Consider the following 57671-nt stretch of genomic DNA (forward strand, 5'->3'; position numbering starts at 1 on the left):
CGGTACGGCCGAAAGATCTAAACCATTACCGGTCTCAGGCGGCGACCAGTTCCTTGTCGCGGTCCGGGGTCTTGACCTTCGGCTTCTTGTTCGGCAGCGACAGGCGGAACACCTTGTGCCACGCCGAGAAGACCTGCTTGGGCAGCGGGCCGGTCACGTAGTCCAGCTCGTACTTCTCGAACAGCGCGCGCACCTTCACCGCGACCTCGGCGTATCGGTTGCTCGGCAGGTCCGGGAACAGGTGGTGCTCGATCTGGTGCGACAGGTTGCCGGTCATGAAGTGCATGGCCTTGCTGCCGCTGATGTTCGCCGAGCCCATCATCTGACGCAGGTACCACTGGCCGCGCGTCTCGCCCCTGATCGACCGGCGCTCGAAGGTCTGCACACCCTCCGGGAAGTGACCACACATGATCACCGAGTGCGACCAGAGGTTGCGGATCAGGTTCGCGGTGAACGTCGCGGCGAGCGTGGTGAGGAACGACGGGCCCGACAGCAGCGGGTGGATCACGTAGTCCTTGAGCACCTGCTTGCGGATCTTGCGGCCCACGGCCTTGGCCCGCGCGACGAACTCGGGGTTCTTGCGGCGGCGCTTGTGCAGGTTCTTGCCGAGCTCCAGGTCGTACGCGGCGATGCCGTACTCGAAGAAGCAGGCGTTGATGAAGTTCCAGAGCGGCTGGGCGAGGTACATCGGGTGCCACTTCTGGTCCTCGTCCACGCGCATGATGCCGTAGCCGAGGTCGTTGTCCTTGCCGATCACGTTGGTGTACGTGTGGTGCAGCTCGTTGTGCGAGTGCTTCCACTGGTCGGCCGGCGAGACGTGGTCCCACTCCCAGGTCGTGGAGTGGATCTTCGGGTCGCGCATCCAGTCCCACTGGCCGTGCAGGATGTTGTGGCCGATCTCCATGTTGTCCATGATCTTCGCCACGGACAGACCGGCGGTGCCGATGATCCACGCCGGCGGGAAGAGCGAGAACAGCAGGATGCCGCGGCTCGTCAGCTCCAGCTTGCGCTGCACCGAGATGACCTTGCGGATGTACGCGGCGTCCTTCTCACCACGGCTCGCGATGACCTCGTCGCGGATCGCGTCGAGTTCGCGGCCGAGCTCCTCGATCTGCTCGTCGGTGAGGTGGGCGGTGGGATCGATGGCGGTCATGAAGCTCGCTTTCCGGGGAACCAGTGGCTGGGGGGTGGAGCCACTTCACGGGGGAGGAATGTCTGTGGTGGGCCTGGCTAGCGTTCGAGTTCGCAAGGGCCCGCCGCGGCGGACACGCAGGTCTGGACGAGCACGTGGGCGGTGGGGCTGTCCGAGGCCTCGGTGATCTCGCCAGTGCGCAGGTCCCTCACGGCGCCGGACTTCAGCGGCGTCACGCAGCCGAAACAGATGCCCATGCGGCACCCGGACGGCATCAGCACACCGGCCTCCTCGCCGATGTTCAGCAACGGAGTCGCGCCATCGGCCTCGACGGTCTTGCCCGTCTTGCCGAACGTGACCTCGCCACCCTCGCCGGCGACGACGACGGTGGGCCGGAAGCGCTCCATGTGCAGGCGCTCGGCGACACCGTGCTTCGCCCAGTGCTCCTCGGCGGCGTCGAGCAGGCCGGTCGGGCCGCAGGCCCAGGTCTCGCGCTCGGCCCAGTCGGGCACGAGCTTCTCCAGCTCGGCGATGTCGAGCATGCCGTCGGTGTCGGTGTGCAGCTCGACCAGCGTCAGCGCTTTGTCGGCCACCAGGTCGTGCAGGTCGTTGCGGAAGATCACGTCTTCCTTGCGCGGCGCGGAGTGCACCATCACGACGTCGGCGAACTTCGTGTCGCGCAACATGCCCATGACGGGCGTGATGCCGCTGCCGGCCGTCAGGTAGAGCACCTTCGCGGGCTTGGCGGCGGGCAGCACGAACTCGCCGGTGGCCTGGTCGAGCTGGATGACCGTGCCGGGCTTGGCCTTGCGGACCAGGTGGTTGCTGACCTTGCCGTCGGGGATGGCCTTCACGGTGATCGTGATGCGACCGTCGGCGCGGCTCGTCGGCGATGTCACCGAGTACGCACGCCACAGGCGCACGCCGTCGACGTCGATCCCGATCCGGATGTACTGACCGGCGACGTGACCGCGCCAGCCCTTCCCGGGCCTGATCACGATGGTCGCGGCATCGTCGGTCTCGCGGTGCACGGCCTCGATGCGGCCGCGCAGGTCAGCACCCGCTCGAAGTGGGCTGACCAGGTCGAGGTAGTCGGACGGCAGCAGCGGCGTCGTGACCAACTCAAGCAGTTTCCACGCCCTGCTGCGGAGGGCGGCACTAGTCATGACTCCAGCTTGATAGCCCCAGGGCGTAAAGTCCTGTCCGTAGGACGTGAATCTGCCGGGCTGGATTGTTCGCAGGGAACAAATCGTGAGTCACGCAATGAGGAGGGCCACCGAACTGGCCCTCGATGAGAAGACCGTCACCGCACTGAGGGCAGTCCTGAGGACGACGGCCGACGAGGTGGTCCGGGCGATCATCGACGAGGTGCCGAGCTACGCGAACGCACTTTCCGGACGCATGGGCGGCACCATCCGCCGCGCCGTCCGCACGGCGCTGGGAGCCTACCTGGACCTCGCCAGCGGCGCGGGCGGAGGCGGCGGCGCCGGCGACGCGGCCTATGAGCTCGGCCGCGGTGAGGTGCGCGATGGTCGTTCGATGGACGCCCTGCTGAGCGCCTACCGAGTCGGCGCCCGCGTCGCCTGGCGCGGCCTGGCCGCAGGCGCCGTACCAGCGGGTCTGCCCGCCGCGGAGGTGGCGAAGTTCGCCGAACTGACCTTCGCCTACATCGACGAACTCTCCGCCGCCAGCGCCGCGGGCCACGCCGACGAACTGGCCGCGCGAGGCCTGGCCCACGAGCGTCACCTCGAACAACTCGCCCGCGACCTGATGGCCGGCGCGAGCACCGAGGTACTGCTCGCGGCCGCACAACGAGCCGGATGGCAGCCGCCGACGACGTTGACCGTGGTCCTGCTGCCCGCCTTCCAGGCCCGCCCCGCCTACCGCCTGCTCGACCCCGGCACGTTGGTCCTGGACGACCTGCCGGACTCCACCGGCGTGCTGCTCGTCCCCGACGCCGACCGCTCCCACCTGCTACGACAGCTCATCGGCCGCACCGCCGTCGTCGGCCCGGCACGCCCCTGGATGCGCGCTACCGCTTCCTACGCACGGGCGGTACGCGCGCGCTCGCTCTCCCTCGACATCCGTGACACCGAGGAGCACCTCGCCGCGCTCGTGCTGAGCGCCGACCCCGACGCCTACGCCGACCTGCGAGCGCGCGCGCTCGCTCCGTTGCTGGCACTGCCCGCCACCTCCGCGCAGAAGCTGGAGGAGACGTTGCGTGCCTGGCTGCTGCACCAGGGCCGCCGCGAGGACGTGGCGGCCGCGCTGTTCGTGCACCCGCAGACCGTCCGGTACCGGATGGGCCAGCTTCGTGACCTGTTCCCGGATCTCGGGTCTCCGCAGCGGGTACTGGAACTGACGCTTGCGGTCGGTCTGCCCCCGTCAGCGGATTAGTTTCGGTCTACACTGAAGCTATTGAGCAGACCGCACTCGATCAGCTGCGGTCTCCGGCGCGATGTAGTGGCCCGGTCGCTCCACAGCTCGCCTCCGGCAGGGATCGTGACCGCGCGCCGAGGTCAGGTCACCAGGCCGCGCCGGTAGGCGTACACGACGGCCTGCACGCGATCGCGCAGGTCGAGCTTGGTGAGGATGCGCGACACGTACGTCTTCACCGTCTCCTGGCTGATCACCAGCGCCGCGGCGATCTCGCTGTTGGACAGGCCCTCCGCGATCAGCCGGAGCACCTCGAGCTCACGCGGGGCGAGCTGGGTCTCCGCGACCTCCTCGGCGGGCCGGATGCGCGCCGCGAACCTGCCGACGAGCTGGCGGGTGACCTCCGGGGCGAGCAGGGCGGCGCCGCTCGCGACGGTCCGGATGCCCTGGAGCAGCTGGGCCGGGGGCGCGTCCTTGAGCAGGAACCCGCTCGCGCCGGCCCGCAGCGCCTCGTAGACGTACTCGTCCAGGTTGAACGTCGTCACCACGAGGACCTTCACGGGGTCGGGAACCCCGGCGCCCGCCAGCAGCCGGGTCGCCCCGATGCCGTCGAGCACCGGCATGCGCACGTCCATCACGACGACGTCCGGCTTGAGCCTCCCGGCCAAGTCGACCGCCGCGCGCCCGTCCCCGCACTCCCCCACGACCTCCAGGTCGGGCTGGGCGTCGATGATCGTGGCGAACCCGGTGCGGATGAGCGCCTGGTCGTCGCACACCAGCACGCGCACGGGTGCGGTCACGCCGGGTTCCCCGCGGGGATGCGCGCGTGGACGACGAAACCGCTGTCCCGTTGGCCCGCCGAGAACTCGCCGCCCAGCACGCCGACGCGTTCGCGCAGCCCGGCCAGGCCGCGACCGCTGCCCCCGACCGCCGTGAACGACCTGGCGCCCTCGGTGCCGACCTCCACGGTGATCTCCCTTTCGCCGTAACGCACGTACACGTTCGTCGGGTTGCCGTGCGCGTACTTCAGCGCGTTCGTCAACGCCTCCTGCACGACCCGGTACGCGACGGCTTCGGCGCTCCCCGCGTCCCGCACCGCCTCGCCTTCCTCGGCGAACTCGATCGGCTGCCCGGCCAACCGGGTCTGCTCGACCAACGTGCGCAGGTCCCCGACCGACTCCGGGCTGTGGTCCGGGTTCAGCAGGTCGAGCAGGTGCCGCAGGTCGGTCAGCGACCGCCGGCCGGTGTCGGTGATCGCCTGCAACGTCTGGTCCAGCCGCTCGGGCGCCGCGGTCAGGTACCGCGCGGCCTCCGCCTGCACCACCATCGCCGTCACGTGATGCGTCACCACGTCGTGCAGTTCGCGGGCGATCGAGGTCCGTTCGGCGACACGGGTGGCCGCGGCGACGTGCCGGCGGCGTTCCTCCTCGGCACTGCGCGAGAGCCGCAGCCACGCGCCGATGCCCCACGCTGCTGCCAGCGCCAGGTAGAACGTCACGAACCCGGCCACGCCCTCAGTCGACCCGCGCAGCTCCAGCCCGATGGCCAGTCCCACGTATCCGGCCGAAGCCGCGATCACGGTGGTGCGCCGGTGATGCGCCAGGTGCAGTCCGGCGCTGATGAGCGCGATGGGCAGCGCCGTTCCGCCGACGGTGTGGTAGCCCTGCAACTGGTCCACGACGAACGCGATCGACACCAGCGCGAGGCAGACCAGCGGCCACTTGCGGCGCACGATCAGGGGCAGGCATTCGAGGGCGATCACCGCGATCGCGAGAGCGTCGAACGGCCGGTTCGGCAGCCCGCCGAGCTGGGTGCCCTTGTCGTGCAACGCGGGCACCACCGATGCCAGCACGAGCAGCAGCGCGAGTGGCGCGTCCTGGACGCGGACGTCCCAGCCGCGCCACCGCTGGAGGCTGATCACGCGCCGAGCGTAGCGGCCGACGCGGCACGGCCCCGGCGAGGCACCAGGTTGCCCCGGCGCTTGGCCAGCCACAGGAACACGACCGTCACCACCACACCGGTGAGCACCGAGTACACGCTGGCCTCCGGCCCGAACTCGCCGCCGCTGACGATCGCGGACCCGGACGTGACGCCGTCGAGCAGCCCCTGCGGAGCGTCCTGTCCGGACACGCTGGTGCTGAAGATGCCGCCCTGGGCGAAGTTCCACGCGAAGTGCACCCCGATCGGCACCCACAGGTTGCGCGTGGCGGCGTACACGGCGGCGAGCATGAATCCGGCCTCGACCGCGATGGCGAGCGAGCTCCACAGCGTCGCGTTCGGGTTGAAGTAGTGCGCCAGCCCGAACAACACTCCGCTGAGCCCCAGCGAGATCCACGTGCCGAGGCGCTCTTCGACGATCCGGAACAGCACACCCCGGAACATCAGTTCCTCCGTCACCGCGGCGGCGGCCATGAACCCGAAGATCGCGATCGCGCCGGACAGCGACCCCCAGCCGCGGATCTCGTAGCCGCCGAGGAAGGCGATGTTCACGATCACCGCCAAGAACATCCCGAGTCCGATCAGGACGCCCCTGCCGAGCGCCGCAGGAGCCGTCTTCCGCGCGACCTCCAGGGGTTCACGGCGTTCGGTCTTGCGCACCACCCAGGAGTAGGCGGCCAGTGCCAGCACCGCCGCGGCCACGCCGACGATCAACGTGAGCGGCGCGTTCCAGGTCACCGCCTGCACCGCCGCGCCACCGGCGAAGGAGACCAGCACCACCACGGCCAACTGCTTCAGAAATCGCATGACCGGAACGCTAGGGATTTCATGCGTCAGGAACGTCCCCGCGCGGTGGACATCCGCGTGTAGCTCGCTAGGGGGACACGGAAGGTGTCAACTCGACATGCTCTTCGTCGAGTTGACACCTTCCCACTCACGAGTCTTTCAGAGATGCAACAGCCTTGAGTGCGGAGGACAGCCAGGCGAACGGCATGAACTCGGCGGCCTCCCGCGCCGTCCCGTCGATGATCGCCACCAGCGATTGGTACCGGGTGTACGGATCGGTGGACGTGGCGGCCTCCTCGAGCGACTCCAGGTACATCTGTTCGATGCCGAGCACGTCGGCCGCCAGCTTCGCGCGGTACTCGGGACTGTCCGGAATCTCGGTGATCTCCCCCATGTGAGCGGAGTAGAGACCGGCGATCTCGCGCCCCAGCGGTGAGTCGGCGGGCGCACCGGATCGCTGCGCCTCCTGCGCCCGCACCAAGATCGCGCCTCCCCGTTCGAACACGCCCACCATCTCCGTCGACGTCATGATCGCGGCGCCGGGCGAGGAGAAGGTCTCGTGCAGCGCCTCCTTCACCTCGCGGCGGAAGCCCGCGTCCTGCAGGAGGTTCGCCAGCTCGATCCACGCCTCCAGCTGCTCGGTGGCCGGCTCGTCCGGCAGGACCAGGCGACCGTTGCGCATGAGACCGAGGAACTCGGGGCTGACTTCGAGGCCTTCGCTGATCTCGTTCCAGAAGTCGTCGAACAGCCGGTCGCGTTCGTCGTCGGACATCCCTGCCAGCTTGTGCATGAGGATCACCTGCTCGGCCTCGGTGTGCTGCCGGGCGATCGTCCGCAGCACCGCCCGCCTCGACCGGATCCGCCGGGCCTGGTCGTCCAGTCGGGACAGATGCGCGGTGGCGAGGTCGGACAGCGTCACCCGTCCCTCGAGCAGCCGCCGGATGTCGTCGAGGCCCGCATCCAGTTCGCGCAACGTGCCGACGAACTCCAGCCGGGCGATGGCGTGCACGTCGTAGAGCCGATGCCCGGCCGCCGTGACGTCGGCGGGCGCCACGATGCCCTCGTCGGAGTAGAACCGGATGGCGCTGACGCTCAGCCCGGTGCGCCGCGCCACCTCTCCGATCGCGTACAGCCTGATGTCGTTCATGAGGTCAGTGTCGAACCTCAAGCCGCTTGAGACGCAAGCCACATGGTCGACTTACTTGAGCATTACCATCTCTTTACCTAAGCTGTCCCGCGAGGGGAGTACTTCCCAAGCGCCTGCCCGGTCAGTACGGACATCCGATGGTGTCCTCGGGAGGCCGCCCGCACCGGGCGAAGGAGACCTCGAACGATCATGTTCGAGGAGGACCTGTGCCCGTGGAATCCGTGGCGTCGCCCGGTTTGTGGTTCGTGAGCATCGCGGCGCTGCTCGCCCTGCTGGTGGTCGACTTCCTGGTCACCCGCCGCCCGCACGAGGTGTCCATGCGGGAAGCCGCGGGCTGGTCGGTCTTCTACCTGGCGCTGCCGCTGGTGTTCGGGCTCTGGCTGTGGTTCGGCTTCGGCAGCGGCCCGTCGGTCGAGTTCATCACCGGGTTCGTGGTGGAGAAGTCCCTCTCGGTGGACAACCTGTTCGTCTTCATGTTGCTGCTGGCCGCGTTCAGCGTGCCGGCGGAGATCCAGCAACGCGTCCTGCTCTACGGCATCGTCGGCGCGTTGGTGCTGCGCGGTGTGTTCATCGCGGCCGGCGCCGCGATGTTGTCGGCCGGCACCTGGGCGTTCCTCGTGTTCGGGTTCGTCCTGCTCGTCTCGGCGGTGAAGATCCTGCAGACGGCGCTCGCCGGTCACCCCGAGGCCAAGGACACCTCGAAGATGCGGTCGGTGCGGCTGATGCGCAGGCTGATGCCGGTCACCGACGACTACCGCGGCACGAAGATGATCGTCCGCGAGAACGGGAAGCGGGCACTCACGCCGCTCGCGATCGTGGTGGTGGCGATCTTCGCGACCGACGTCGTGTTCGCGATCGACTCCGTGCCCGCGGTCTACGGCATCACCGAGGACCCGTACCTCGTGTTCACCACCAACGCGTTCGCGCTGCTCGGCCTGCGCGCGTTGTACTTCGTCCTGCACTCGGCGCTGGCCAAGCTCGTGCACCTCAACCACGGTCTCGCGCTCATCCTGGCGTTCATCGGGGTGAAGCTGGTGCTGCACTGGGCGCACGGCGTCTGGCCGGCCGTGCCGACGATCCCGACGCCGGTCTCGCTGGCCGTCATCGTGGTCACGCTGGGCGTCGTCACCCTGACCAGCCTGCGGTCCCGTCGCCAGGAGGAAACGGTCGCCAGGCCGTAGGTTCGACGGATGCGGGAACAACCTCTGGCCATCGAGGTGCGCGGCGCGCGGGTCCACAACCTGCGCGCCGTCGACGTCACGGTGCCGCTGCGCAAGCTCGTCGCCATCGCGGGCGTGTCCGGTTCGGGGAAGTCGTCGCTCGCGATGGGCGTGCTGTACGCGGAGGGGTCGCGGCGCTACATCGAGGCGTTGTCGACGTACACCCGGCGCCGGATGTCCCAGGCACCGCGCGCGGCCGTCGACAGCGTGCGGCACGTCCCGGCAGCGCTCGCCCTGCGGCAACGACCGGGCGTGCCGGGGGTGCGCAGCACGTTCGGCACCTCGACCGAGTTGCTCAACGTGCTGCGCCTGCTGTACTCCCGGCTCGCCGCGCACCGCTGCCCGAACGGCCACCAGCAGGCGCCGACGATCGACGTGGCCCTGGAAGTGCCTCTGACCTGCCCGGTCTGCGGTGTCACGTTCTCCGCGCCGGGTGCGGAGGCGCTGGCGTTCAACTCCGACGGCGCGTGCCCGCACTGCACCGGCACCGGAGTGGTCCGGGAGGTCGACGAGGACCGGCTGGTCCCCGATCCGTCGCTCACGATCGCGGGCGGGGCCGTCGCACCGTGGTCGATGTTCGGGCTGGCCGTGATGCCCGAGGTCGTCGCGGAGTTCGGCGTGCGCACCGACGTGCCGTTCGCGGACCTGACCGACCAGGAACGCGAGATCGTCCTGAACGGCCCGGCGGAGAAGAGGAAGATCCGCGTGCCGTCCAAGAACGGCAGGCTGTTCGACCTGAACTTCACCTACCGCAACGCCCGGCTGGCGGTCCGGGAGGCGCTGGACAACGCCACCACCGAACGCGGCCTCAACCGCGTCAACAGGTTCATCACCACCCAGACCTGCCCGACCTGCCAGGGCACCCGGCTCAGCGAACGGGCGCTGGCCCCGCGGGTCGACGGGATCAACCTCGCCGAGGCCTCAGCCATGACCCTGGACGACCTGGTCACCTGGGCGCCGCTGGTCGAGAAGTCCCTGCCGCCGGACATGATCGCGATGGCCCGGAGCATCGTGAGCCAGCTGCTGGACACCGCGCGGCGGCTGGTCGAACTGGGGCTCGGGTACCTCAGTCCCGATCGGGCGTCCTCGACCCTGTCCACCGGCGAACGGCAGCGCGTCCAGCTCGCGCGGGCGGTGCGCAACCAGACGACGGGCGTGCTCTACGTCCTGGACGAGCCGTCCATCGGCCTGCATCCGTCCAACGTGGACGGGCTGCTCGGCGTCGTGCGGGACCTGTTGCGGGACGGCAACTCCGTCGTGCTGGTGGACCACGACGTCCAGGTGCTGCGCGAGGCCGACTGGCTGATCGAGATCGGCCCCGGTTCCGGCGCGGAGGGCGGACGGGTCCTGACGAACGGCGATGTCCGGGCACTCGCGGATGACCCGAACTCGTTGCTGGGCGGCTTCCTCGTGGGCCGCGAACCGGTCGTCGTGCGGTCACAGGCCAGTGAGGAGGAGATGTTCGAGCACGGGCGCATCCACCTCGCCACGCGCCCGCTGCACACCGTCCACGCGCTCGAGCTCGACCTGCCACAAGGCCGTCTGACCGCGGTCACCGGCGTCTCAGGTTCGGGGAAGACCACGCTGGTCCTCGAAAGCCTCGTGCCGGCGTTGCAGGCCAAGAACTCCGGCGACCCGCTGCCCTCGTGGGTCGCGGAGATCGACGCCGGGGCGATCACGCGGGTGAACGTGGTCGACGCGACCCCGATCGGCGTCAACGTCCGCTCCACCGTCGCCACCTACAGCGGTGTGCTGGACGATCTCCGCCGGGCCTACGCGGCCAACGCGGACGGGCTCACCGCCGGCGACTTCTCCTACAACACCGGCTCGTTGCGGTGCCCGCGCTGCGAGGGCACCGGCGAGGTCTCGCTCGACGTGCAGTTCCTGCCCGACGTCGACATCGCCTGCCCGGACTGCGCGGGCACCCGCTACTCCCCCGCCGCGAGCGAGTTCCGCCGCGCCGACGACGGACTCACGCTGCCCGAACTGCTGGCGCTGACCGTCCGGCAGGCCGTCGAGCACGTCGGGGACATGCGCCGGGTCCGCACCCGGCTGCGGGCGTTGATCGACCTGGGCCTGGGCTACCTCACGCTCGGCGAGGCCACGACCGCGTTGTCCGGCGGCGAGGCCCAGCGGCTCAAGCTCGCGTCCGAGCTCGACCGCGACCAGGCGGACGCGCTGTTCGTGCTGGACGAGCCCAGCGTCGGCCTGCACCCGCTCGACATCCGCACGCTGCTGTCGGTGATCGGGCGTCTCACGGAGAAAGGCGCGACCGTCGTCGTCATCGAGCACGACCTCGACATGATCGCCAACGCCGACTACGTCGTGGACATGGGTCCCGGCGGCGGCGCGGCGGGCGGCACGATCGTCGCCGCCGGAACGCCGCGGCACCTCGTTCTGACTCCGGAGAGCCTCACCGGTCAGTACCTCGGCAAACACCTCACGCATTAACGGACAAGTGTCCGATATCGTGGGCGCATGCCTGCTCGCCCTGACACTGGCCCCGACTTCATCGAGGCGCTCGCCCGCGGCCTGGACGTGATCCGCGCGTTCCGGCCGCTGCGCCCGGTGATGACGCTCAGCGAGGTCGCCACGGCCACCGGGCTCGCGCGGCCGACCACGCGCCGCATCCTGCTCACGCTGGTCGAGCTCGGGTACGTGCGGCAGAGCGAGAGCGGCTTCGCGCTCACGCCGAGGGTGCTCGAACTCGGTGTCGCGTACGTGCGGTCGATGGGCCTGTGGGACGTGGCCCGCCCGCACATGGAACGCCTGTGCGCCCGGACCAACGAGTCCGTGTCGATCGCGCAGCTCGACGGGTCGGACATCATCTACGTCGCCCGCGTGGCCGTGCCGAAGATCGTGACGCTGTCCGTGCAGATCGGCACGCGGTTCCCGGCGTTGCCGACGTCGCTGGGAAAGGTGCAGCTCGCCGCGTTGGCGCCGGCCGAGCTGGAGGCCGTGCTCGCGCAGCCGACCCGGTCGGGGCTGACGCCGAAGTGGCGGCCGGACGCGGCCGAGCGCGACGCCGAGCTGCGGGACGTGCGGGCGCGCGGGTGGGCGTTGACCGACGAGCAGCTCGCGCTGGGCATCCGGTCGGTCGCGGCGCCGTTGCGCGACGGGAACGGCGCGGTCGTCGCCGGGATCAACGTCAACTGCCACGCGTCCGAGACGTCGGTCGAGCACATGGTCGAGCACCACCTGCCGCTTCTGCTGCAGGTCGCGGGCGAGATCAGCGCCGACTTCGCCCGGCTCGGCACGGTGCCGCACGAGGTCGTCGCGTCCTGAGGGTTGACCTGACGCCGTTGAAGGTTGACGATTCAACGGACACCTGTCCGCCAGACGGTCAAGGGAGTTCCCGATGAGTTCCGTCGTCCTGAGAAACGGCACTGTCCTGACCATGGACGGCCGCGCGCCCCTCGTCGATCACGACGTCCTCGTCGTGGACGACCGGATCGCCGCCATCGGGCCGCGGCTGGAGGTGCCGGAGGGGACCGACGAGGTCGACGCCACCAACGGCATCGTCATGCCGGGCATGATCGACACGCACCGGCACATGTGGCAGACGGCGATGCGCGGCTACGGCGCCGACTGGACGCTCACGCAGTACTTCGTCTGGTACTACCTGGAGTGGGGCAAGGTCTTCCGGCCGGAGGACATCCACGCCGGCAACCTCCTGGGCGCGGCCGAGGCGCTCGACGCCGGTGTCACCACGACCGTCGACTGGTCGCACGGCCTGCAGACCACCGCGCACGCCGACGCCGCGGTCGACGCGTTGCAGGCGGTGCCCGGCCGGTTCGTGCTGGCGTACGGGAACATCCAGGACAGCCCCGCCACCTGGACCGCCACGCCCGAGTTCCGGGACTTCGTCTCCCGCCGCATCGCCGGCGACGACATGCTGGGCTTCCAGCTCGCGTTCGACGTGACCGGCGACCCGTCGTTCCCCGAGAAGCCCGCCTTCGAGGTCGCGCGTGAGCTCGGCGTCCCCGTCACGACACATGCGGGCGTGTGGGGCGCGACGAACGACGACGGCATCAGGTTGATGTACGACAACGGGTTCATGACGCCGCAGTCGATCTACGTGCACGCGGCGACGTTGTCCGCCGACTCCTACCATCGCATCGCGGCGACCGGCGGTTCGATCTCCGTGTCGACCGAGAGCGAGCAGAGCGCGGGCCAGGGTTACCCGCCCACCTGGGCGATCCGTGAGCACGGCATCCCGGTGTCGCTGTCGATGGACACGTCGGTGTGGTGGAGCGGTGACCTGTTCTCCGCGATGCGCACGACGCTGGGCGCCGACCGATCGCGCGAGCACATGGCAGCGCACAGCAGGAACGACACCGTCACGCACTCGTCGCTGCGGGCCCAGCAGGTCGTGGAGTGGGCGACGATGGGCGGCGCGCGGGCGTTGGGACGCGCGGACGACCTCGGCAGCCTGGAGGTCGGCAAGAAGGCCGACATCGTGTTGCTGCGCAACGAGAACTCCCCCGCGATGTTCCCGATCCTCAACCCGTACGGGCACGTGGCCTTCCAGGCGCAACGGTCCGATGTGGACACGGTGATCGTCGACGGGCGGATCGTGAAGCGCGACCACAGGCTCGTCGGCGTCGACCTCGACTCCATTCGCACCCAGGTCTCCGGCACCGTCGACCACCTGCGGGCGCAGCTCGGCGAGGAGGCGTGGGCGAAGGGCATGAACCCGGACGTCCCGGAGTCCAAGGTGCTGGACAACCCCTACACCTACACCGAGTACCGCGGCGACACCCGGACGTCCGTCTGATGGGTGGTCCACTCGAAGGCCTGCTCATCGCGGACTTCTCGCGCGTGCTGGCGGGCCCGTACGCGACCATGCTGCTGGCCGACATGGGTGCCTCGGTCGTCAAGGTCGAAGGTCCGGCCGGCGACGAGACGCGCACCTGGATGCCGCCCGTGCGCGACGACGTCTCGACCTACTACCTGGGCATCAACCGGGGCAAGCGATCGATCGCACTCGACCTGCGCGCCCCGGACGATGCCGCGCTGGGCCGCGAGCTCGCCCGGCGCGCCGACGTGGTGATCGAGAACTTCAAACCCGGCGGCCTGGCCAAGTACGGGCTTGATCATGCCTCCGTCAGCGCCGGCAATCCGCGCGTGATCTACGCGTCGATCACGGGTTTCGGCTCCGGGGACGGAAAGCACGTTCCCGGCTACGACCTGATGGTGCAGGCGATCTCCGGACTGATGAGCCTGACCGGCGATCCGGACGGGCCGCCGTACCGCGCGGGCATCTCGGTGTTCGACGTCATGGCGGGCAACCACGCCGTGATCGGCATCCTCGCGGCGCTACGCCACCGGGATCAGACCGGACAGGGCCAGCTCGTCGAGGTGAACCTGCTGTCGTCCGCGCTGACGGGCCTGGTGAACCACAGCTCGGCGTTCGTCGCGGGTGGGGTCGTGCCGTTCCGGATGGGCAACGCGCATCCCAGCGTGTTCCCCTACGAACCGCTGCCGACCGCCGACAACGACCTGATCATCGCGGCCGCCAACGACGGCCAGTTCCGCAAGTTGTGCGAGGTCCTGGGGTTGTCCGAGGTGCCGGACGACCCGCGGTTCGCCCGCAACGCCGACCGGACCCGCAACCGTGAGGAACTGCGGCCCGTTCTGGTGGAACGGCTGCGGACCCGAGGCGCGGTCGAGTGGTTCGACCTGCTCGTGGCGGCCGGGGTGCCGTGCGGGCCGATCAACACCATCGACGGCGGGTTCGCGATGGCCGAACGGTTCGGGCTCGACCCGATCGTGGTGGTCGGGGACGTGCCGACGACCCGGCACCCGATCCGCTTCTCGGAGACCCCGGCTGTGTACGAGCTGCCGCCCCCTGGGCTGGACGAGCACGGCGAAGAGCTGCGCAGGTGGTTGAAGGAGGAGCAGTGACGGTCCACGAGCTGCGGCTGAAGGAGAATCTTGACCGTCTATGAAACGGCGCTCGGTGCGTCCACGCCCGACACGATCACGTTGCTGGGTCACGACCTCGCGCGGGACGTGATGGGCACCGTCGGGTTCGGTGAGCTGGCGTTCTGGCTCGCCACCCAGCGCAGGCCGAGCGCCGGCGAGACGCGGCTGTTCGAGGCGGTGCTGGCCGCGCTCGCCGACCACGGGTTCACGCCGACGGCGATCGTCAGCCGCCTCACCTTTCTGTCCGCTCCAGACTCCGTGCAGGGCGCACTCGCCGCCGGGCTGCTCGGCGGCGGTTCGCGGTTCCTCGGCGTCACCGAGGACGCCGGCCGGTTCCTCAACGCCGTGGTCACTGCTCACGCGCCCCGGGAGGACTGGGACGCCCTCGCGTTGGAAACCGTGCAAGCGCAAGGGAAAGCGCGTATCCCAGGGCTCGGCCACCACGTGCACAAGAACGGTGATCCCCGCACACCGCGCCTGTTCGAGATCGCCGAGGAGGAAGGCCTGGTCGGGCCGCACCTCTCGCTGTTCGCCGCGATCGGGCGCGTGCATCCGCAGGTGCTCGGCAAGACGTTGCCGCTCAACGGCGCCGGCACGTGCGGCGCGGTGCTGGCCGACCTCGGTCTGCCGCTGGAGTTGTTGCGGGGCTTCGCGTTGCTGGCCCGCACCGCCGGACTGATCGGGCAGCTCGCCGAGGAGCTGCGCAATCCCGTCGCGAACCAGATCTTCCTTTCTGTCGACACGAACACCAGGTCCGTAGCACCTGTCGAGGAGTGAGCAATGCAGCTCGTCACCGAGGACAACATCACCGCGCTCGCCGAGCAGCGCTGGGCCACCGCGAAGGACCCGCGGACCGCGCAGCTCCTGACCGCGCTCGTCCGGCACCTGCACGACTTCGCGCGCGAGGTGCGGCTGACCGAGGCCGAGTGGATGGCCGCGATTCAGTGGCTCACGGCCACCGGGCAGATCAGTGACGAGAAGCGCGAGGAGTTCATCCTGGCGTCGGACGTGCTCGGGCTGAGCATGCTCGTCGTGCAGATGAACCACCAGTTCTCACCGGAGGCGACGCCGGCGACCGTGCTCGGGCCGTTCCACATCGACGGCTCCCCCGAGCTCGGCTTCGGCGGTGACATGTCCGACGACGTGACCGGAACTCCGCTCTACCTCACCGGAACCGTGCGTTCGCTCGACGGTTCGCCGGTGTCCGGAGCCGTGCTGGACGTCTGGCAGGCCGACGCCGACGGCGCCTACGAGGCCCAGCTCGACGTGGACGAGGCGCGGTTGCGGGCGAAGTACCGGGCCGAACAGGACGGCACCTACTGCGTGCGGACGATCACGCCGAAGGGCTACGCGATCCCGATGGACGGACCCGTCGGCGCGTTGATCGAGCAGACCGAGATCAGCTACTTCCGGCCGGCGCACGTGCACTTCCTGCTCACCGCCGACGGTTTCGAACCGCTGATCACGCACCTGTTCGAGGAAGGCGCCGAGTACCTCGACAGCGACGTCGTGTTCGGCACCAAGCAGGAGCTCGTGGTCAGGTTCGAGCCGCGCGAACCCGGCGTCACACCGGACGGCGGACTGTCCGAGGTGCCTTGGGTCCTCGCCGAGTACGACTTCGTGTTGCAACCGTGCGCGCCGCAGTAGTCGTTCGTCCCGGTCAGCCGCCGTCGCTCGCTGACCGGGACGAGCCTTCCGGCGAGGTCGTCGTGGACGTGCTCGCCGCACCCATCACGCCACTGGATCTGTTGTGCGCCGGCGGCACCTCCTACTTCGGGGTGCCCGCGACGCCTTACGTTCCTGGGGTGCAGGGGATCGGGACGGTCAACGGGCGGACCGTCTGGTTTCCCACCAGCGCCGGGATGGCTCCCGGAGACGGCAGCATGGCTGCGAAGGCGCCGGCACGGCAGGAAGATCTGGTGTTCCTGCCGGACGTCGACCCGGTCCTGATGGCCGCGCTCGGGTTGTCCGCCGTCGCCGCGTACATGGCGTTGACGTGGCGAGGTGAGCTGGCCGCCGGCGAGACCGTGATCGTGCTCGGGTGCGGCGCGGTCGGGCAGTCCGCGATCCAGCTCGCTCACCTCGCCGGTGCCGGACGAGTGATCGCCGCCGCGCGTTCCGTGGAGGGCCGTGAACGCGCGGCGCGGGCGGGAGCCGATGTCGTGGTCTCGTTGGAGGACGTGGGTGCTCAGAGCGCTGACCTGCTGATCGACCCGTTGTTCGGAACGCCCGCCGCTGCGGCCGCCCAGGCACTGCGTCCGGGGGGCCGGTGGGTGAACCTCGGCGGTTCTGCGGGTGAGACGTCCCCGATCACCTCGTCGACGTTGCGCAGCAGGTCGTTGCGGTTGTCCGGCTACACGAACAACGAGCTGACCGTGCGGCAACGGGCCGACGCCATCTCGGTGATCGCCCGGTACGCCGCGGAGGGTGCGCTCACCGTCGACCACGAGGTGGTGCCGCTCGCCGACGTCACGGATGCCTGGCACCGCAAGGATCACGGCCGGGTCGTGCTGGCCATGTAGTCCTGGACCTTCTTCAGCGTCACCGGGTCGAGCAAGTTGCCCGGGAGGAACGGCGGCCCGCCCGGTTCGAGGGCCGTGGCCTCGGCCTCCGGCGCCCCGGCGGCCGCGAGGTACTGCGAGACCGTCATCAGGGCGGATTGCGCGACGCTCGTCGTGACGCTCGATCGGCCGTCGAACAGGGCCGCGAGCAGGCCCGTTCCGCCGATGACACCGGCCGCGGTCGCGCAGTGGTCCAGGCCGAGGCCTCGTGGTGAGCCCTGGCTGCGGCCGTGGACGTGCATCGGCCCGCACACGGCCTCGGCGCTCGCCTCGTCGGTGACCTCTCCGCCGCGCAACGGTCCGGCCCAGCTGATGGCGAGTTCGGCGGCGCGCGTGTTCTCGCACTCACTGCTGCTCGTCGGGCTGGTGCTGCTGGCGTTCGTGCACTTCAGCGAACGCGGGCCGAGCGACCGCACTCCCTTGGCGCACAACGAGGGCGACACCGCGCACGACGCGTCCAGCACGGCGGACCGTGCTGGACGCCAGCGCGTGCGGCGCCGGATCAGGCTGCGTCCCGTGAGCAGACGGGACGCCGCCTGACAGCGGCGTGGCTCGGAAGGTCGGCTGGGTGACTCACGCTGGCGCCTCGCGGCGTCTGACCGCGAACTCGCCCGGCACCATTCCAAGCCACAGCACTAGGGAATGCGCGCGCCCACCGCGGCGAGCGCCTTGGTGACGGGCTGGAAGAACGTCACGCCGCCGCTGCGGCAGTCGCCACTTCCGCCTGACGTCAGGCCGATCGCGTTGCCGTTGGCGGTGAAGAGCGATCCGCCGCTGTCTCCGCCCTCCGCGCACACGGTCGTCTGGATCAGGCCGGTGACGCGGCCTTCGGGGTAGTTCACCGTGGCGTTCAACCCCGTGACGCGACCGGCGCGCAGTCCGGTCGTGCTGCCCATCCGCTGGACCTGCGTGCCGACCCGCGCCTCGGCGGCGCGCTGGATCCGCACCTTGCGGCCGTTGCCGGTGTCGACCTCGCTGGGCGCGTTGGCGTTGCGGTCGTTGTAGGTGAGCAGCGCGAAGTCGCCGTTGCCGGGGAACGTCGACTGAACGACGGTGGCGGCGGCTCTTCCGCCCGGTGTCAGGGAGAACTGCCTGCCCGCGGCCGTGCAGTGGCCGGCGGTGAGGATGGCGGGGCGGCCGTCGCCGGTGACGACGTTGAAGCCGAGCGAACAGCGGCTGTTGCCGGCGAAGATCGCGTCACCGCCCTCGGCGAACAACTTGAACGTGCCGGCGGTGCGTTGCAGCTTCACGCCGGCGCCCATGGCGTTGACGGTGGACACCAGGTTGTCCCACTTGGCGCCGGTCACCGTGCTGTCGGCGGTGACGAGGACCTCGTTCGTCGCCGGGTTGACGGCCCACGCGGTTCCCGGCACGGACGCCTTCTCCCGCAACGTCTCGGTGGCCTGGTCCGGTGCTGTGCGCTGCTGCGGCGCGGCCTGGCTCGCGGTGAACGTCGCGGCGGTGATGGCCACGGCGACGAGGCCGATGGCGCCCGCGATCACCTTCCCACGGCGGTGGTCATCGTGGTGTTTACCCATGTGGCGCCCTCTCGTTACCGGACTGAGATCCGCTCATGTCTGGGAGTACGTACAGCGCGGCGTCCCGGTTTAGGTGAATGGTCAGCGCGCGAGAGGTAGTCGCAGCTGGAGCCGGAACCCTCCGTCCGGGGTCGGGCCGGACGTGATCACCCCGCCGAGCAGGGCCGCCCGCTCCCGCAGGCCGACCAGTCCGTGCCGGGCGCTGGGCAGTGCGAGCGTCGGGCGGGTCGGCGCGGTGTTGGTGACGGTCACGGTCAGGTGGGTGCCGTGTGCGATCTCTACGTGGGCCGTGCTGCCGGGAGCGTGCTTGCGGACGTTGGTGAGGGCTTCCTGGATGGTCCGGTAGATCGTGCGCTGGAACGCCGAGTCGATGCCGGCGGGAGCGGACCCGGTCAGCGTGGCCTCGATACCGCTGTTCGCGACCAGTCCGTCCACATCGGACAACGTCGGCTGCGGTACCAGCTCGGTGGCCGCGCTTCCGGAGGCGCGCAGCAGGTTCACCATGTGCCGCAACTCGTCCAGAGTGTCGACGGACAGCTTGCGGACGTTCTCGGCGGCGGCCCGGGCGTCGGGATCCGCGGTGGAGACGCTCAGCGCTCCCGCCTGGACCGCGATCAGGCTGACCTTGTGCGAGACCACGTCGTGCATCTCGCGGGCGAGCTGGTTGCGTTCCCTGGCCAGCACGGCTTGCGCGTCCAGTTCCCGTTCGTGCTCACGCGCCCAGACGAGCCTTCCGAAGAAGATGGGCGCCACCGCCGTCATCACCGCGTAGATCACGACGAGCAGCACGTCGGCCCGCGGCAGTTCGAGATCCATGCCGGGAAAGAGGTACCCGGCCGTCCCGAGCACCGCGCACCCCGTGAGCAGCATCCGATCCGAGTGCCGCACTGCCACCGAGTAGAGCGCGAACACGGTCGCGAGCAGTCCGCCGGCGATCGCCAGCGCCGGCAGCGTCGCCAGGAACACGGCCACGGGCCACCGCTGCCGGAACACCAGTGCGACCACGGCCAGCACCGCGGCACCGACGGTCAGCGGGTCGCGCGGCTCGTTGAGTCCCGACTCGACGGCCGCGACCACGATCAACGCGGCGTTGGTGAGCAGCGCCCGGTTCACAGCAGCCCCGCGCGCTGAGCCAGCAGCGCCGCCTGCACTCGGGTGCCGACGCCCAGCTTGGCCAGGACCGCGGACACGTGGTCCTTCACCGTGCCGACGCTGATGTGGATGCGCACGGCGATGTCCGCATTGGACAGTCCCTCGGCCACCAGCACCAGCACGGCCCGTTCGCGCTCGGTCAGCCGCTCGACCCTGGCCGCCTCCGGGGAACCGGCACCCGACCCCAGATACCCGTCCACCACCGTACGCGTGACCTTCGGCGACAGCACGACGCCGCCCGCCGCGAGCGTGCGGACGAACTGCGCGAGCTGATCGGGAGCGGTGTCCTTCAGCAAGAACCCGGCCGCGCCCGACCGCAGCGCCGTCGCGATGTACTCGTCCGAGTCGAACGTCGTGAGCATCGCCACCACGGGCGGGTTCGGAAAGCCGCGCAACTGCCGCAGGATCGTGAGCCCGTCCACGTCGGGCATCCGGATGTCGAGCAGCACGACGTCCGGACGGTGCAGGCTCACCTCCTTGACCGCCTGCGCGCCCGTCACCGTCGCGACGACCTCGATGTCGCCCGCCGCCCGCAGGATCAGGCGGAACCCCGAGCGCACCAGTTCCTCGTCGTCGACGACGATCACGCGAACCATGCGGCCCAGTCTCGGCCCGCGCGGCACGGGCGCGCATCCGGGGTTGGTCGGTCCGGCCTCCCCCGACCGGCTGGACCACACCCGACGATCGGCGGGGTCCGGCCGGGTCGGACGTCCTCTTAGGACTCGGTCGGCCAGGATGGGCGGATGAACTCGCTGTTGCTCGCCGCCGCGTTCGCCATGGTCGTCAGATCACTGGCGGCGAACCGGCTGGACCGCTGGAACCTCGGCGCGCCGCTGGTGATGGTGCTGACCGGGGTCGTGGTCGGGCTGTTCGAGCCGAGCGCCATCGCGGAGGGCCTCAACACCGAGTCGGTGCAGCACGCGGCCGAGATCATCCTCGCGGTGCTGCTGTTCGTCGACGCCACCGAGGTGCGCGCGGGCCGGCTCTGGGGTGCCTACCCCGGGCTCGTGGCGCGGGTGCTGCTGGTGGCCATGCCGGTGAGCATCGCCGTGGCCGCGCTGCTGGGCTGGCTGCTGTTCCCGACCCTGCCGTGGGCGGTGCTGCTGCTGGTCGCGTGCGTGACGGTGCCGACCGACTTCGCCCCGGCGGAACGGGTCGTGCGCGACCGCGGGCTGTCGGTGCGGGTGCGCGGCACGTTGAACGTCGAGAGCGGCTACAACGACGGCATCGTGTCGCCGCTGTTCCTGTTCGCGCTGATCCTGGCCGGTGACGACTCGCAGGACCGCACGCCGTTGGAGGCGCTGGGCACGGTGCTGCCGTTCGCGCTGAAGGCCGTCGTGGCCGGTGTCGTGATCGGCGCGCTGCTCGGCTGGCTGATGGACCTCGCGCACCAGGCCGGCTGGGTGAGCGACCAGTCCGCACGCGTCGCGGTGCTGCTGGCTCCGCTGCTGACCTACACCGCGACGGTCGCGATCGACGGCAACGGCTTCGTCGCCTCGTTCGTGTGCGGCATCGCGTTCCGGTACGTGCACCGGCTGCTCAAGGCCCGCCGCGTCCGCACCGGACGGGCCGAGGCGCGCACGGACGCGTTGAACACCGACCTGCACCTGCTGGAGGACGTCACCGGGCTGCTGACGATGACCATGTGGTTCGTGGTCGGCATCGCCGCCGTGCTCATCTTCTACCTGGGCGTCTCGTGGCAGGTCCTGCTCTTCTGCGCGGCCGTGCTGACCGTGGTCCGGCTCGTGCCCGTGTTCCTCGCCCTCACCGGGTCGCGGATGCCCCGCCGCGAACGCCTGCTCGTCGGCGCGCTGGGGCCGCGCGGCACGACGACGATCGTGTTCGGGCTGCTGGCCTTCAACCGGCTGCCGGTGGGGAACGCCGCCGACACGATCCTGACCATCACGGTGGTCTGCGTGCTCGGCAGCGTCGCCCTGCACGGCGTGGGAGCGACGCCCTTTCAGAGGCTCTTGGCGAAGTGGAACGCCGGGATGACGAAGCCCGACGCGAGGTAGAGGCGGTGCGCGTTGTGCCTCGGTGTCCCTGAGTCGAGGTGCACGCCCGCGCACCCGAGGCGGCGGGCCTCGTCGTCGACCCACCGCAGCAGGGCGCTCGCGTGGCCCTGGCCGCGGGCGGACGGGAGCGTGCTCAGGTCGTCGATGTAGAGGTGCGACCCCGCGTAGAGGTTGGTCATGTGCCGGAACCCGGCCACCGCGACGACCTGGCCGTTCGCGTCGGAGGAGGCGGCGATCCGGTAGCCCTCACGGCGCTGGCCGCGCACGAGCTCCACGAACTCGTCGACGTCGGTGAGGTGCGGACGAAGCTCTCGCATCGCGTCGAACGCCAGGGCGGTCTCCGCGCCGTCGAGCTCGGCGATGGTGTGGGTGAAGGTGGTCACGGTGCTGATGTTCGTCCCGTAAGTGGCATCCCAGAAGACCCAGTCCGGACGTAAACCAAGAGGCCACTCAGGCACCAGAGCGTGACCTGGGTCTCATTCGTTCGGATCAACGGGACGCGGGCGGGCGGTCGCGACAACTCCTATCGTGACCCGCATCGCCGAGCAGGGGCACCGGCCCGACCTTGCCACGCAGGACCCGAAGGAGGTCTTCGCGTGGCTTTTCGACGCCTACGCCGGGCAGATCCGCGCCTATCTCGCGGGACGGGTCGGACCTGACGTCGCCGACGACCTCGTGGCCGAGACGTTCCTCGTCGCGCTGCGAAGACGCCGGACGTACGACCCCACCCAGGCCACCGCGCGCAGCTGGCTGTACGGCATCGCGACGAACCTGCTGCGCAACCACGTGCGGCAGGAGGTGCGCGGCCTGCGGCTGACGTCACGGGCGGCCGGCGGCGAGACCGAGGTGGAGAACCACGACACGGTGGTCGCCGACCGCGTGGACGCCGCCGCCAGGATGCGCGCGCTCGCCGGGGCGCTCGCCCAGCTCGGCGAACAGGACCGCGACGTTCTCCTGCTGACCTCGTGGGCCGGGCTGGAACCGGCCGAGGTCGCCGACGCGCTCGGCGTGCCGTCCAGCACGGTCCGGTCGCGCCTGCACCGGCTGCGCCATCGCCTGCAGTCCCTGCTCACGAAGTCCACGGAGGAAGCACCCCGTTGACGTCCTCCCCGGCGTGAACGCCGGGGATTCCAACCCGTATCAGTCCCGCTACGCGGCGGAAGGAGGTTCGAGTTGAGGTTCACGGTTCGCCGGCCCGGCCAACGCCCGGCCTCCCCGTGCAGTCACGGCACGCCCTGCCGCGATGTTCCTGGCCGCGTTCACATCGGCGTTGGCCTGGTGCCCGCAGGCAACGCATCGGAAGACCGCTTGGCTCTCGCGGTTCTCCGGCACGCAATGCCCGCAGGCCGAGCAGGTCTGCGACGTGAACGCGGGATTGATCTTTTCGACCCTGCCCGGCGCCTTGTGCTCCAGGCGGGCCACGAGCCGGCCCCACCCGGCGGCGAGGATGCCCCGGTTCAACCCGGCCTTCTGACGCACGTTCCGGCCGGGCCGCTGGACGGTGCCCCTGGCCGAGCGAGTCATGCCCCGGATGTTGAGATCCTCGACCCGGATCAGGTCGAACCGGCGGGCCAGGTCGGTGCTGGTTTTCTCGACCCAGTCCCTGCGCCGGTCCGCCTCCCGGGCCGCGAGCTTCGCGATGGCGGTCTTGACACGCCTGCGCCGGTGGGAGCCACGCTTGGCGCGGGCAAGCGCGCGCCGCAACCGCGTCAGTCGGCGCTGCTCGCCGGGGGACAGCGCGGGGCAGGTCAACAGGTCCCCGGTCGACAGCGCCGCGGCCACGGTCACGCCTCGGTCCACACCGACAACCTCGCCGGTGCCCGGTGCGGGGATCGAGTCCGGGATGGTGGCGAAGGCGAGGTGCCAGCGGCCGGCGTGGTCGCGGGTGACCCGGAAGGACTTCACCCCGGTCGCGACGTTCCTGCTCCAGCGGAACCGCACCCAACCGACCTTGGGCACCCACACACGGCCCGTCTTCCGGTTCAGGCGCTGGACATGCTCAGGCCTGACGGCGACCTGCCGGAACCCCTCATGCTGTCCGGCCTTGCGCCACGTCGGCTTCCGGTGGGTGCCGCCGAAGAAATTCCCCACGGCTTGGGCGAAGTCCCGCAAAGCCTGCTGCTGCACCGTCTGGCTGCCTGCCCGCAACCAGTCGAACCCGGCACGCGCTTCGGTCAACTGCCGGGCCTGCTCAACGTAGTTCGGGGCCCAGGCACGTCCGGGTTGCCAGTGGGAGTGCTGTTCAACGGCGAGATTCCACACATACCGGGCATGCGCGCAATGGTGCAACAGTCCAGTCTCCTGCACGGCCGTGGGCAGCAGGCGCTAGCGGGACACGACGATCACTGTAACCGGGGCCACCGACAATCCCGGCCGCCGACGCGGCCGGGGACGGCCGGAACGGCTCCTCCCCGGCCTGAAGTCCGGGGTCTCCGCCGATTGGAGACTTGATGAAAGAGCTCGACGAGGCATTCGAGCTGCTGCATCGCGACGCCCGCGAGACGCCTGGCGACCTGGCCGGGGCGCGCGCCAGGCTGATGGACGAGCTCGACGGCGTGACGCCGTTGCGGCGGCGACGGAGGTGGGTGCTGCCGGCGGCCGCGGCGGCGGTCGTCCTGCTGGCCGCGGGCACGGTCGGGGTCGTGGTCACCCGCCAGCGGACGCTGACCGTCGCGACGGCGTCCGAGGTGCTGCTGCGGGCGGCGGACAGCATCGACGTCGGCGCGGTGGAGCCGAAGGCCGGGCCTGGCCAGTACCTGCTTCGCGTCGAACACGTGCGGTCCAGCCGTTCGAACGCCGAGAACCCGGACGGCAGCGTCGGCTACACCTATCTGCTGGAGCAGGAGATCTCGCGCTGGATCCCGGCGAACGACCGCGACGTCTGGCAGGAGACGCGCAAGGTGCTGGGATCGCCGCGGCTGATCGGCCAGAACCTGCCGGACGGACGGATCCCGCCGATGGGGTTTCAGCCCACCGACGACGGCCAGTGGGCCGGTGCGTGTGGTGACTTCTTCCCGCAGGCCCAGCCGAAGAAGGTGTGCGGCGATCCGACCGACTGGGACAGCCCGGAGTTCTACGCGCGACTGCCTCGCGATCCGGACGAGCTGTACGGCCGGCTGAAGGAGCTGACGGCGAACCGCGGCAGCGCACCGGACACGGTGTTCCACCACGCCGTCCAGATCCTGGCCACGGGCATGATGCCCGCGGACCTCAGAGCCCAGTGGTACCGCGCGATCGCCAAGATCCCCGGCATCCAGATCGCGGCCCAGGCGACCACTGTGGACGGACGCGATGGCGTCGCGCTGGGTCTCACGACCGAGCACGAACAACGGCAGCTGATCATCGATCCCGCGACCGGCGAGTTCATCGGCGAACGCACGGTAGCCGGCGTGCGGCCGTACCAGGCCTGGATCAGGCCCGGTGTCGAGACCTATTCCAGTTCCATCACCACGTCCGTGGTCAACGGGCGCGGCCAGACGAGGTGACGGGTGAGGCCTCCCCCGACGGAAGCCCCACCCGTTCTCACCCAGCGGGCTTCGTCAGCACCGGCTTGGTCAGCAGCTGCGACGGTGCCCGCCTCGGCCGCGGGTCGATGCTCCCGGTCACGAAGATCTCGTACCAGAGGCAGAAGACCAGAACGGTCCAGATCTTCCGGCTGTGGTCCGCGACGTTCTCCTTGTGCTCCTTGAGCAACCGCCGCACCAGATCGAGGTCGACGAGCCAGTCGGCGCGCGAGGTGTCGAGCACGTGCGACGCCCACTGGTACATCTCGGCTCTCAGCCACACCCGGATCGGCGTGGGGAACCCGAGCTTCACCCGGTTCACGATGTGCGGCGGCACCACGCCTTCGAGGGCGCGACGCAGCGCGTACTTCGTGTCGGCCGATCGCGGCGGCAGCTTGAGCTCTCGCGGGATCGTCGCCGCCACGTCGAACACCGCGTGGTCGAGGAACGGCACCCGCACCTCCAGCGAGTTCGCCATCGACATCCGGTCGGCCTTGACCAGGATGTCGCCGCGCAGCCACGTGTAGAGGTCGACGTACTGCATCTTCTCGACGTCGCCCAGGTGCTGCGCCTCGGCGTAGACCGGCCCGGTGACGTCGGTGTAGCTCACGCTGGGGTCGTACTGCTTGAGCAGCACGGACTTCTCCGCCTCGGTGAACATCCGCGCATTGCCGTAGTAGCGTTCCTCGATCGGCGTCGTGCCGCGTTCGAGGAAGCTCCTGCCCTTCACGCCCTGCGGGATGGCCTTCGACACGGCCCTGAGTCCGCGCCGCACGCCGTCGGGCAGGCCGGTGACCGCCTTGAGCGACAACGGTTCCCGGTAGATCGTGTAGCCGGCGAAGAACTCGTCGGAGCCCTCGCCGGACAACGCGACCGTGACGTGCTCGCTCGCCTTCTTCGCCACGTGGTACAGGGGGACGAGCGCGGGATCGGCGACCGGTTCGTCGAGGTGCCAGATGATCTCGGGCAGCGCGTCCATCATCATCTGCGCGTCGACCACCACCGGGTGCATCGTCACGCCGAGGTGCCGTGCGGTCTCCTCGGCGACCGGCAGTTCGGAGTACCCCTCGACCTCCAGCGCCGCGGTGAACGTCAGGATGTCCGGGTTGACCTCCCGTGCCAGCGCGACGACCGCGGTGGAGTCGATGCCGCTCGACAGGAACGCGCCGACCGGCACGTCGGACCGCATGTGGATGCGGACGCTTTCCCTCAGCGCGTCCCGAATTCGGGCGTAGAGCTGCTTCGGGTCGTTCTGCGGCACCGGCCGGAACTCCGGCCGGTAGTACCGGCGCACGGCCAGGCCGTCCTCCGGCCGGTAGGTGAAGCACTCCCCCGAACCGATCCGTTTGATCTGCCGGTGCAGCGTCGCCGGCTCCGGCACGTACTGAAGCGTCAGGTAGTAGGACAGGCTCGCGTGGTCGAGGGTCTGGTCGCCCCAGGCGGCGAACGGCAGCAGTGCCTTCTTCTCGCTCGCGAAGAACACGCCGTCGTCGGTGACGAGGTGGAACAGCGGCTTGATGCCGAACGGGTCACGCGCGCCGAACGCGAGCCGTTCCTGACGGTCCCAGATGACGAACGCGAACATCCCGCGCAGCCGCCGTACCGCCGCCTGCCCCCAGTGGTGATAGGCGGCGGCGATGACCTCCGTATCGCCTTTCGTCGCGAACGTGAGCCCGGCGGCGATCAGTTCATCTCTGAGTTCCAGGTAGTTGTAGATCTCGCCGTTGAACGTGATGACATAACGTCCGTCCTCGTATTCGAGCGGCTGCTCGCTGTGCTCGACGTCGATGATGGACAGCCGCTTGAAGCCCATCACCACTTCGTCGCCGACGGTCACGCACCCGGTGTCGTCCGGGCCGCGGTGGTGCAGGGTTTCGAGCGCTCTCTCGATCCCGGCGGTCTTGTCCTTCGCCGAACCGGAGGCGCAGATGTAGGTCAGCAGTCCACACATGAGATTGAGAACGTCCTCGGTCAGGGAATCAGGGCGGGAATGCTGGAGTCGAGCAGACCGCGCGCGGCCAGTTCGCCGTACAGCGGGGTGGTCTCCGGGAAATGACCCCAGGCGTGGTCACCACTGCCGTCGCCGACATTTCCGAGCAGCTGACGCTGAACCGGGGAAATGTTCTCCCACCACGACTGCGCGGGCAGGTCCTCGATCTCGTCACGAATGCGGATCCACCGCGAGGTGTAGCCGAAGAACGCGACCTTGCGCGTCACGTCGGAATGGTTGTCGGAGCGCGCGTGCCAGATCCTGCGGTCGAAGAAGAGCACGTCTCCGGGCTCGACCAGCACCTGCTGGGCACCGTCCGGCGTGGGCCACTCGACGCCCCGGCGGGGCGGCCCGGGAAGCCAGTTGGTCTTGTGGCTACCAGGCACGATGGTCAGGTTGCCGCGTCCGGGCCGCGACACGTCCGAGAACCAGTAGGCGAGCTTCACCGACAGTCGCGGCCGCGGGTCGGTCTCGATCTCGCGGTTCTGCCGGCCGCCGTCCTGGTGCCAGTGCCACCAGAACGGCTTCTCCTCCTTCACACGCGGGTGCACGTCGATGTGCGAGTGGTAGACGTGGGTGTTCCATCCCATCATCGACCAGACGTAACCGAAAACGGCCGGGTGGTCGAGCAGCCCGGCCAGATCCGGACAATGCCGCACCGCGCTGAGCAAATGCAACGACTCACCCGGAGTGTGCCGCGCGTGAACCCGGTCGATCGCGTTTCGGTAGAACTCGACCTCGTCCGGGGAAAGCGCGCCGCGAATGACCAGATAGCCGTCCTCGTCGAACTGTTCGCGTTCCGCCCTGGTCATCGTCGTCCAGGCAGCATTCATCACGGGTGCGTTCAAGGCGACAGCCTTTCAGGTCCGAGGAATCGATGACGAGCTCGGCGGCTCGGCACATTTCGATTTCAAACCCGTCCACCCCGAAAAAGCGAGCCTTTGTGGGATGGGTCTCAAGGGGCCGCAATCGCGGGACGCACCCGGTCGCCGCGGACAAGCGTTCTTCAGCGTTGTGTAACAGTCCAGGAAGGTCTCGGCGGCAGCCAACCTCCGCCGGATTCGGCGCGTCGACAAGGGCATGACCGGAGAAATGGGCGAGGGCCCTGGTTGCCCAGGACCCTCGCGGAACTGCTCGGGGAGACCCGCCTACGGGGCCAGGTTGATGCCCCACGTGTCGATCGTGCCGACGTCCGACGCCGCCAGGTCACGGACGCGGAGCTTCCACGTGCCGTTGGCGGTCTCGCTCGACACGTTGGCCGTGAACGTGCGGTCGATGTTGTCGGCGGAGCCACCGGTGCGGTTGTGGAGCGTGTAAGACGTGCCGTCAGGCGCGATCAGCGCCACCGTCAGGTCACCGACGTACGGGTGGACGATCCGCACCGTCACCACGGAACTGGCGGACGGCGTGGCGGAACATCCGGAGATCACGACGTCGCTGTCGACCGCGGCACCCGCGTCCGGGATGGCGACGTCGTTGGGGTTCGTGCCGGTGCAGCTGCCACCGCCGCCGCCCGTGACGGTCAGCGAGTAGGTGGCCGTGCGGGAGGCCGAACCGGCGGCGGTGATCGTCACCGGGTAGGTGCCCGCGGCGACCGACGCCGTGGTGCTGATCGTCAGCGTCGAGCCCGACCCGGTGGTCACCGAGGCCGGGCTGAACGAAGCCGTTGCGCCGGAAGGAAGTCCGGACGCGGACAGCTGGACGGTCTGCGCGTCACCGCTCACCGTGGCGGTGCCGACGGTGGCCGAGAGGGACGAGCCCGCCGCCACCGAACCGGACGTCGGTGACACCGAGACCGAGAAGTCGGCGCCCGGCGTGCCGGTGCCGACCGCCGACTTCCACAGGGTGTAGGCGATGCCGTCCACCGCGCGGTTGAGGTGCGTGTCGCTGATGTTCGCGGTGGTGTCGCAGGACGCGTGGTAGCAGGGGTCGAACGCGGCACCCGAGGTACCGCCCCACTTCGTCGCCTGGGCCGCCGTCTTGCGGGCGCTGGCGCCCATCGCGTAACCGGACGCGGGGATGCCCGCGTTGGTGAAGGACGCGTCGTCGGAACGGTTGCGGCCCTCGGTGTTCTCCTCCGGCGACAGGCCCAGGGAGTCCCAGTACGCCTTCATGTGCGTGGACTGGGTGCTGGTGATGTTGTTGATGAAGTAGCCGCCGTTGGTCGACCCGACCATGTCGAAGTTGTGGTAGGTCTTGATCTTCGTGCGCTCCGCCGTGGGCAGCTGCGAGACGTAGAAGCGCGAGCCGTTGAGGCCCTGCTCCTCGTCGGTCCACCAGCCGAAGCGGACCTTGTTCAGCATCGACGGGTTGCGCTGGGCGAGCACGAGCGCGGTCTCCAGCAGCGCCGCCGAGCCCGAGCCGTTGTCGTTGATGCCGGGACCCGCGGACACGCCGTCGAGGTGGGCGCCGAACATGTAGACGTTGTTCGCGTTGCCGCCGGGCCACTCCGCGATGACGTTCGGACCGGCGCCGGTGGTGCAACCCGAGGTGCAGGGCTGCTCGGTCACGGTGAAGCCCGCCGCGGTGAGCTTGTCCTTCACATAGGTCACCGACGCGCGGTAGCCGGCCGAGGTGGAACGCCGGTTGCCGCCGTTCTGCGACGCGATCGTGCCGAACTGCGCGAGGTGCGCCTTGACCGCGTTGATGTCGATGTCCGGGATCTGCGGACCGGTGCCACCGGTGACCGTCAGCGTGTAGGTCGCGGTCTTGGTCGTGGTGCCCGCGGCCCGGACGGTGATCGGGTAGGTGCCCGACGAGATCGACGCCGTGGTGCTGATCGACAGCGTGGAGTTCGAGCCCGTCGTGACGGACGAGGGGCTGAACGACGCCGTTGCCCCCGAGGGCAGTCCGGTGGCGGTCAGCGCGACGGTCTGCGCCTGGCCCGCCGTGGTCTGGGTCTGGACGGTGGTCGAGGCCGTCGATCCCGCCGCCACCGAACCGGAGGCGGGTGACACGGCGACGGAGAAGTCGTTCGCCGGGGTCGAGCCGCCGAGGTTCAGCGACCAGGTGTCGATCCGGCCGACGTCGTTGGCCGCGTTGTCGTTGACCCGCAGCTTCCACGTGCCGTTCGAGGTCTCGCCCGACAGGTCGACGGTGTAGGTCTGGTCGATGTTGTCCGCGGAACCGCCGGAGCGGTTGTGCAGGACGTAGGCGGAGCCGTCCGGCGCGACCAGGCTGACCTGGAGGTCGCCGATGTAGGTGTGGACGATCTTCACCGGCACGGTGGCGGTGGCCGACGGAGCCGACGCGCAGTCGCTGATGGCGATCGACGACTCGACCGTCGTGTTGTCACCGATCGCCACGTCTGCGTCGTTGGTGCCGGAACACCCGGCGGCCAGGGCGGGCGCGGAGGCCGCAGGGAGGGCCAGCGCCGCCACGGTGACAGACACCAGGGCTGTGGCGAGCAGAGATCTTCTTCTTCGCACAGTCGGGCTCCTTCGCAGGAATGCAGGGTCACGCGACCGTAGCTGTCGGAGTCGCGCCGGACATCCGGTCTTTCGGAGGGTTGTCGTCACGATTGACGTGCGGCGATCCGCCGATGCCCGTTTTCACTTTTAAGTCCCGGCTTCCGTTGCGCCATCAGAGGGATAGCGTCGAGCTCCCGGCCGGAAGGAGACATCGATGTCGCTCGCGATGCCCGACTTCGCGTCCACGTTGCGGGACGCCGTCGTGGCGCGCGGTCTGTCACTCGAACGGATCCGCGACCACCTCGCCCGCCGCGGCGTGTCGGTCAGCCTCGCGACGCTGAGCTACTGGCAGACGGGCCGCAGCCGGCCGGAACGCCGTGCCTCGCTCGCCGCCGTCACGCACCTGGAGGAAGTGCTGGCTCTGGAGCCCGGCGCGTTGTCCGCCCTGCTCGCTCCGGCGTTGCGCGGGAGCCGCCTGCAGAGTTCCATCAGCGCGTTCTGGCCGACGCCTTCGGTGATCGAGGACGTGGTCGGCGGGGTCGACACGCGCTGGGACTCGCGGCTGACGCGGATCAGTCAGCACGACCGCGTGACGGTCGGGCCTGATCGGGGTGAGCGGTCGTTCGTGTCGCGGCAGGTGCTGCGGGCCGAGGAGGACGGGCCGGACCGGTGGGTGGTGATCCTGCACCTCGACGAGCACGACCGGGCGTTGCCGGTGATCAGGCCGCTGCACAACTGCCGGCTCGGGCGGGTCGTCACGCGTCCTTCCGACGGGCTGCTGGTGGCGGAGCTGATGTTCCGGGCGCCGTTGCGGCGGGGGCAGACGGTGATCACCGAGCACGAGCTGGTGAACCAGGCGCCGTATCCGTTGGCCACCAACTACTCCCGGAAGTTCCGGCGGCCGGTGCACGAGTACGTCCTGGAGGTCACGTTCGACGCGGTTCCGCGCACCTGCCGCCGGGTGGTGCAGGACGCGGACGGGGCGCGGCAGTCGTTCGGGGTGCGGCTGGACGAGGGCGGGTCGGTGCTGGGAGTCGCGTTGAAGTTCGGGCCGGGCTGCTACGGGTTCGAGTGGACCTGGTGAACGACCGTTCACCAGGTCCACTCTCCTCCTAGACCGTGAGCGACCAGCTGCTCAGGACGCCCGTGTCACCGGGACCGTTGTCCCCGATGCGCAGCGTCCAGGTGCCGCTCGCGGTCTCCCCTGCACCGGGGACCACGGTGAACGTCCTGCCCGCCGGGAACGGATGGCAGCTGTAGCCGCCACCGGGCGTGCGCATCAGCGGATACGCGCGGCCGCTCGGCGCGACGAGCGTGACGTTCAGGTCTTCCAGGCAGGTGTGGGTGGCGTCCACCTTGACCGTGATCGGGTTCTGGGCGGAGCCGGTGGCGGTGGATCGCACCACGCTGATCGCCACCTGGAAGTCACGGATCGGGTAGTCCGTGTCGTTCGTGAACGTGCGCCCGCCGGTGTTGCCGGACGACGTGCGCGCGTTGACCGCTGCCGACAGCTTCGACTGGTTTCCGGCTGCGTCCAGCGCACGGACGGTGAACGCGTAGGCGGTGTCGGCGGTCAGTCCGCTCACGGTCGCGGTAGTACCCGTGACCGTGGTGGCGACCGTGTTGCCGTTGAGCACCTCGTAGCCCGCGACGCCGACGTTGTCCGTGGAAGCGTCCCAGGCCAGCGAGACGCTCGACGCCGTGACGCCCGTGGAGCGGAGGTTGTTCGGCGCGGTCGGCGGTTCCGCGTCGGCGCTGCCCGGCTGGGTGCGGGCGGTGACGGCCGCGCTGGCGGCGGACGCGTTGCCGGCGGCGTCCTTGGCCTTGATGGTGAACGTGTAGTCGGTGTCCGCCTTCAGGCCGGTGACGGTCGCCGTGGTGCCCGTGACGGTCGTGGCGAGTGTGCCGCCGTTGTAGACGTCGTAGCCCGTCACCGCGACGTTGTCCGTGGAGGCGTCCCAGGCCAGTGACACGCTGGACGCGGTGGTGCCGGTCGAGCGCGGGTTGCCGGGAGCGCTGGGCGCAGCGGTGTCGCCGCCACCGGTCACCAGGGTGAGGTTCCACTTGCGCAGTGCCTCGTTGACCGGCTGGAAGATCGACAGGTCGTCGTCGTTGGTCGGGTTCTGCACGCACTGCGACGGGCCGCCGTCGTGCAGGCCGACCGCCTTGTCGCCGAGCAGCCACCCGCCGCCGGAGTCGCCGCCCTTCGAGCACGCGGTCGTCCAGGTGAGGTCCTCGATGATCAGCCCGCCGCCGTAGTCGACGGACTTGTGCGTGTACTTGACCTCGCCGCACTGCCACTTCGAGGTGTTGCCGGAGTGGCAGACGCGATCGCCCACCATCGCCTCGGCCGACCCGGTCACGGTGATCGCGGGCGAGCCCCAGGTGTTGACGACCGGAGACAGGGTCCAGCTCGCCTCGGTCACCGCGACGACGCCCATGTCGCCCTCGCGGGCGTTGACGCTGCGGGTACCGCCGACGTTCGAGGTGCCGATCCGGTTCTGCTGCCCGGACTGTCCGAAGGCGGCCTGGTTGGCATCGTTCGTGCAGTGCCCGGCGGTCAGGAAGTGCTTGCCTCCGTTGACATCGGTCGCGGCGAACCCGACCGAGCAGTTCGACTCCGAACCGGGCCACCACGGGCTGCCGGTCTGCACGGTGCCGGCCTGCTGCCGTTGCTGGGACTTGGTCTCCACGACGTGCACGCCGAGCCCGCGCGCCTTCTCCAGGAACCGTTCAGTCGCCTCGGTCTTGCGCGAGGTGTTGACCGTGACGTCGACCTGGTTGTCGCGCACGTCGACACCCCAGCTGTACACGCCGGGCACGCCGCCGCCGATCAGCTTCTTGACCTCGCCGAGCGTCCGGTCGAGTTCCGCGGCACTGCGTTGCACCACAACGGCGTTGACGCCCTCGGCGCGTGCTTGCCGTGCCGCGTTCTCGGTCGGGACCGCGACGGTGAGCTTGCCCGCCGACGCGTCGAACCAGTGCCCGGCGAGCTGGCCGCGCAGGTCCTGCGACAGGCCCTTGAACCGCTGGTGGGCCTCGTTCTGCTGGGCCTGAGGGTCCGGCTGAGCGGCGGACGCGCTCTGCACGGCACTGAGCGCGCTGATCGTCAGGACCGATCCGCACGCGGCAGCGATGATTTTGCTGCGCAATCGCATGAGTGGAACTCCTTCGCAGGCAGGGTGCCGAAACGGTATTCCGGGAAACCCGCGACCTGCGAATTTAACTTTTCGGTCCTACCTCTTCAATTCAGGCCACCGCGCGTGGTCTTCGTTGATGCGGAACTCGTGCGAATGCGTCCACACACCGCCGGTGGGGTCGCGGTGCTCGTGCTCGACGACTTCCGGGTCGTGCGTGGGCCAGAGCCTGAGTGCTCCCACCGCGCCAACGGCGGTGATCGCGCCGAGCACCACGAACGCGGTGGTGATGTTCGCGGACGTGGCCAGCCACCCGGCCAGCGGATAGCAGAGCAGCCAGCAGGCGTGGGACAGCGCGAAGTCCGCGGCGAACAACGCGGGCCGGTCGAGCGGGTCGGCGGAGCGGCGCAGCAGCCGGGCGCCCGGCGTGAGCGCGAGCGAGCACCCGGCGCCGATCAACGCCCACAACACCAGCAACGTCGGCCAATGCCCCGCGAACACCGTGCCGGCGAACAGCACGGCCACGAGCACGGCTGCCGCACGCAACACCACAACGCGATCCGTGAATCGATCGAGCAGCCTGGGCAACATCAACGCCGCTGTCAGTGACCCCAGACCGTTGGCGGCCAAGGCGATGGCGACATCCGACGCATCACGGCCCAGCCCGTCCCGCACGTGCGCCACGGTGTTCACGAACACCATCGAGCCCGCGGCCGCCGCTGCGAGATGCACGGCGAGAAGGCCGCGCAACCGCGGCGTGGCCAGGTAGATGCGGATGCCGCGCGTGGTGTTGTCGTACCAGCCTCCCTTGCGCGGCAACGGTTTCGGGCGCGGCAGCACCACTGACGTGACGAGCAGGGCGGACGCAGCGAAGCCGAGCGCGGTGCCCAAGAAGAGCTGGTGGAAGCTGAAGACCGCCAGTGCCGCGGCGGCGAGAGCGGGACTGAGCAGGCTTTCCAGGTCGTAGGCCGTGCGGGACAACGTGATCGCGCGGGTGTACTCGCGTTCGTCGGGCAGCACGTCCGGAATGGTCGCCTGGAACAACGGCGTGAACGCGGCGGATCCGGCCTGCAACAGGAAGATCAGCACGTAGACCTGCCACACCTCGTCGACCCACGGCAGCGTCGCGGCGACCGCGACCCGCGCGAGGTCCAGCGCGACCAGCACCGCGCGGCGAGGCAGCGCACCGAGCAGGGCCGTGGCGATCGGCGCGACCGTGACGTAGGCGATCATCTTGATCGCCAGCGCGGTGCCGAGCACCGCGCCCGCCTCACCTCCGGCGAGGTCGTAGGCCAGCAGGCCGAGCGCGACGGTGGCCAGTCCCGTTCCGGTCAGCGCGACGACCTGGGCGCCGAACAGATTCCGGTACCTCGGATCGCGCAGAACGGAAATCACGGGCGCACTATATGCACGGAAATAGGTTTGCGTCGACGGTGCAATAGCCGCTCCATGGCAACAGCAACTCACTCACAACAAATTCGCGTTAGGGTTTCGCCGTGACCCCGTACGACGAAGTGGCGTCCCTCTACGCCGAACTCTTCAGCGACATGCTCGACACCAGGCCACTCGAGCGCGCGATGCTGGCCGCGTTCGCCGAACTCACCACCGGACCGGTCGCCGACCTCGGTTGCGGTCCCGGCCACCTGACCGCGCACCTGCGCTCGCTCGGGCTGGACGTCTTCGGCCTCGACCTCTCCCCCGCGATGATCGCCCTCGCCCGCGAGGCCCATCCGGACCTGAGGTTCGAGGAGGGTTCGATGACCGCGCTGGACCTCGAAGACGAAGCTCTCGGCGGCATTCTGGCGTTCTACTCAGTCATCCACATGCCGCCGCACGAACTCCCGGCCGTGTTCGCCGAGTTCTTCCGCGTGCTGGCGCCCGGCGGCCACCTGATGCTCGGGTTCTTCGCGGGCGACGATCCCGAGCCACAGGAGTTCGACCACAAGGTCACGCTCGCCTACCGCTGGTCGCCCTCCGGCCTGATGGATCTCTTGAAACAGGCCGGATTCGCCGAGGTCGGCAGGCTGGTGCGGGAACCGGTCGACGGTGAGCGGTTCCTGCAGGCCCAGGTGCTGGTCCGCAAGAGCTAGTGGCGCGTCTCGGCACGTTGGCGAGGTAATCCACGCTCAGCAGGGCACCTCGTGGTGTCGTCCCCACGCCCCCGTACAGCCAGTACGAAGACGTGGGGACGACACCACGAGGCACCCGTCTGACCGCGAATTCCCCTGGCAACGTGCCAAGCCACACCACTAGCGGAAGACGACGGTTCCGTTGCCGTTGAGCAGAACCCGGTGCTCGCAGTGCCAGCGGACGGCCCGCGACAGCGCGAGAGCCTCGGCATCGCGACCGGCGGCGGTGAGCGCGCGGGGGTCGAAGGAGTGGTCCACGCGCAGCACCTCCTGTTCGATGATCGGACCCTCGTCGAGGTCGGGGGTGACGTAGTGGGCCGTCGCGCCCACGTACTTCACGCCGCGGTCGTAGGCCTGGTGGTAGGGCTTGGCGCCCTTGAAGCCCGGCAGGAACGAGTGGTGGATGTTGATCACGCGGCCGGCCAGCTTGGCGCACAGGTCGTTGGACAGCACCTGCATGTACCGCGCCAGCACCACCAGATCGGCCTGGTACTCGTCGACCAGTTCGACCAGGCGCTGCTCGGCGAGGTGCTTGGTGTCGGCGGTGTTCGGCACGTGCACGAAGTCGAGCCCCGCCGCCTCCGCCATCGGGCGCAGGTCCTCGTGGTTGGACACGACGGCGGCGATCTCACCGCCGAGACCGCCCGCACGCCAGCGGAAGAGCAGGTCGTTCAGGCAGTGGCCGGCCTTCGACACCATCACGAGCACGCGCGGCGGCCGGTCGTCCCACAGGTCGAAGTCCATCTCGAACTGGGTCGCGACCTTCGCGAACTCACCGGCGAGCTCGTCGGCTTCGACGCCGTCGCAGGAGAACGCGGTGCGCAGGAACAACGTCCCGCGCACGTCGTCGTCGAACTGCTGGTGCTGCACGATGTCACAGCCGTGATCGACCAGGAACGACGTCACGGCGTGCACGATGCCCGCGCGTTCCGGGCAGTGCAGGGTGAGGGTGAACTGGGGCATCACGCCACCGCCAGGTATTCGGAACACGCGTCGCAGAGCCACGCCGCGAGGTACTCGGCGAACGACGAGCGCACCAGGACCGTGACCCGGTCGTCGCCGTTCACCTGCAGGATGATTCCCGTCCTGGCGAGCAGCGTCTGCACGCAAGTGCCGCCGGGAGCCGAAGCCGGGTGCAGGTCCACGGAACATCCGTGAGCCAGCACGTCTCGGACTTTCGGCCCTTCCAGGACCACGGTCGTGCGCTGAGCCGAAGTGTCCACAACGGACCCTCTGACAGTCCCGAGCGCGCCACGCAACACCTCCTCGATCGTGATCTGCAGGTCGGGCGCGGCCACGACCAGGAACTCGTCGGGGCCCAGCCACAGCACCTCGACGTCCCCGAACCGTCCGGAGCCCGAGGTGAAAGTGCAAGCGGCAGAAGGGAACTGGACTCCGAGCGCCGAACCCATCGCGGCGATGGCGTCCGGATCCGACACGCGGACCGTGAGCTGCGAGCGGAACGGCTGCTCCGCGGCGTCCAGCACGGGGGCCAATGCCGCCAGCCGGTCGCGCCAGGCAGCGAGAGGACTAGCCGTCACGACGGGCTCCTTCCTTGTCGTACAGCACGGATTCGGTGACGGTGACCGGCACGAGCGCGTCCTCGACGGGCACGAACAGGGTCTCGCCGATGCGTTCGTGTCCCGAGCGCACCAGCGCCAGGGCGAACGTCCGGCCCAGCGCGGCACTCGGGTAGCTGGATGTGACGTGGCCGAGCATCCGGACCGGTGGTTCGGGCAGCCGGTCGGTCTCCACGATCTGCGACCCCTCCGGCAACAGCACCGAGGGATCGACGGGCAGGAGCCCGACCAGCTGCTTGCGGTCCGTGCGGTTGTTCTCGGCACGGGCGAACGAGCGTTTGCCGATGAAGTCGGGCTTCTTCTTCGACACCGCCCACGACATGCCCAGGTCCTGCGGCGTGACCGTCGCGTCGGTCTCCTGGCCGATGATCGGGTAGCCCTTCTCGGCGCGGAGCACGTGCATGGTCTCGGTGCCGTACGGCGTGATCCCGTACTGCTCCCCCGCCGCCATCAACGCCTCCCAGACGGCGATGCCGTGCCAGGCGGTCACGTTGATCTCGTAGGCCAGCTCGCCGGAGAAGCTGATCCGGCAGACCCTCGCCGGCACACCCGCGACGACGGTGTCGTGCCAGGTCATGAACTCGAACGCCTCGTTCGACACGTCCAGCGAGGGAGCCACGGCGGCGAGCACGTCCCGGGAACGCGGGCCCACCAACGGGATCGTGGCCCAGTGCTCGGTGACCGAGGTGCAGTGCACGTCGAGGTGCGGCCACTCCGTCTGGAGCCACTCCTCCATCCAGTCGAGGATCTTCGCGGCGTTGCCGGTGGTCGTGGTGATGAGGTACCGCTCGTCGCCGACGCGGATCACCGTGCCGTCGTCGATCACCATGCCGTCGACGCCGCACATCACGCCGTAGCGGATCTTGCCGACCTTCAGCGTGCTCATCATGTTCGTGTAGAGCATGTCCAGGAACTTGCCGGCGTCACGGCCCTGCACGTCGATCTTGCCGAGCGTCGAGCCGTCCATCATGCCGACGCTTTCCCGCGTGGCACGGCATTCGCGCAGCACGGCCGTGTGCAGGTCCTCGCCCGGCTTCGGGTAGTACCAGGGCCGCTTCCACTGCCCGACGTCCTCGAACAACGCGCCGTGAGCCACGTGCCACGGGTGGATCGCCGTGACGCGCACCGGATCGTGCAGTTCGCCGCGGTCACGTCCCGCCAGCGCGGCGAAGGAGACCGAGGTGTAGGGCGGGCGGAACGTCGTGGGCCGTTGGTCCTCCAGTTCGACGCCCAGCGCTTCGGCCACGATGCCCGCCGCGATCATGCCGGACGTCTTGCCCTGGTCGTGCGCGGTGCCGATGGTCGTGTAGCGCTTGATGTGCTCCAACGACCGCAGGCCCGCACCGGTCGCCCGCAGCACGTCCGCGACCGTCGAATCCCGTTGCAGGTCGACGAAGCTCGCGTCGTCGTCGCCCGGCACCCGCCACAGCACGAGGCCGGAGCGTGCCGTGCACCGCGAGTCCGACACGGGCAGCGGAACCTGACCGCCGGGCGCGAACCCGGCAGCGGCGGCAGCCTCCGAACCGACGTCCCGTCCCTGCCGCGCACACGCGTTCAGGTCCAGCTCGCCGGTCGCGGATCCCGCCACCCGGACCGTCGAAAGCTCCTCGCCCGGCACGAAAGCACCGAGTTCCGCGTCGTAGCGCAGCTTCCCGCGCGCCTGGCTGAACAGGCTCACCACGGGATTCCAACCGCCTGACACGAGGACGGTGTCGCACGCGACGGTGATGTCCGGCGACGCGGGGGCCAGCGGGCCGATCCGCACTCCGGTCACCCGGCCGGCGCCCTCGGTCCCCACCACCACGTGCCCGGCGCGGACCTCGATGCCCCGCGCCGCGCACTCGGTCGCGAGCCGGGCAGGAGCCTCGTGGCGAGCGTCGACGATCAGCGCGATGTCCACACCGGACTCCGCGAGGTCGATGGCCGCGCAGTACGCACTGTCGTTGGTGGTGAACACGACGGCCCGCGAGCCGGGCAGCACGCCGTAGCGGTGCAGGAACGTGCGGGCGGACGAGGCCAGCATGATGCCGGGCCGGTCGTTGTCCGCGAACACCACAGGGCGTTCGTGAGCACCGGTGGCGAGCACGGTCTGCCTGGTCCTGATCCGCCAGACCCGTTGCCGGGCAACACCTTCCGGTGCCGCGAACCCGAGGTGGTCGGTGCGCTTCTCCAGGGCGAGCACGAACCCGTCCTGATACATGCCGAACGCCGTCGTGCGCTCCAGCACCAGCACACCTGGGGTGCTCTTCAGCTCCGCGACGACGTCCGCGACCCACTCCGCGGACGGCCGCTCGTCCACGTACTCGTCCACGCCGAGCAACGCACCGCCGGCCTGGTTCTGCTCGTCCACCAGAACCACCCGCGCGCCACTGCGGGCAGCGGTCAACGCGGCGACCAGCCCGGCGGGCCCGGCACCGACCACCAGCACGTCGCAGTGCTCGTGCTTCGCGTCGTACCGCGCCGGATCCGGTTCGGCCGCGAGCTTTCCCTGACCTGCGAGGCCACGCGCCACCAGGCCGTCGTACAGCTCGACGGTCGTCGCGAGCAGCATCGGCTCGGAGAACGGAGCCTCGATCTGGACCAGCGACGTTGGATCCTCGGAGCCCGCGGCGACAATTCCGCGCGGCCGGCCGAGCTTCACGCTGCCGCCGACCTCGTGCACGCCGTGGGCGAGCAGGGCCGACGCGAGCGTGTCACCGGGGTGCCCGGTGTAGGACTGGCCGTTGAAGGTGAAGTGCAGCAGGGTGTCCCGGTCGATCGCGCCACCGGTGGGCGTGCGGAACGTCATGCGATCACCTCGGGCATGGGCTCGCCCACGCGGTAGACGGCCAACAGATCGTGGGTGCGGGTGTCGCGCACGGCGTTGAACCACCGGCGGCATCCGGCGTTGTGGCTCCAGCGTTCGGCGAACGGGCCGCTCGGGTTCTCCCGGAAGAACACGTACTGGGCCCACTCCTCGTCGGTCAGCGCCGACGGGTCCTCGGGGTACGCGACGTGGGCCTGGCCGCCGTAGTGGAACTCCGCTTCCTCGCGCGGCCCGCACCACGGACACGGGATGAGTTGCATCGTCAGCTCCTACTAGTGGGCGACGGCGGCGGCGCCGTGCTCGTCGACGAGAGCGCCCGTGGTGAAGCGCTCGAGGGTGAACGGCTCGTTGAACGGGTGCGGCTTGTCGTGCGCGATGGTGTGCGCGAAGCAGTCACCGACACCGGGTGTGGCCTTGAAGCCGCCGGTTCCCCAGCCGCAGTTCAGGTACAGCCCGCCCACCGGCGTGAGGCCGACGATCGGCGACGCGTCCGGGCTGACGTCGACGATGCCCGCCCACGTCCGCAGCAGATGTGCCCGCGCGAAGACCGGGAACAGCTCCAGCGCCGCCGACATCTGCTGCTCGATGATGTGGAACGAACCCCGCTGGCCGTACCCGTTGTAGCTGTCGATCCCGGCGCCCATCACCAGTTCTCCCTTGTGCGCCTGGGAGACGTAGACGTGCACGGCGTTCGACATCACGACGGTCGGATGCACGGGTTCGAGCAGTTCGGAGACCAAGGCCTGCAACGGATGCGAGGCGAGCGGCAGCCGCAGGCCGACCATCTTCGCGAGCACCGAGCTGTGCCCGGCCGCGCACAACGCGACCTTGCCGGCGGCGATGCGCCCGCGACTGGTTTCCACTGCGGTGATCCGGCCCTGGGACGTCTCCAGCCCGGTGACCTCGCAGTTCTGGATGAGGTCGACGCCCATCGCGTGCGCGGCCCGCGCGTAGCCCCAGGCCACGTAGTCGTGCTTCGCGATGCCCGCGCGCGGCTGGTAGGTCGCGCCCAGCACCGGGTAGCGGACGTCCGGCGAGGTGTTGACGATCGGGCAGATCTCCTTGACCCCGGCGGGATCCACCCATTCCGCGTCGATGCCGTTGAGCCGGTTGGCGTTGACTCGCCGGACGCTGTCGCGCACGTCCTGCAGGCTGTGCGCCAGGTTCAGCACACCGCGCTGGTCGAACAGGATCGGGTAGCCGAGGTCCTCCTCCAGGCCCTCCCACAGCTTCAGCGAGTGCTCGTAGATGCCGGAGCTCTCGTCCCACAGGTAGTTCGAGCGGATGATCGTCGTGTTGCGGGCCATGTTGCCGCCCGCGAGCCAGCCCTTCTCGAGCACCGCGACGTTCGTGATGCCGTGGACCTTCGCGAGGTAGTAGGCCGTCGCGAGACCGTGCCCACCCCCGCCGACGATCACGACGTCGTAGGAGGCCTTCGGTTCCGGGTTGTCCCAGAGGAAGTCCGGGTGCTCGGGCAGATGTGCTCCGGGCGGGCTGGTCATTGCGACGCCTCCAGCGAAATCATCTGGTCGACTACTGGTATATCAGTCTGTGCAGTACGGTAGGTCACATGAACGCACGGGTCAACGACGAGCCCGCCTCCGTCTCACTCACCGAGCAGGCGTACGTCGTGCTGCGCGATCGCCTGGTCATGCTGGAGATCAAGCCGGGCGAGCCCATCAACGAGGACAGGCTGCGCACCGAGCTCGGCGTGGGCCGCACCCCGATCCGCGAAGCGTTGAAACGACTGGAGCAGGAACGGCTCGTCGTCGCCTTCCCGCGCCGCGGCACGTTCGCCACCGACGTGAACATCTCCGACCTCTCGCACATCTCCGAGGTGCGCAGGACCCTGGAGCCCCTCGCCGCCGCCGCGTCCGCCGAGCGGGCCACCGCAGAAGACCGCACCGCGCTCACGGAACTGCGCTCGCGGCTCGACACAGCGCCTTCCGGTGACAACACCGAGCTGCTCCGCACCGACGTCGGCGTGCACCGCGCGATCTACGGATGCGTGCACAACCCGTTCCTGGAAGACACCCTGATCTCGTACGACAACCTGGCGACCCGCATCTGGTGCGTCTTCCTGCCGCGGCTGTCCGGAATGGCCGGTCACGTCGACGAGCACGTGCCCCTCCTCACCGCGATCATCGAGGGCGACGCGAAGAAGGCGAGCGAACTCGCCTCCCAGCACGTCATCGGGTTCGAACAGGCGATCAGGGCGTTGATCTGAGCTCTTCCGCGGTCGTCTCGCGGTAACCGGAGCGCAGCCATTCGGTGCGGCTCGGCCCTGAGCCCTCCGCACCGATCAGCTCGCCGGTGTCCGGGGAGAACGCGAGCAGGTGACCGGCGTGGGACACCACGACACCGGACCTGCCGGCGAACTCCCGGGACTCGTCCTCCACCGTCAGATCCACGCATTTCGCCAAGTGCAGCAAGAGAAGACGCTGCAGCGGCGGTGTCACGACCTGAAGATGCCACACCTGACGGAACGCCTTCATCACCGCCGCGGTCGTCGTCTTCGACGTCAACCTGCCGAGCTGGACGGCGAGGGAGGCCTCGTCGGTGGCCGTGATGAAGAGGTCCGACAACTGCCCCGCGGCGTAGTCCCCGCTGGGCGGGACCATCACCTCTTCTCCCTGGGTCACCAGCAGCCGTCCCGACCCGTCCGGCGCGATCCACTGCTTGCGTTCCAGGTGTTCGACGACGCTGGTCACCGTGCTTTCCCCGGTCCGGCTCAAGAAGCGGTTGGTGCGGCGATACGCACCAACCGTGTGCACGTAGTGATAGCGGCCGGTTCCTGACGGTTCTGGCGCGTGAGCGGTCTTCCTCGCGAGAACGCGCAGCAGTTCGTTCGCCCCCATGGGTCCCTTCTACCACCGTTTCGGCGAGGTGACCTCCTGCACCCAGCGGTGGAACTCCCCGATGTGGTGCTCGGACGGAACCAGCACCCCGCCGTCCCGGTAGGCCCGCGACGACATCGCGGGCTGACACCGTTCGCAGGCCTCGAAGTCCTGCTCGTTGACGCGGTGGAACAGCTCGACGGACCGCGACACGTCCTTTCCGGTGGCGACGACGTCCTTGGCGTAGAGCCAGTCGCACTCGACGATCGTGCGGTCGGCGGCCATCGGGAACATGCGGTGGATGATCACGTGGTCCGGCACGAGGTTGATGAACACCTGCGGCCGCACGGTGATCGCGTAGTACCGGCGGTCCTGCTCGGCGTCCACTCCGGACAGGTTCTCGAAGCCTTCGCTGCCGTCGATCGTGAAGCCCTTGATCTCCTCGCCGAACACCGCGCCGTGCCCGACGTAGTACTGCGCCGCGTAGCCGTCCGCGAACTCCGGCAGGACCTCCGTGAGCTCGGGGTGGATGGTGGCGCAGTGGTAGCACTCCATGAAGTTCTCGATGATGAGCTTCCAGTTCGCCTTGACGTCGTAGGTGATCCGGCGACCCAGGTCCAGTTCGCTGACCTGGTAGTTGCCGATCGCGTCGAGGTTGCCCAGGCGCTCGCGGACGTCCTGCTGCACGGTCTGTTCGAACGACGCCGGCTCGTCGGCCAGCGACAGCCACGCGTAGCCGAGCCATTCGCGGAGATGGACGGGCTTCAGGCCGTACTCGACGCGGTCGACGTCCGGCATCGACGTGAGGTTCGGCGCGGCGACCAGCTTGCCGTCCAGGCCGTAGGTCCAGGCGTGGTACGGGCACTGGAAGTTCCGCTTGACCGTGCCGGTCTCCTCGACGCACAGCTTGGCGCCGCGGTGCCGGCAGATGTTGAGGAACGCACGCAACGAACCGTCGCGCGAGCGGGTCACGAGCACGCTCTCGCGTCCGATTTGGACGGTGCGGAAGTTGCCGGCGTCCGGGAGGTCGGCGCTGCGGACCGCGCAGAACCACATCCGCTCGAAGATGTTCTCCTGCTCCAGCTCGAAGATCGCCGGATCGGTGTAGGTGCTGCCGGGCAGGGTGGGGATGAGGCTGGACGGCAGTTCGGTCTGGGTCATGAGCGGATCCGCTTCATCTCGGGGTCGAACAGCGGTTCGGACGACACGACGGCCTGGACTCGTTCGCCGAAGTACTCGATCTCGACCGGGGTTCCCTCCACCGCGACCTCGGCGGGAAGCCAGGCGTAGGCGATGTTCTTGCCGATCGAGTAGCCGCGGGCCGCGCTGGTCACGTACCCGACCGCCACCCCGCCCGCGAACACCGGCTCGGAGCCCATCACGACCTGGTAGTCGTCGTCGATGATCAAGCAGGTGAGCTTGCGGGCCGCGGTCTCCTCGGAACGGCCCTCCAACGCCCTGCGGCCGTGGAAGTAGCCCTTGTTCATGCGGACGGCGAAACCCAGCCCCGCCTCGTACGGGTCGTGCTCGGTGGTCACGTCGGCGCCCCACGAGCGGTAGCCCTTCTCCAGCCTCATGCTGGTGAACGCGCTGCGGCCGGCGGCGATGACACCGTGCTGCTGACCGGCCTCCCAGAGCGTGTCCCACAACCGGCGTCCCATGTCGGCCGTGGTGTAGAGCTCCCAGCCCAGTTCACCGACGTACGACAGGCGCATCGCGGTGACCGGCACCTCGCCGATGAAAGCCTCCTGCGCCTTGAAGTACCCCATGGCCTCGTGTGAGAAGTCCGTGCGGGTCAACGGTTGCAAGAGCTTGCGTGCAAGAGGTCCCCACAGCCCGATGCAGCAGGTACCCGGCGTGATGTCCGAGATGTGCACACCGCCGTTGGGCGGCAGGCGCCGGCGCAGCCAGTCGAGGTCGAGCGGGCCGTTCGCGCCGACCTGGAACCGGTTCTGGCCGAGCCGGGCGATCGTCAGGTCGCTGCGCACTCCCCCGTCCTCGTTGAGCAGCAACGTGTACACCACCGCGCCCGGCTTGCGGTCGAGCTGGTTGGTGGTCATGGTCTGCAGGAACGTCAACGCCTCCGGGCCGCTGACCTCCAGTCGTTTCAACGCGGTCATGTCGAACATCGCGACCCGCTTGCGGGCGACGAGGGCCTCGGCGCCGGCGATCGGCGACCAGAACCGGGACGCCCACTCGTTGCGTTCCGGGATCTCCGCGACCTCGGGCAGCCCAGCGTTGGCCTCGTACCAGTGCGGCCGCTCCCAGCCCGACGCCTCCAGGAACACCGCGCCGAGCTCCTTCTGCCGTTCGTAGAACGGGCTGGTGCGCAACGGTCGCGGGCGTTCGGCGGGCTGCAACGGGTGCAGGATGTCGTAGACCTCGACGAACGCCCGGCAGCTGCGTTCGTGCACGTAGCCGGGCGAGCGCTGGACGTCCTCGAACCGGTTGAGGTCGCAGCCGTGCAGGTCGATGTTCGGCTGACCGTCCACCAGCCACTCGGCCATCGCCTTCGCGACACCGGCGGAGTGCGTGATCCACACGGCCTCGGCGACCCAGAAGCCCTGCAGTCCGGGGTGTTCGCCGAGCAGCGGGTTGCCGTCCGGTGTGAAGGAGAACAGTCCGTTGACGCCCTCCTCGACCTTCGAGTCGCCGAGGGCCGGCAGCAGGTCGACGGCGGCGGCCCAGGAGGTCTCGAAGTCCTCCGGGGTGAACGCGATCTCGGACGGCATGGTCGGCGCCACGTCGTAGTCGAGGATGTCGTCGGCCGAGATCGGCATCGGCCGGTGCCCGTACGCGCCGATGCCGATGCGGTCGACGTGCTCGCGGAAGTACAGGTCGGCGTCCTGGTGACGCAGCAACGGCTTCGACATCTCGGACAGCTCGGTGTTGACGCCCTTCAACACCGCCAACGGAGCTGTCTTCGCGTACTGGTGGGCCATCGGGACCAGCGGGATGTCGAGGTCGACCATCCGCCCGATCCGCGGGCCCCACATACCGACGCAGGACACGACGATGTCCGCGGCGAACGTGTCGTGCTCGGTGACGACGGCCTTCACCCGGCGGCCGTTGCGTTCGACGCCGGTGACCTTGTGGTGCGCCAGGAACTTCGCGCCCCGCTCCATCGCCCTGCGCGCCTGCGCCTCGGCGGCCCTGAGCGGCTTCGCGATGCCGTCGCTCGGGATGTGGAAGCCACCGAGGATCCGGGCCGGGTCGAGCAACGGGTGCAGCCGCGCGCACTCCTCCGGATCACGCAGGTAGCTCTCGACGCCCCACGACGTCGCCCAGCCGTGGCGGCGCTTGATGTCCGTCCAGCGTTCCGGGGTGGTGGCGACCTCCAGCCCGCCGAGCTGCTGGAAGCACCACTTGTCGTCCATCGTCAGCGCCGTGTACTTCTCGACGGTGTACTGGGCGAACGAGGTCATGGTCTTGCAGCCGGTCGTCTGGAAGACCAGGCCCGGCGCGTGCGAGCTCGACCCGCCCGTGGCGAACAGCGGTCCCTGTTCGAGCACGGTGATGTCGGTCCACCCGCGCGCGGTCAGTTCGTCGGCGAGCGCGCATCCGACGATGCCCGCGCCGATCAGCACGACTCTCGGCTGGCTCACAGGACCACCACCGAACGAAGCACGCGGCCGTGGTGCATGTCCTCGAACGCCTTCTCGACGTCGCCCAGCCCGATCGTCTCCGAGACGAACGCGCCGAGGTCGAGCCTGCCTTGGAGGTACAGGTCGATCAGCATCGGGAAGTCGCGGCTGGGCAGGCAGTCGCCGTACCAGGACGACTTCACCGCGCCGCCGCGCGAGAACACGTCGATCAACGGCAGTTCGAGCTTCATGTCCGGGGTCGGCACACCGACGAGCACGGCGAGGCCGGCGTGGTCACGGGCGTAGAACGCCTGCTGGAAGGTCTCGGGCCGGCCGACCGCGTCGATCACGACGTCGGCGCCGTTGCCCTCGGTGAGCTCGCGGATCGCCTCCACGACGTCCTGCTCGCGGGCGTTGATCGTGTGCGTGGCACCGAACCGCTCGGCCCACCGCAGTTTCGTGTCGTCGAGGTCGACGGCGATGATCGTGCGCGCCCCCGCCAGCCGCGCTCCCGCGATCGCCGCGTCACCGACGCCGCCGCACCCGAGCACGGCCACGCTGTCGCCGCGCGTGACGCCACCGGTGTTGATCGCGGCGCCGATGCCCGCCATCACGCCGCAGCCGAGCAGGCCCGCGACCTCCGCCGGTGCCTTGGGGTTCACCTTCGTGCATTGTCCACTGTGGACGAGTGTCTTCTCGGCGAACGCGCCGATGCCCAGCGCGGGCGACAGCGGCGTTCCGTCGGCCAGCGTCATGGGCTGGGTGGCGTTGTGGGTGTTGAAGCAGTACTGGGGCCGGCCGCGCAGGCACGAGCGGCACGAACCGCACACCGCGCGCCAGTTCAGGATCACGAAGTCGCCCGGCGCCAGATCGGTCACGCCCTCGCCGACCGCTTCCACGATCCCCGCGGCCTCGTGCCCGAGCAGGAACGGGAACTCGTCGTTGATCCCGCCCTCCCGGTAGTGCAGGTCGGTGTGACACACCCCGCACGCCTGCACCTTCACCAGCGCCTCACCCGGACCGGGATCGGGCACGAGGATCGTCTCGACCGAGACCTTCGCTCCGCGCCCCGCCGCCACGACACCCTTCACCGCATGTGCCACTTCGTTCGCTCCCGTCGGCGAGTTCCGTAATACGCAACGCAGTCCGCATTATGCAACTAGCGGCATCACGGTGCGGTCCGCCGGAGCCGTTGTCAAGACCCTGTCGCACGGACGGAGGCATCCCGAACGGCAGCGAGCCCCCGGCCGTGACCGAGGGCTCGCTGTCCGTGAACGCCTTTCACAGCACGGAATGCCCCATTCGGACAGAAAGGTCGCGCGACGCCACGCGCAGCTCCTCGACGATCTCCGGCATGCGTTTCTGCGAGAGCCGGTAGGCCGGACCGGCGGCGCTGATCGCCGCCACGACGTCGCCGTGCGAGCCGAACACCGGCACCGCCACCGCGTGCAGACCGGCCTCCAGCTCCTCCATGCAGGTCGCGAACCCGTCCTCGGCCGTGCGTTGCAGCACGCACCGCAGCTTCACGGGATCGGTGATCGTGCGCGGGGCGCAGGGCTCCAGGTCGCCCGACAGCAGGCGGTCCTGATCGTCGGCCGACGCGGCGGCGAGCAGGACCTTGCCGCTCGACGTGGCGTGCAACGGCGTCCGCTGACCGACCCAGTTCTGCGCAGCCACCGCGGAACTCCCCCGCGCCTGGCTCACGTTCAGCGCGACGCCGCTGTCCAGGATCGCGATGTTGACGGTCTCGCCCAGCCGGTCCGCGAGCGCCGTGCAGACCGGGCCGCCCACCCGGACGTAGTCGAGCTGCCCGGTCACCGCGCCGGCGAACCGGAGCATGCCGAGGCCGATCCGGAACGGACCGCGTTCGCCGTCCTGCTCCACGAGGTCACGGGCCTGAAGCGTGTAAACGAGTCTGGACGCGGAGGACTTGTGCACGCCGAGCTCGGCGGCGATCTCGGTGATCCCCGCTTCCCCGTTGCGGGCCAGCAGCTCCAGCACCGCCACCGCCCGATCGACCGATTGCACCAGCGCCGTGTCGCGCGCCTCCCCGTTGTTGCTCATTACGCAACCGTAACTGTGTTGTGAACGAGTAACCAGCACAGGCAGGGCGTTGCCCCCGGAGGAGGCGCCGGGGCGCCTGCGTTGGCGTTCGAGCCAGGACGCGTCCCCCAAACACACCTTGACGCGTCCCGTGTTCTGCCTCATTCTGCTGTTGCGTATCGCACATCGCGTTCCGTAATACGCAACGGAGGGGTTCGAGATGATCACCGCTTGCGCCGTGGCCGATCTTCCGATCGGCGAATCCGTGCGGATCGACGGCGACCCGGCGATCGCCGTCTTCAACGCGGACGGCGAGTTCTACGCGATCGACGACACCTGCAGCCACCAGGACGCGTCGCTGTCGGAGGGCTGGCTGGAGGGCTGCTTCGTCGAGTGCCCGCTGCACGCCGCGAGCTTCGACCTGCGCACCGGTGTCCCGACGTGCCTGCCGGCCAAGAGGGCGGTGCGCACGTACCCGGTTGTCGTGCAGGACGGCGTGATCTACGTGGACACGGGCAGCCGCGAGGCCGTGGCGTGAGAACGGTCGCGGTGGCCGGTGCGTCGCTGGCCGGGCTGCGCTCCGTTGAGGAACTGCGCAAGCAGGGCTTCGACGGACGGATCGTGGTCATCGGCGAGGAACCGCACGCGCCCTACGACCGTCCACCGCTCTCCAAGGCGTTCCTTCGAGGCACGATGCCGGCCGAGGAACTCGCGCTCTCCGACGACGACTTCGGCGCCGAATGGCGGCTCGGCGTCCGCGCTGACCAGATCGATCCCTCGACCGGTTCGCTGTACCTGTCCACCGGCGAGATCCTGCGCGCGGACGGCGTGGTGATCGCGACCGGCGGCCGTCCCCGCACGCTTCCCGGCACCTCGGACCTGGCCGGCGTCCACACCCTGCGCACTCTCGACGATGCCGTTGCCCTGCAAGCCGATCTGCTGCCGGGTGCCCGCGTCGTGGTCGTCGGCGCGGGATGGATCGGCGCCGAGGTCGCGTCCACGTGCCGCGCGCTCGGCCACGAGGTGACCGTCGTCGAGGCCGCGCCGGTGCCGATGGAACGCGCGCTCGGGCCCGTGCTCGGCTCGCTCTGCGCCGACCTGCACGCCGACCACGGCGTCGACCTGCGCCTGGGCGTCGGCGTGGCTTCGTTCGCGCACAACGGTTCCAGGGTGACCGGTGTCGTGCTGCGCGACGGCACGCACCTGCCCACCGACGTCGTGGTGGCCGGGATCGGCATGGAGCCCGCGACCGGCTGGCTCGCTGGCTCCGGCCTCGCCGTGGACAACGGCGTGCTGTGCGACACCGGCTGCGTCACGTCCATCGCGTCCGTGGTTGCCGTAGGCGATGTGGCCCGTTATCGCACCGCTGCGGGAAGTCACGTCCGGCACGAGCACTGGACTAACGCGTCGGAACAGCCGGTCGTGGCCGTTCGCAACCTTCTCGCGGGCGCGACCGTGGAGACGTTCCGGCCGTCCGGTTACGTCTGGTCCGACCAGTACGGTGTCCGCCTTCAGCTCGCGGGCGAGACCGGCGGCGCGGACGAGGTGGCCGTGATCGACGGGTCGCCGGACGACCGCAGGTTCGTCGCCGAGTTCCGCCGCGCCGGCCGGCCCGTCGGACTGCTCGCCATGAACAACGCCAAGCTGTTCGGCCGTCTGCGCCGTCAGCTCACCGCGCCGGTGTCATAGGCAGTCCAGGATGGCGGCCGTCCGCTTCTCCAGGTGCGGCCGCACGTCGTAGCCGGTGAAGATCCACGGCGAACGCTTCTCCATGCCCGCCAGCACCATCTCGCCCACGGCGTCGATGCTCGGCCCGCTCCGGAGGAACGCCTCGACGCCGGGCACGAGGTCGTCCCGCACCGCGACGCCCGCGCTCGCCGTCCTCGTGTTCGCGATGATGCCCGTGTCGACCGGTCCCGGGCACAGCACGCTCACGTCGATGCCGTGCTCGGCCACGTCGTGGCGCAGCGACTCCGACAGACCGACGACCGCGAACTTGGCCGTCGCGTACAGCACGTTCCCGTCGGACACGAGCCCGGCGCCCGACGCGGTGTTCACGACGTAGCCCGCCCGGCGCTCGATCATGCGCGGCAGGAACGTCTGGATCCCGTTGACCACGCCGGTCAGGTTCACGCCGAGGGCCAGGTCCCACTTCTCGTAGGTCAGCTCGGCGGCGGGGGCGTACGGCGCGATGCCGGCGTTGTTGAACAGCAGGTCCACGGGCCCGAGCGCTCGTTCGGCCTGGCCGGCGGCCTTCTCGAACACCTGGCGGTCGCGTACGTCCAGCCGATACGTCCGCACGGCCGTCACCTGGGACAGCCCTTCCTCGGCGCTGGCCAACGACTCCTCGTCGACGTCGGCCAGCGCGAGGCTCACACCCCGGTGCGCGAGCGCCCTCGCGATGCCCAGGCCGATCCCCCTGCCGCCGCCGGTCACGAAGGCGACCGAGCCCTTCCAGTCCCGCATGGGAACACCCCTCTATGTTGACCTGATGACACTATGTCGACCAACACAGTAGCCTGCTCAGCATGCCTCTCAGTCAGCAATCGGCGCCGACATCGCTCCGAAAGGTCCTCGCCGCGGGCGGCCGCGCCACCATCGGCGTGCTGGTCGGCCTCCAGGTGCTGGACAGCGTCGACAACGTGATGTTCGTGGTCTTCGCGCCCGAGATCCGCGAGTCGCTCGGCATCAGCACGGCGGCCGTCGGCGTCCTCGGGGCACTGGCCGGCGTGATGGTCGCTCTCGCCGCGCTCCCGCTCGGCCTGCTGGGCGACCGGCACCGCCGCACCACGATCGCGGGCGTAGCCACCCTCGTCTGGGCCACGGCCGCCGGAGTACTGGGGACGGTCCAGAACCTGTGGCAGGCCGTCGCGGTCCGCGTGGTCGCGGGCGTCGGCAAGGCCAACGAGGGCCCGATCCAGTCGTCGCTGCTGGTCGACGCCTACCCGCCGGCCGGGCGAGGGCGGGTGCTCGGGCTGCACCGCGGCGGGCAACCCCTCGGCATCGTCACCGGTCCCCTGCTGGCGGCGGCTTTCGCGGCGTTCATCCCCGAGGAGCACGAGCCGTGGCGCTGGGCGTTCGGCTTCCTCGCCGTGCCCGCGCTGCTGCTCGGCCTGGTCGCGCTGCGCCTGCCCGAGCCGGTCCGCGAGCACTCCACCGCCACGCCGCGCGGGGCGGTGAAGGACCTCAGAAAAATCCCCACGTTCGTAGGGGTGATGGTCGCGCTCGGCGCGTTCGGCATCTCCGTGACGACGGTTCCGATCTACCTCAACGTGATTCTCGAAGAGCAACTCGGGCAGGGCGCCGCGGCTCGCGGCGTGATCACGGCGGTCTGTGCGGTGGGCGGACTGCTCGGCGCGGCACTCGGCGGGATCTCGAGCGACCGGCTGTTCCGGCGCAGTCCCCCGGCGTGCCTTCACCTCGCGGCCGGCGCGCTTTCCGTGCTGGGCATCGGGTTCGCGGCGCAGGCGTACGCGCCGGACGTGACGACCTACGTGGTGATCGGAGTCGTCACCCAGGCGATGACGTTCGCCGGCATCGTGCCGCTGAGCCTGGTCGTGGCCTCGGTGACGCCGAAGGAGTTCCGGGCGACGGCGTTCGCGCTGGTCGGCGTCTTCACGGCGGTGGTCGGAGGCCTCGGCGGCGCGGCACTCACCGGGGTGGCGGAGAGGTTGTGGGGCGTGCAGACCGCGGTCGCCGTGGTGGCGCCGGCGGCCTCGATCATCGCGGGCCTGGTGCTGATCGGGACCGCTCGGCACGTGCCGCACGACCTCGCCCGGGTCGTACGATGATCGCCGTGAACTCCCCTGGGCAGCGCCGGATCGACGAGATCGGCGACGAGAGCCGTCGCCGCATCCTGGACGCCGCCGAGGAGCTCTTCGCCGAGCGCGGGTTCGACCGCACGTCCTTTGTGGACATCGCGAAGCGCTCGGGCATCAGCCGCGGCTCGATCCCGTGGCACTTCAAGAACAAGGACGGCCTCGTGATGGCCGTGGTGGAGCGGGTGGTCGGGCGGATCTGGCCGGCCGAGCGCTACGAGTCCGTGCCGTCGCTGACCGAGGTGTTCGCCGAGACGGCCGAACTGCTCAGGAGCGGCAACTCCGCGCTGGTGTTCATGATCCTGGTCGAGGCCCTGAGCGACCGCGGTGTCGTGCACGAGCAGTACCGGGAGTTCTTCGCCCGGCGACGCGAGGGCATCGAGGTCCTGCTGCGCCTCCGGCGCCCGGCCACGGCCGATCCGGAGAAGGCCGCCGAGCAGGAACGCACCGCCGCCGTGACGCTGAACGGCGCGCTCCTGGGCATCCACCTCCAGGCACTCGTCGATCCGGAGAACGTCGACCTCGACGCGGCACTGGTGTCGATCGCGACGATGTTCGACCGGAACCTCGCCGACGTCTGGCGTTAGCGCCGCAGCCGGTCCAGGGTCAGGTTAAAACTAGAACGGTTTCAGTTTCGGAACCGTTCTGGCTATCCTGGCGCCATGACGGGCAGACGCGACCGCAAGAAGGCGGCGACCCGCAAGGCCCTGGCCGACGCGGCACTCGAACTCTTCCTCGAACGCGGCTACGACAACGTGACCGTGAAGGAGATCGCCGAAGCGGCGGACACCGCGATCGCGACGCTGTTCGCACACTTCCCGGCGGGCAAGGAAGCCCTGATCCTGGACGACAGCGGCGAGCGGGAGGCCTCCCTGACAACCGCGATCCGCGAACGCCCGCAAGGCACCTCCCCGCTCGACGCCCTGCACGCCTTCTTCGCCGGCCGGGCGCCGTTCCGCGAGGACCTGCCCGCGGAGTACCGGCGGCGCATGGACCTGATCCTGGCCACACCGGCGCTGTGGGCCTACGCCCGCACAGTCTGGATCGCCTGTCAGGACACGCTCGCCGCGCTGCTCGCCGAGGCCGCCGGTGTCGACGAACCCGACGACTCGCTGCACGTGCTGGCCCGCTACGTCCTGGAGACCCCCGACCTGGCCTCGGCCCGGCCCGATCGCGCCGCCGCGCTCGCCGAGGCCTTCGCCCATCTCAAGCGAGGATGGCCCGCCCTGTGAACGTCCTGGTCACCGGCGGCAACGCCGGCATCGGCTACTTCACCGCCGAACAACTCGCCGAGGCGGGCGCGTCCGTCGTGCTCGGCAGCCGTTCCCAGACCAAGGCCGACGCAGCCGCCGACGCCATCCGCGCCCGCGTCCCCGGCGCCGTCGTCCGCCACCTGCCGCTGGACCTGGCCGACCTGCCGTCGTTGAAGTCCTCGGCAGACGGACTCGATCCTCTCGACGCGGTCGTGTTCAACGCGGGCATCGCCGATGCCGAGCCCGAGATCCTGTTCGCCACCAACCATCTCGGCCACTTCGCGCTCGCCTACTGGCTGGCGCCCCTGCTCACGTCCGCCCGGATCATCACGGTCGGCAGCTTCGCCGCCCGCTCCGAACGCCTCGACCTCGACGACCTCCAGTCCCTAGAGGAGCGCGACACGAAACGCGCCTACGGGCGCTCCGAGCTGGCCCAGATGAGCTTCGGCTTCGAACTCGACCGCCGTCTGCGCGCGGCCCACAGCAAGGCGATGAGCGTCGTCGTCCACCCCGGCGGAGCCCTGGACTCCCTGACCCCCTCACGCCCGGGCGTCCACACCCGTCCCGCGTCCACCCGGATCGCCGGACTCCTGTTGCACGGCAAGGACTCCGGCGCACGGCCGGCGGTGCACGCCGTGCTGGACCCAGCGGTCGAAGGCGGGCAGCTCTGGGGTCCGCGTCAGTTCGGCCTGCGCGGCAAGCCCCACCTGGAACAACCGCACGCGCACATGACCGACGAGCAGACCGCGAAGAAGCTCTGGGACAAGAGCTGTGAGCTGACCGGCCTCGACCTAGGCGAGGTCCTCGGCCTGTAGCTCGGCCCGCGACGACACCCCGAGCTTGCGCAGCACCCGTGCCGCGTGCTGCTCGACGGTCCGCGGCGACAGGAACAGCACGTCGGCGATCTTCCGGTTGGTGTGCCCGGCGACCAGCAGCCGCGCGACCTCCTGCTCGCGCGGCGACAGCTCGTCGCCGTACCCACGCCTGCCCCGCCGCGACGGCTTGCCGCCACCGATGCCGCGCAACTGGTGCCGGCACCGGGCCGCGTCACGGGTGGCGCCCAGGCCGTCGAACGTGTCGACGAGCGCCGACAGGATCTCCGCCGCCTTCTCCTGGTCACCGGGCAGAAGACACGCAGCCTCGCGTTCGGCGACCAGCGCGGTGAGGTACGGCGCGGGCAACGCCGAGTACCTGTCGGCGGCCTCCCGGTAGAGCGACACGGCGGGGTCGAGCCGGCCGCGCGCCTCGGCGAGCAGGCCGCGGCACCAGGCCAGCGCGGCGAACGCCATCGGGGCGTCCCGGCCCTCGATGCCGGCGGCGATCTCCTCGATCAGCGTCTCGGCGTCGGTCTCGCGCCCGGCGGCGAGGAACGTGGCCACGGCGACCGGACCGAGTTCGGTCGCCCACACCCACACGCCCTTGGTGCGCACGATCGTCAGGCCGCGGTCGACATCGACGCAGGCACGGGTGATCTCGTCCTGGGCCAGCATCGTGCGAGCGAGCGCCGCGCAGCCCGCGATGGCGACCGGTGTGATCGACTCCTCGGGGGCGAACGCGCCGGTCTCGGTGAGGTAGCTGGTCGCCTCCGCCCACTCGCCCCGCGCCGTCGCCAGCGAACCCAGGATCAGGCACAGCTCGCTGGCCAGCGGAAACAGGTCGCGGTACTCGTCGAGCAGGGTCTGCGCCCGGTCCGCGAGGCCCTCCCAGTCGCCGGTCAGCCAGTCGAGCCGGGCCCTGGTCGCGTGCGCGGTGCTCGCGACGAACGGGGCACCGCACTCCGCCGCGTACCGCAGGCCGTTGCGCAGCAGGTCGGCGCACAGCTCGAAGTGACCGGTCGTGGTCAGCGCGTCGGCGAGGTTGCAGTGGGCGCGGGCGAGCTGGCGCAGCTCACCCGGGGTGGAGGCGGGCAGGAACTCCAGGCGCTCCAGCACGGCCGGGTCACCGGTGTGCATCCGCGACCCGATCTCGTTGGCGTACAACGACATCTTCAGCTCGGGATCGTCGGACTCCGCACGGGCGCGGGCCGCCCGGCCGAGCCACGGCAGCACCTCGCTCATCGGGGTGCCGCCCAGGTAGGACAGTCCCAGCACGGCGGCCCCGCGGGCGGCCAGGTCCGGGCGCTCGGTGAGGTCGGCGACCGCCCGTTCGAGCTCGGAACGGGCCTCCTCGACACCGCCCGCCTGCCGGATCAGCAGCACGCCCCGGTACAGGCGCACCTGGCCGCGCGCGGCGGTCGACAGGCGGCGGTCGGACAGCAGGCGTTCCAGCGCCTCGGCCGGATCGAGCTGGTCCAGGCCCTGGTGGGCGATCTGGCCGAGCTTGATCGCGAGCCGGTCGACGTCGGCCGCGGGCACGGCGGGATCGAGCAGCAGCCGTTGCAGCAGGGCGGTGGCGGTGGCCGCGTCGCCGTTCTCGACGGCCCTGTCCGCGGCGGCCTCGCCGTAGTGCAGCCACTCGGACGTGCGTCCGGCGCGTTCGCTGTGTTCGGCGAGCTGGACCAGCGGACGCGGTTCGACCTGGTCGAGCACCTCGACGGCACGGCGGTGCAACTCCTGCCGGTCCGGTCCGCCCAACGTGTCGTACACGGCCTGCTGAGCCAGCGCGTGCCGGAAGCCGTACCGCCGTGCGTCGACCTCGTGCAGAACATGGCCCGTCAGCGCGTGTGTCAGGGCGGCACGACTCTCACTGATCTCGGCCACCTCGCCGAGCAGTTCAACGGACGCGGGCGCGCCCAGCACGGCGGCGGCCTGGACCAACCGCGTGGCAGCGGCGGGCAACGCGGCCAGGCGCTCCGCGATGGCGTCACGCAGCAGCACGGGCACCTCCACGTTGTCGAGCAACCGTCGAGCCGTGGCACCGTCCGCGTGCACGGCTCCGGCGGGATTCCGCAACGCCCGCAACGTTTCCTCGACCACGAACGGGATGCCCGCCGTGCGCTCGTGCAGCTTGGCCGCGAACTCCAGCGACACGGGCTCGCCGTCGAGAATCGCGGACGTCAGCGCCCGCACCTCCGCGACGTCGAGCGGTCCGAGTTCGAGCAACGCGCTGGTGATCCCGGTGGGCGGCCGGTACGCCGATCCCAGGGGGACACCGCCCGGCACGTCCTCGCGCCGGTAGGTGACCACGATGGACAGATTCGCCGGCGGGTCGCCCATCAGGAACCGCAGCAGCTGCCGGGATCCGTCGTCGGCCCAGTGCAGGTCCTCGACGACCAGCAGCACCGGCCCGAGCACGCCGATCAGCTCGCGCATCCCGCGGAACAACCGATGCCGGTCGGCCCGTGGATCACCGGTCGGCGGCGGTGGCGCGGGCAGGTACTCGGCGAGTTCCGGTAACAGTGAACCGAGCACACCCGACACCGGGCTCAGCCGTGAATGGTTGCGCGCCAAGCGTTCCGTGCAGTCGCGCAACGCCTCCAGCACCGCGCCGTACGGGAACGGCTCTCCCACCGGCTGGCAGTGGCCCATGAGGACGACGATCGGGCCGAGATCCGCGTCGAGGAGCTCACGCACCAGGCGTGACTTACCGACGCCCGCCTCACCCTCGATCATGATCACCGCGGGGTGGCTCGGCACGGCGGCGCGCAGCGCGCCGAGCTGGTCACCTCGCCCCACCAGCACCGGCGAGCTGGTGCGCATCAGTCCGCCGGGGTCGCAGCGCCGCGCCCTGGACTTCGGTGTCCGGCTCATCCGCACCGATGGTAGGTGAAAGACGGGTATCCCTACGTAGAGATATCCGGATTGTTCGCCGTTCCCGCTCGCCCGATGGTGATCCGCACGTGGTCGCCC

At 69.8% G+C, this 57671-nt stretch carries 50 protein-coding genes; 21 read left to right on the forward strand and 29 right to left on the reverse strand.

Features of this window, described 5'->3' with window-relative positions:
• Positions 1-34: 34 nt before the first annotated feature.
• Entirely contained in the window at positions 35-1153 is a 1119-nt protein-coding gene (locus BM417_RS30650) for a fatty acid desaturase family protein (protein WP_093601745.1), read from the reverse strand.
• Between the two features lie 77 nt (positions 1154-1230).
• On the reverse strand, positions 1231-2298 hold the full coding sequence (locus tag BM417_RS30655; protein WP_093601747.1) for a ferredoxin reductase: 1068 nt from the start codon (positions 2296-2298) through the stop codon (positions 1231-1233).
• Positions 2299-2383: 85 nt separating this feature from the next.
• Between BM417_RS30655 and BM417_RS30660 the strand changes: the two genes are divergently transcribed.
• Positions 2384-3529, forward strand: a complete 1146-nt coding sequence (locus tag BM417_RS30660; protein WP_093601749.1) for a helix-turn-helix domain-containing protein — start codon at positions 2384-2386, stop codon at positions 3527-3529.
• Between the two features lie 122 nt (positions 3530-3651).
• Here BM417_RS30660 and BM417_RS30665 read toward each other — a convergent pair whose 3' ends face one another.
• The 4 genes from BM417_RS30665 to BM417_RS30680 all read right to left on the reverse strand — a co-directional run bounded on the left by BM417_RS30665 (position 3652) and on the right by BM417_RS30680 (position 7379).
• Complete coding sequence (locus BM417_RS30665; protein WP_093601751.1) at positions 3652-4308, reverse strand: response regulator; 657 nt, start codon at positions 4306-4308, stop codon at positions 3652-3654.
• Positions 4305-5429, reverse strand: a complete 1125-nt coding sequence (locus BM417_RS30670; protein ID WP_093601753.1) for a sensor histidine kinase — start codon at positions 5427-5429, stop codon at positions 4305-4307. The genes BM417_RS30665 and BM417_RS30670 overlap by 4 nt, the downstream gene beginning before the upstream one ends.
• Positions 5426-6253 carry a CPBP family intramembrane glutamic endopeptidase gene (locus tag BM417_RS30675; RefSeq protein WP_093601755.1) on the reverse strand — a complete coding sequence of 276 codons (828 nt, stop codon included), beginning with the start codon at positions 6251-6253 and terminating at the stop codon, positions 5426-5428. Before BM417_RS30675 ends, BM417_RS30670 begins: the two co-directional genes overlap by 4 nt.
• A 127-nt stretch (positions 6254-6380) precedes the next feature.
• Positions 6381-7379, reverse strand: a complete 999-nt coding sequence (locus BM417_RS30680; RefSeq protein ID WP_093601757.1) for a MerR family transcriptional regulator — start codon at positions 7377-7379, stop codon at positions 6381-6383.
• A 206-nt stretch (positions 7380-7585) separates the two neighbouring features.
• Here BM417_RS30680 and BM417_RS30685 point away from each other — a divergent pair, with 206 nt between their 5' ends.
• From BM417_RS30685 to BM417_RS30720, 8 genes are all read left to right on the forward strand, one after another.
• Entirely contained in the window at positions 7586-8560 is a 975-nt protein-coding gene (locus tag BM417_RS30685) for a TerC/Alx family metal homeostasis membrane protein (protein ID WP_245822261.1), read from the forward strand.
• Positions 8561-8569: 9 nt separating this feature from the next.
• Positions 8570-11050 (forward strand): excinuclease ABC subunit UvrA, encoded by a 2481-nt coding sequence (locus BM417_RS30690; RefSeq protein WP_093601761.1) that lies wholly within the window; start codon positions 8570-8572, stop codon positions 11048-11050.
• Between the two features lie 27 nt (positions 11051-11077).
• A complete protein-coding gene (locus BM417_RS30695; RefSeq protein WP_093601763.1) occupies positions 11078-11884 on the forward strand; it encodes an IclR family transcriptional regulator domain-containing protein in 807 nt (268 codons plus the stop codon).
• Between the two features lie 73 nt (positions 11885-11957).
• Entirely contained in the window at positions 11958-13376 is a 1419-nt protein-coding gene (locus BM417_RS30700; protein ID WP_093601765.1) for an amidohydrolase family protein, read from the forward strand.
• On the forward strand, positions 13376-14506 hold the full coding sequence (locus BM417_RS30705) for a CaiB/BaiF CoA transferase family protein (RefSeq protein ID WP_093601767.1): 1131 nt from the start codon (positions 13376-13378) through the stop codon (positions 14504-14506). The genes BM417_RS30700 and BM417_RS30705 overlap by 1 nt, the downstream gene beginning before the upstream one ends.
• 30 nt (positions 14507-14536) lie before the next feature.
• Entirely contained in the window at positions 14537-15304 is a 768-nt protein-coding gene (locus tag BM417_RS30710) for a citryl-CoA lyase (RefSeq protein WP_177320686.1), read from the forward strand.
• A gap of 3 nt (positions 15305-15307) precedes the next feature.
• Positions 15308-16174, forward strand: a complete 867-nt coding sequence (locus tag BM417_RS30715) for a dioxygenase family protein (RefSeq protein ID WP_093601771.1) — start codon at positions 15308-15310, stop codon at positions 16172-16174.
• The gene (locus BM417_RS30720; RefSeq protein WP_093601773.1) at positions 16159-17049 is read left to right on the forward strand and encodes a quinone oxidoreductase family protein; all 891 of its coding nucleotides are present in this window, start codon (positions 16159-16161) and stop codon (positions 17047-17049) included. The genes BM417_RS30715 and BM417_RS30720 overlap by 16 nt, the downstream gene beginning before the upstream one ends.
• Here BM417_RS30720 and BM417_RS30725 read toward each other — a convergent pair.
• The 4 genes from BM417_RS30725 to BM417_RS30745 all read right to left on the reverse strand — a co-directional run bounded on the left by BM417_RS30725 (position 17022) and on the right by BM417_RS30745 (position 20374).
• Complete coding sequence (locus tag BM417_RS30725; protein WP_143138866.1) at positions 17022-17552, reverse strand: hypothetical protein; 531 nt, start codon at positions 17550-17552, stop codon at positions 17022-17024. The two genes, BM417_RS30720 and BM417_RS30725, sit on opposite strands and share 28 nt — an antisense overlap.
• 171 nt (positions 17553-17723) lie before the next feature.
• Entirely contained in the window at positions 17724-18626 is a 903-nt protein-coding gene (locus BM417_RS30735) for a S1 family peptidase (RefSeq protein ID WP_093601779.1), read from the reverse strand.
• Between the two features lie 81 nt (positions 18627-18707).
• The gene (locus BM417_RS30740) at positions 18708-19739 is read right to left on the reverse strand and encodes a sensor histidine kinase (RefSeq protein WP_093601781.1); all 1032 of its coding nucleotides are present in this window, start codon (positions 19737-19739) and stop codon (positions 18708-18710) included.
• Complete coding sequence (locus BM417_RS30745) at positions 19736-20374, reverse strand: response regulator (protein WP_093601783.1); 639 nt, start codon at positions 20372-20374, stop codon at positions 19736-19738. Before BM417_RS30745 ends, BM417_RS30740 begins: the two co-directional genes overlap by 4 nt.
• Positions 20375-20521: 147 nt before the next feature.
• On the opposite strand from BM417_RS30745, the gene BM417_RS30750 reads away from it, so the two are divergent.
• Entirely contained in the window at positions 20522-21793 is a 1272-nt protein-coding gene (locus BM417_RS30750) for a cation:proton antiporter (RefSeq protein ID WP_093601785.1), read from the forward strand.
• Here BM417_RS30750 and BM417_RS30755 read toward each other — a convergent pair.
• The gene (locus BM417_RS30755; RefSeq protein ID WP_245822262.1) at positions 21739-22176 is read right to left on the reverse strand and encodes a GNAT family N-acetyltransferase; all 438 of its coding nucleotides are present in this window, start codon (positions 22174-22176) and stop codon (positions 21739-21741) included. The genes BM417_RS30750 and BM417_RS30755 overlap by 55 nt on opposite strands.
• A 145-nt stretch (positions 22177-22321) precedes the next feature.
• Between BM417_RS30755 and BM417_RS30760 the strand changes: the two genes are divergently transcribed.
• Positions 22322-22894: an RNA polymerase sigma factor gene (locus BM417_RS30760; protein ID WP_245822263.1), complete on the forward strand. Its 573-nt coding sequence runs from the start codon at positions 22322-22324 to the stop codon at positions 22892-22894.
• Positions 22895-22942: 48 nt separating this feature from the next.
• Here BM417_RS30760 and BM417_RS30765 read toward each other — a convergent pair whose 3' ends face one another.
• Positions 22943-24115, reverse strand: a complete 1173-nt coding sequence (locus tag BM417_RS30765; RefSeq protein ID WP_177320704.1) for an RNA-guided endonuclease InsQ/TnpB family protein — start codon at positions 24113-24115, stop codon at positions 22943-22945.
• A 128-nt stretch (positions 24116-24243) separates the two neighbouring features.
• Between BM417_RS30765 and BM417_RS30770 the strand changes: the two genes are divergently transcribed.
• Complete coding sequence (locus tag BM417_RS30770) at positions 24244-25278, forward strand: CU044_5270 family protein (protein ID WP_093601789.1); 1035 nt, start codon at positions 24244-24246, stop codon at positions 25276-25278.
• 37 nt (positions 25279-25315) lie between these two features.
• On the opposite strand, the gene asnB is transcribed toward BM417_RS30770, so the two are convergent.
• The 3 genes from asnB to BM417_RS30785 all read right to left on the reverse strand — a co-directional run bounded on the left by asnB (position 25316) and on the right by BM417_RS30785 (position 30714).
• Entirely contained in the window at positions 25316-27247 is a 1932-nt protein-coding gene (asnB, locus tag BM417_RS30775; protein ID WP_093601791.1) for an asparagine synthase (glutamine-hydrolyzing), read from the reverse strand.
• Positions 27248-27267: 20 nt separating this feature from the next.
• Complete coding sequence (locus BM417_RS30780) at positions 27268-28134, reverse strand: phytanoyl-CoA dioxygenase family protein (RefSeq protein WP_218164610.1); 867 nt, start codon at positions 28132-28134, stop codon at positions 27268-27270.
• A gap of 300 nt (positions 28135-28434) precedes the next feature.
• On the reverse strand, positions 28435-30714 hold the full coding sequence (locus BM417_RS30785; RefSeq protein ID WP_218164611.1) for a proprotein convertase P-domain-containing protein: 2280 nt from the start codon (positions 30712-30714) through the stop codon (positions 28435-28437).
• 196 nt (positions 30715-30910) lie between these two features.
• On the opposite strand from BM417_RS30785, the gene BM417_RS30795 reads away from it, so the two are divergent.
• Positions 30911-31780, forward strand: a complete 870-nt coding sequence (locus BM417_RS30795) for an XRE family transcriptional regulator (RefSeq protein ID WP_177320687.1) — start codon at positions 30911-30913, stop codon at positions 31778-31780.
• Between the two features lie 28 nt (positions 31781-31808).
• Here BM417_RS30795 and BM417_RS49935 read toward each other — a convergent pair whose 3' ends face one another.
• Both BM417_RS49935 and BM417_RS30805 read right to left on the reverse strand, forming a co-directional pair.
• Positions 31809-33854, reverse strand: a complete 2046-nt coding sequence (locus BM417_RS49935; protein WP_093601795.1) for a fibronectin type III domain-containing protein — start codon at positions 33852-33854, stop codon at positions 31809-31811.
• Positions 33855-33932: 78 nt separating this feature from the next.
• Positions 33933-35228 carry an MFS transporter gene (locus BM417_RS30805; protein ID WP_093601797.1) on the reverse strand — a complete coding sequence of 432 codons (1296 nt, stop codon included), beginning with the start codon at positions 35226-35228 and terminating at the stop codon, positions 33933-33935.
• A gap of 152 nt (positions 35229-35380) precedes the next feature.
• On the opposite strand from BM417_RS30805, the gene BM417_RS30810 reads away from it, so the two are divergent.
• Positions 35381-35923, forward strand: a complete 543-nt coding sequence (locus tag BM417_RS30810) for a class I SAM-dependent DNA methyltransferase (RefSeq protein ID WP_093602093.1) — start codon at positions 35381-35383, stop codon at positions 35921-35923.
• Positions 35924-36082: 159 nt separating this feature from the next.
• On the opposite strand, the gene purU is transcribed toward BM417_RS30810, so the two are convergent.
• From purU to BM417_RS30835, 5 genes are read right to left on the reverse strand one after another with little or no spacing between them, the layout of a single operon-like run.
• Positions 36083-36925 carry a formyltetrahydrofolate deformylase gene (gene purU, locus BM417_RS30815; RefSeq protein ID WP_093602095.1) on the reverse strand — a complete coding sequence of 281 codons (843 nt, stop codon included), beginning with the start codon at positions 36923-36925 and terminating at the stop codon, positions 36083-36085.
• Positions 36925-37503 carry a sarcosine oxidase subunit gamma gene (locus BM417_RS30820; RefSeq protein ID WP_093601799.1) on the reverse strand — a complete coding sequence of 193 codons (579 nt, stop codon included), beginning with the start codon at positions 37501-37503 and terminating at the stop codon, positions 36925-36927. The genes purU and BM417_RS30820 overlap by 1 nt, the downstream gene beginning before the upstream one ends.
• Complete coding sequence (locus tag BM417_RS30825) at positions 37493-40330, reverse strand: 2Fe-2S iron-sulfur cluster-binding protein (protein ID WP_093601801.1); 2838 nt, start codon at positions 40328-40330, stop codon at positions 37493-37495. Before BM417_RS30825 ends, BM417_RS30820 begins: the two co-directional genes overlap by 11 nt.
• Positions 40327-40608, reverse strand: a complete 282-nt coding sequence (locus BM417_RS30830) for a sarcosine oxidase subunit delta (protein ID WP_093601803.1) — start codon at positions 40606-40608, stop codon at positions 40327-40329. Before BM417_RS30830 ends, BM417_RS30825 begins: the two co-directional genes overlap by 4 nt.
• 12 nt (positions 40609-40620) lie before the next feature.
• A complete protein-coding gene (locus BM417_RS30835) occupies positions 40621-41850 on the reverse strand; it encodes a sarcosine oxidase subunit beta family protein (protein WP_093601805.1) in 1230 nt (409 codons plus the stop codon).
• 68 nt (positions 41851-41918) lie between these two features.
• On the opposite strand from BM417_RS30835, the gene BM417_RS30840 reads away from it, so the two are divergent.
• Positions 41919-42575: a GntR family transcriptional regulator gene (locus tag BM417_RS30840; protein WP_093601807.1), complete on the forward strand. Its 657-nt coding sequence runs from the start codon at positions 41919-41921 to the stop codon at positions 42573-42575.
• Here BM417_RS30840 and BM417_RS30845 read toward each other — a convergent pair.
• The 5 genes from BM417_RS30845 to BM417_RS30865 all read right to left on the reverse strand — a co-directional run bounded on the left by BM417_RS30845 (position 42559) and on the right by BM417_RS30865 (position 48833).
• Positions 42559-43059 carry a hypothetical protein gene (locus BM417_RS30845; protein ID WP_143138867.1) on the reverse strand — a complete coding sequence of 167 codons (501 nt, stop codon included), beginning with the start codon at positions 43057-43059 and terminating at the stop codon, positions 42559-42561. The two genes, BM417_RS30840 and BM417_RS30845, sit on opposite strands and share 17 nt — an antisense overlap.
• Positions 43060-43215: 156 nt before the next feature.
• Positions 43216-44346, reverse strand: coding sequence for an aromatic ring-hydroxylating oxygenase subunit alpha (locus BM417_RS30850; RefSeq protein WP_093601811.1), 1131 nt, complete (start codon positions 44344-44346; stop codon positions 43216-43218).
• A complete protein-coding gene (locus BM417_RS30855) occupies positions 44343-46790 on the reverse strand; it encodes a GcvT family protein (RefSeq protein ID WP_218164612.1) in 2448 nt (815 codons plus the stop codon). The genes BM417_RS30850 and BM417_RS30855 overlap by 4 nt, the downstream gene beginning before the upstream one ends.
• Positions 46787-47872, reverse strand: a complete 1086-nt coding sequence (locus BM417_RS30860; RefSeq protein ID WP_093601813.1) for an S-(hydroxymethyl)mycothiol dehydrogenase — start codon at positions 47870-47872, stop codon at positions 46787-46789. Before BM417_RS30860 ends, BM417_RS30855 begins: the two co-directional genes overlap by 4 nt.
• A gap of 178 nt (positions 47873-48050) precedes the next feature.
• Positions 48051-48833, reverse strand: a complete 783-nt coding sequence (locus tag BM417_RS30865) for an IclR family transcriptional regulator (protein ID WP_093601815.1) — start codon at positions 48831-48833, stop codon at positions 48051-48053.
• Between the two features lie 199 nt (positions 48834-49032).
• Here BM417_RS30865 and BM417_RS30870 point away from each other — a divergent pair, with 199 nt between their 5' ends.
• The gene (locus tag BM417_RS30870) at positions 49033-49350 is read left to right on the forward strand and encodes a bifunctional 3-phenylpropionate/cinnamic acid dioxygenase ferredoxin subunit (RefSeq protein WP_093601817.1); all 318 of its coding nucleotides are present in this window, start codon (positions 49033-49035) and stop codon (positions 49348-49350) included.
• Positions 49347-50501, forward strand: coding sequence for an NAD(P)/FAD-dependent oxidoreductase (locus tag BM417_RS30875; protein WP_093601819.1), 1155 nt, complete (start codon positions 49347-49349; stop codon positions 50499-50501). The genes BM417_RS30870 and BM417_RS30875 overlap by 4 nt, the downstream gene beginning before the upstream one ends.
• Here the strand turns inward: BM417_RS30875 and BM417_RS30880 are convergent.
• A complete protein-coding gene (locus BM417_RS30880; RefSeq protein ID WP_093601821.1) occupies positions 50496-51278 on the reverse strand; it encodes an SDR family oxidoreductase in 783 nt (260 codons plus the stop codon). The genes BM417_RS30875 and BM417_RS30880 overlap by 6 nt on opposite strands.
• Before the next feature lie 62 nt (positions 51279-51340).
• Here BM417_RS30880 and BM417_RS30885 point away from each other — a divergent pair, with 62 nt between their 5' ends.
• The 4 genes from BM417_RS30885 (at position 51341) to BM417_RS30900 (ending at position 54698) form a co-directional block, all read left to right on the forward strand.
• Positions 51341-52603, forward strand: a complete 1263-nt coding sequence (locus BM417_RS30885) for an MFS transporter (RefSeq protein ID WP_093601823.1) — start codon at positions 51341-51343, stop codon at positions 52601-52603.
• A 5-nt stretch (positions 52604-52608) separates the two neighbouring features.
• A complete protein-coding gene (locus BM417_RS30890; RefSeq protein ID WP_177320688.1) occupies positions 52609-53217 on the forward strand; it encodes a TetR/AcrR family transcriptional regulator in 609 nt (202 codons plus the stop codon).
• A 75-nt stretch (positions 53218-53292) separates the two neighbouring features.
• Positions 53293-53862: a TetR/AcrR family transcriptional regulator gene (locus BM417_RS30895; protein WP_093601827.1), complete on the forward strand. Its 570-nt coding sequence runs from the start codon at positions 53293-53295 to the stop codon at positions 53860-53862.
• On the forward strand, positions 53859-54698 hold the full coding sequence (locus tag BM417_RS30900) for an SDR family NAD(P)-dependent oxidoreductase (protein WP_245822265.1): 840 nt from the start codon (positions 53859-53861) through the stop codon (positions 54696-54698). The genes BM417_RS30895 and BM417_RS30900 overlap by 4 nt, the downstream gene beginning before the upstream one ends.
• On the opposite strand, the gene BM417_RS30905 is transcribed toward BM417_RS30900, so the two are convergent.
• On the reverse strand, positions 54675-57572 hold the full coding sequence (locus BM417_RS30905; protein ID WP_245822266.1) for an ATP-binding protein: 2898 nt from the start codon (positions 57570-57572) through the stop codon (positions 54675-54677). The two genes, BM417_RS30900 and BM417_RS30905, sit on opposite strands and share 24 nt — an antisense overlap.
• Between the last annotated feature and the right edge of the window lie 99 nt (positions 57573-57671).

The sequence above is a fragment of the Lentzea waywayandensis genome (genome assembly GCF_900115955.1).
Taxonomy (GTDB): Bacteria; Actinomycetota; Actinomycetes; order Mycobacteriales; family Pseudonocardiaceae; genus Lentzea; species Lentzea waywayandensis.

Coding starts and splice junctions, on each gene's coding strand:
- BM417_RS30650 (WP_093601745.1), bottom strand. CDS start 1,153: ATGACCGCCATCGATCCCACCGCCCACCTCACCGACGAGCAGATCGAG.
- BM417_RS30655 (WP_093601747.1), bottom strand. CDS start 2,298: ATGACTAGTGCCGCCCTCCGCAGCAGGGCGTGGAAACTGCTTGAGTTG.
- BM417_RS30675 (WP_093601755.1), bottom strand. CDS start 6,253: ATGCGATTTCTGAAGCAGTTGGCCGTGGTGGTGCTGGTCTCCTTCGCC.
- BM417_RS30680 (WP_093601757.1), bottom strand. CDS start 7,379: ATGAACGACATCAGGCTGTACGCGATCGGAGAGGTGGCGCGGCGCACC.
- BM417_RS30690 (WP_093601761.1), top strand. CDS start 8,570: ATGCGGGAACAACCTCTGGCCATCGAGGTGCGCGGCGCGCGGGTCCAC.
- BM417_RS30695 (WP_093601763.1), top strand. CDS start 11,078: ATGCCTGCTCGCCCTGACACTGGCCCCGACTTCATCGAGGCGCTCGCC.
- BM417_RS30700 (WP_093601765.1), top strand. CDS start 11,958: ATGAGTTCCGTCGTCCTGAGAAACGGCACTGTCCTGACCATGGACGGC.
- BM417_RS30705 (WP_093601767.1), top strand. CDS start 13,376: ATGGGTGGTCCACTCGAAGGCCTGCTCATCGCGGACTTCTCGCGCGTG.
- BM417_RS30715 (WP_093601771.1), top strand. CDS start 15,308: ATGCAGCTCGTCACCGAGGACAACATCACCGCGCTCGCCGAGCAGCGC.
- BM417_RS30735 (WP_093601779.1), bottom strand. CDS start 18,626: ATGGGTAAACACCACGATGACCACCGCCGTGGGAAGGTGATCGCGGGC.
- BM417_RS30745 (WP_093601783.1), bottom strand. CDS start 20,374: ATGGTTCGCGTGATCGTCGTCGACGACGAGGAACTGGTGCGCTCGGGG.
- BM417_RS30750 (WP_093601785.1), top strand. CDS start 20,522: ATGAACTCGCTGTTGCTCGCCGCCGCGTTCGCCATGGTCGTCAGATCA.
- BM417_RS30770 (WP_093601789.1), top strand. CDS start 24,244: ATGAAAGAGCTCGACGAGGCATTCGAGCTGCTGCATCGCGACGCCCGC.
- asnB (WP_093601791.1), bottom strand. CDS start 27,247: ATGTGTGGACTGCTGACCTACATCTGCGCCTCCGGTTCGGCGAAGGAC.
- BM417_RS30795 (WP_177320687.1), top strand. CDS start 30,911: ATGTCGCTCGCGATGCCCGACTTCGCGTCCACGTTGCGGGACGCCGTC.
- BM417_RS49935 (WP_093601795.1), bottom strand. CDS start 33,854: ATGCGATTGCGCAGCAAAATCATCGCTGCCGCGTGCGGATCGGTCCTG.
- BM417_RS30810 (WP_093602093.1), top strand. CDS start 35,381: ATGCTCGACACCAGGCCACTCGAGCGCGCGATGCTGGCCGCGTTCGCC.
- purU (WP_093602095.1), bottom strand. CDS start 36,925: ATGCCCCAGTTCACCCTCACCCTGCACTGCCCGGAACGCGCGGGCATC.
- BM417_RS30825 (WP_093601801.1), bottom strand. CDS start 40,330: ATGACGTTCCGCACGCCCACCGGTGGCGCGATCGACCGGGACACCCTG.
- BM417_RS30830 (WP_093601803.1), bottom strand. CDS start 40,608: ATGCAACTCATCCCGTGTCCGTGGTGCGGGCCGCGCGAGGAAGCGGAG.
- BM417_RS30835 (WP_093601805.1), bottom strand. CDS start 41,850: ATGACCAGCCCGCCCGGAGCACATCTGCCCGAGCACCCGGACTTCCTC.
- BM417_RS30840 (WP_093601807.1), top strand. CDS start 41,919: ATGAACGCACGGGTCAACGACGAGCCCGCCTCCGTCTCACTCACCGAG.
- BM417_RS30850 (WP_093601811.1), bottom strand. CDS start 44,346: ATGACCCAGACCGAACTGCCGTCCAGCCTCATCCCCACCCTGCCCGGC.
- BM417_RS30865 (WP_093601815.1), bottom strand. CDS start 48,833: ATGAGCAACAACGGGGAGGCGCGCGACACGGCGCTGGTGCAATCGGTC.
- BM417_RS30870 (WP_093601817.1), top strand. CDS start 49,033: ATGATCACCGCTTGCGCCGTGGCCGATCTTCCGATCGGCGAATCCGTG.
- BM417_RS30880 (WP_093601821.1), bottom strand. CDS start 51,278: ATGCGGGACTGGAAGGGCTCGGTCGCCTTCGTGACCGGCGGCGGCAGG.
- BM417_RS30885 (WP_093601823.1), top strand. CDS start 51,341: ATGCCTCTCAGTCAGCAATCGGCGCCGACATCGCTCCGAAAGGTCCTC.
- BM417_RS30895 (WP_093601827.1), top strand. CDS start 53,293: ATGACGGGCAGACGCGACCGCAAGAAGGCGGCGACCCGCAAGGCCCTG.
- BM417_RS30905 (WP_245822266.1), bottom strand. CDS start 57,572: ATGAGCCGGACACCGAAGTCCAGGGCGCGGCGCTGCGACCCCGGCGGA.